Genomic DNA, 57,671 nt, shown 5'->3' on the forward strand with positions numbered 1-57,671 from the left:
GGGTCGGTCTTGCGACGCCCGCTACGACGACGCTGCCAGCAACGAAGGAGGCGCCGGGGGATAAGGCATCGGTCAGCACGACACTGACCGCATCCGTCGTGCTGGTATTGCCGACGAGCACCGAATACGTCACGACATCGCCGACGATCGCCCCCGTCACGTTCGAGCTCTTGGACACCGTGACCGTTGGCGCTTGGATATCGATCTGAATGGCGACGCCGTTCACGACGTAGGCATCGTCGGACGTCCTCAGGCTGAGTACGGCCGACGTTTGGCCGTTCGTAAGCCGGGCCTCAAGATCCACGTTGGTGATGTCCCAGCCTTGCCGGCCGCCGACGATATTCGAGCCGGGCGCACCGTTGGTCTGGTTGCGCGTGCCGAACGTCCCCGTCGTGTTGAGCTGTCCGAGGTTGTTGTTGATCTGCGAGGCGAAGAAATTCGCGGCAAAATTGTTCGGCCCGGACAAAGCGACAAGCGAAGCGGCGGTCGGTCCGAACAGGACCTGGTCGCCCGTCCGGTTCGCGTCTCCTTCCTGCGCGCTAAATAGCGCTCTGCCGCCGGGCACGCCCGTACTCGGCGTGGCGAAGCCGGTCAACGTCGTATTGACGGGACTTGACGAGGCTTGAACGAAGACGGCGCCCGCCCGAAGAGAAAGATTGCGAAAAGGCAGCGCCGAATTCCGATACACGACGCCAAGCGTCCAGCCCGCATGGTTGGCCGTCGAGTCGCCGTTGACCACGATCGTACCGACGACGCCGCCGGTCGTGTAAGTGCCGGCGCCTCCCGCCTGGACGAGCGAGGTAACGTTGTTCGATCTCACATAAGCGAATGCGCCGTTGCCGAGATCGACGGAATTGCTCGTTGCTGAATCCGGAGAGACGCTGAACGATCCGGTGGGCGTCGTGAAACTGACAGGATCGTTGTTCGACGCGCTGAGATTGACGTTGCCGTTGATGTAACTGCCCGCCCAGATCAGCTCCGCATACAGGACGGTACTCCCGGCAGGCAAGACGAGGATGGCGGCGGAACTGTTGTTCAGATAATTGCTCGTTGTTCCTGTCGGATAGGTACCGAATTGCGAAGCAGAAGTGGTCGTCGTAAAAGCGCCGATGCTGTCCTGCGTGCCCGGCGTGCCCGGCGTATCGGAGCGGCTGAGCCGAGCGTGTTGCCGGTGAACGTAATGGCGCCCGTCGCATTGAAAGTCGCCCGGACGATAAGCGGAATTGGGAACACCTCCTCTCCATCCCGTTAGCGATAACCAAGCACCTTGGCTTGCGCGCATTATTTGAACTATATGAAGAAGGAAGGCGATAAATGATGGTAGCTGCATTTCCAGTTATTCGATTATAATCGAGTAATTATGACAAGTTTTTCAAGGGCTGAGGTGTCTAAATCGAGCCTCGTTCTGCGTACATAGAGGGAGTGGAGCCATGATTCGCAGCTGGGGGATTTTCGCGCTCGTATTTTTATTGATCGGCGTACCCGTATCGTTGACGTTCGGCAAGGAAGCGAACGCGGCCGGGTCGTCGCGCATCGCGGTGATCAGGACATTGAGCGGAGACGTGCAAGTGCAGAAGGCGGGAGGGGCCAAGACGTTCAAGGCGTTCGCGAAGCTGAGCCTGAACCAGGGGGACAAGCTGACGACCGGGAGCGACGGGGCAGCCGAGCTTCAATTCGCCAACGGCACGTCGCAGGACGACCTGCTCAGCGTCGGCGACGATACGACGCTCGCCTTTTCGAAGCTGTCGGACAAAAAAGGAACGGTCACCCGGGTGAGCATGCTGAAGGGGACTGCATGGGTGGACGTGAAGTCGATCAAGAGCAAAGAGGACGACTTCCGCCTGGAGACGCCGACGGCGGTCATGGGCGTGCGCGGGACGGCTTTTTACGCTGCGGTTCATCCCGAATCCGGCGCGACTAAAACAGCTGTGCTGTCGGGCGTCGTTCAATTCGCGAAGACCGGAGGCGCCGACGCGAGAGACAAGACGCTGAACCTGTATCCGACGCAAGAGATTCTGGCGCTGCCTTACGGCGATCCATCCGACGGAGACCAGGTGACGCTCATAAACATCCCCGATCTTGTGCAAGGGATGCCGCCTTCAGTCGTCGCCTCGCTGCTCCGAAGCAAGTCCAAGATCGACGATGAAAATCGGGAGATGTCGGCCCGGTTCGCGCAGGACAAGCTGCCGTCGTCGCTAGGCGCTACCGCCGAGGATCTCGCCCGGTTCATGCAGAACGCGCTCGATCTGACTGGCGTCTTCGCCAAGCAGGCGATCGAGCAAAAGAAGCTCGATCTCTCGCAGATCAAGCAGATCGAGCGGGAAAAAGGGACGGCGTTCAATCTGGATAAGTCCGATCTTCAGCTGACGGAAGCGGACAAACAGAAGCAGGAAAGCGTCAAGCAGCGAGAAGCCGAAGCCGTCAAGAAGCTGGCCGAGGAGGCTGCTGCCAAGCTGAAGACGCTTCAGGATCGACTCGCGGATCAACTGCCGGCGATCGAGCAAGCGAAGCAGGAGCGGCTGTCCGCGAACAAGAAAGCGGCGGCGGAGGCGGAGGCGAAGGCCGAGGCCGCACTGCTGTCGCAAATGACTGAATCGCAGAAGCGGCAATTCCTGACGGACAAGACGGCGAATCAAGCGTCGTCCGCCGTGCCGGCGGCAACGCCGGCACCGACGCTGTCTTCCGAGTCGAGGCTTGCTTCATTGGAGATATCCGGTGCGGCGTTGAGCCCGGCCTTTTCGCAAAATCGATTGAGCTACGCGGTTGTCGTTAACGCCAGCGTAGCCAGCGTAGAGATTCGCCCTGTCGCGATGGATTCGGCAGCCTCGATCACGGTAAACGGGGAAACGCCGTCAGGCGGAGGACGATCGGTAGCGCTGGACTATGGGGCGAATACCGTCGACGTTCAGGTGGTGTCCCCGGACCGATCGCTTGCGCGCCATTATAGCGTCATGATCACGAGGGAGCTCCTCGACGTTGCTGACATTGCCGTTGGACCGGCTCATCTGCAAGTCGACTTCGGAAGCGCCGGCCTGTCCGCGCCGATCAGCGTGCCCGGCGATATCGCTTCGGTGGACCTGACGCTGAACGCGGCGGAGGCTCCCGTTATCCTGGTCAACGGTGCCGCCGTCCCCGCATTGCCCGAGACGACGAGTTCGGCGAATGTCTCCTGGCGCTTCAGTTTGCCGATGCAGACCGGCTCCAACGCGATAGCCATTACGGCTAAGGCGGGCGGGAAAAGCAAAACGTACACGCTTTACGCCAACCGTCAGTCTCAAAATAGCGGCCTTTCAAGCGTGACCGTAAAAAGCGCCGACGGCCAGCGCGACTTCAGCGCATTCCCCGGGCAGGACGGTAAATTCAGAACGACCATTCCCGCCGCGATGACGGAGGGGCTGCTCGTCTTCTGGCCCGCTGACAGCCGGTCTAAGGTGGAAATCAACGGAAACTCGTACGGCTTCGGTCAGTCCGCGCCGATCTCGCTGGCATCCGATATCGTCGAGATCGCGCTGACGGTCCGGTCGGAGAGCGGCACGGCTTCCGATTACATCCTCGCGCTGGACCGCTTTCCGGTCGGAAGCGGCGTGGACGCGACGCTCGCCGGCGTCAAGTTGATGAACGGCAGCCAGCAGACGGGTCAGGCGGCGCCGGATTCCAATCTGCGTTTGTCTTTGAACGTTCCCGTTACGCGGACCAGCGTCGAGTTTCAGCCGACGTTCCCGGAAGGCGAGCGGTATTGGCGGTATATCAAGGTGCGGCTTGCAGGCACGGTTCAAGATTTTTATCCCGACCTGCAGACGAGCAATTATACGATTCCGTTAAATGCGACCGGGGACACAACTATCGAGATCGTCATCCAATCCGCGGATAAGAGCGTAACGAATACGTATACGTGGATCGTAAGGAAGACGATCATGGCCGATTCCGCTCATTTTGACGCGCTCGCGGGCCAGGCATTGACCGGGCAGCTTGAAGGGAGCGATCCTGCGGGCTTGCCGCTCACCTACGCGTTGGTCCCGGGAAGCGGTCCCGCGTTCGGTTCGCTGACGCTGAATCCGGACGGATCGTTCCAGTATGAAGCGGCAGCCGACGCGCTGGGCGCCGTAACCTTCGACTATACCGTCTCAGACGGCACGGACATTTCCGCGCCCGCCACCGTGACGATATTCGTCAAGCTCCCGTCGCCGACGCTGGCCGGATTGGAGATATGGAACCTAGCGACGAACGGTACGTCCGTCGACCCTTATTATTTGGGCGAATCTACGCAAGCGTCCGACACGTTCGTCTATGCGAAGTATCTAGACGTCATGCCGAACGACATCACCCTAACGTATCACTTCGATAATTCCGTGAATGCGGCGAGCTTGACGTTTAGCGACAGGCAGGGGAGCGCCCGCAACGTCGACATGATTGCCGCCGCGGGCACTGCAGCTTTGACGAATCTCAAGTATGGCGAAAATCAGATTCGTATCGTTTACGCGCGAGATAACGGGGACGGAACGACGACGAGCTATACGCTTCAATTCATGTTGTATATCAACAGCTTGTCTCTGTATACGCCGAACGGGGTCGCCAACGGAGCGACGGTCCCGATGTTCACGGCAGGGATGAAGGCTTACACGGCGTCCGTACCGGCAGCCACCGACCAGATCAGGCTGCAGCTCCAAGCCGCCGATCCGTACAGCACGCTCCAGGTGGAATCGAACGGGGCACCGATCGCCGATGACGGCAGCGGCTACCTTGTCGGCCTGTCCGACGGCTGGAACCGGATTGCCGTTCGCCTGAACCGCTTGGATCTCGGCGCGGTCATCGATGTCTATACGATCGACGTCTATCAGGGAGACGACGTGGCGGACGGCTACTCGCTCAGCTTGTCGGGGAAGGCGATTCCGAGCGACACGGCGATCGCGTTTGCGCCGGATGCCTCCCGAACTACGCTGTTGCTGGGCCAGGCTCCTGCCGGATCGACCGAAGTCATGCTGACGCCGGTCGCCGATCTTTCCGACACGTATATCGGCGGCGTGTACTTGGTGAAAAACGGCGGCTGGGAATGGGTGAACGCCACCGCGCAAGGATCGGGGATTTACCGCATTCCGCTTGAAAGCGGAAATGCCCGCGCTTACGTACTGGTCAACAAATACGGCAGGCCGCCACTCGTTTATGAGTTGGTCATTGCGCCGTAAACGGATTTAATCCGGAAACGACTTGAAGCCGCTGCCTCCTTTTAATAGGAGGAGCGGCTTTTGTCGTAGCATCCATTCGCGAACGAGCGAGCCTGGACGTCGACCGACGTTTTTATGCGCCTGTACGAACGAACGTCTCGATTCGGGCTTTAATTGAATCTCGAACCGTGCGGAACTGCTCCAGGATTTGCTCCTCGGTGCCCGTCGCCTTGGCCGGATCGTCGAAGCCCCAGTGCCATTTGACGACGTTGTCGTTCGCGATAACGGGACAATGTTCGTCCGCGTGACCGCACAACGTGATTACGTAGGTCGCCCGGTTCAGCAGCTTCTGATCGATGACGTCGGACTGGTTCCCGCCGATGTCGATGCCGTCTTCCTTCATGATCCGGACGGCGCGCGGATTAAGGCCATGCGCTTCAAGGCCGGCGCTTTTGACTTCGTAGCGGTCGTCGCCCAGCGCCTTCAGATAGCCGTCGGCGATCTGGCTTCGGCAGGAATTGCCGGTGCAAAGGAAGTAGACGAGCGGTTTGTCGTTCATTTTCAAGACTCCTTTACAATATAATTGCGAATCGCTATCCGACGAGGTTGAGCCAAAGATAAAGCCCCGCAAGCGTGATGAACAAGACGGGAACGGTAAGCACGATGCCGGTCTTGAAATAGGCGCCCCAGGTGATTTTGACGCCCTTGCCGGACAGCACGTGAAGCCAGAGCAGCGTAGCGAGCGATCCGATCGGCGTGATCTTCGGGCCGAGATCCGAGCCGATGACGTTGGCGTAGATGAGCGCTTCGCGGACGATGCCGCTCGAATGCGCTTCTTGAATGGCGAGCGCATTGATCATGACCGTCGGCAAGTTATTCATGACGGAAGAAAGGAGGGCGGAGATAAAGCCGGCGCCGACCGCGGCCACGAACAAGCCTTGTTCGCTGACCCACGTGAATACGTCGCCCAGTTCGTCGGTCAAGCCGACGTTGCGTAGGCCGTACACGACGACGTACATGCCGACGGAGAAAAAGACGATGGCCCATGGCGCTTCCTTGACGAGCTTGCCAGTATGAACCGCCCGGCTCTGCCTGGACATAAGGAGGAAGAGAACGGCCGCGGCGCCGGCGATGGCCGATACGGGCACGGCGATGTACTCGCTGAGCAAGTAAACGATGAGAAGGACGGCCAGGACGACCCAGGAAACTTTGAACATTTTCAGGTCCTTGATGGCTTCCGCAGGCTGTCTCGCCTGGGTCCAATCGTACGCTTTCGGAATTCCTCTTCTATAGTACAAATAGAGAACCAGCAAGCTGGCGCCGACGGAGATCAGGGCAGGCACGATCATTCGCCCCGCGTATTCCGCGAACCCGATGCCGAAAAAATCCGAGGACACGATGTTCACCAAATTGCTAATGACAAGCGGCAGAGAAGCCGTATCGGAAATAAAGCCGCTAGCCATGACGAAGGGCAAAATCATGCGTTCATCGAACTTGAGCGCCCTTACCATGGCAAGGACGATCGGCGTCAGGATGAGCGCGGCTCCGTCGTTCGCGAAAAAGAAGGAGACCGCGGCGCCCAGCAAAACGACGTACACGAACATGAGGTTGCCGTTGCCTCTGGCCGCCCGGGCCACATGGAGCGCGGCCCATTCGAAAAACCCGATCTCGTCCAGCACGAGCGAGATGAGGATGATCGCGACGAAAGTCAGCGTCGCGTTCCAAACGATTCGAGTCACGTCGCCAACGTCGGCGAAGTCGACGACGCCGCAAGCTAGGGCGATCAGCGCGCCGCCGCAGGCGGACCAGCCGATGCCGAGCCCCCTCGGCTGCCAAATCACGAACACGAGCGTAATTAAAAAAACGATAGAAGCGAGCGCCAGCATAAATCCTCCTCGATTATGTACAAACTTGCGGTGTCGCGGCGTCGATTTGCCTTTGCATGGAAGGCAATTGCTCGATTACCGGCTTTAAATAAGGCTTGTCTTCCACGTCAAGCGCATAATAAATCCATTGGCTTTTGCGCGTCTCGCGGACCAGGCCGCCGCTTTTCAATTTTCTCAAATGCTGGCTTACGTTAGGCTGCGTGGTGGCGAGAATCCCGACGATATCGCAGACGCACATCTCTTTATGCTTGAGCAAAGCGAGAATGGTAAGCCGGCTTTTATCCGAGAGCAGCTTTAACGTATCTGATATTTCCTCGATAGACGGCATGGCGATTCCTCCTTTCCGACGATCGTTCATGCGCCGCGCATTCGTAGTCATTATATATTCGGTCAATTATATAAGTAAATGATTATATTGAAATCGAGTTCGCTGGATATCAGCCACGGACAAGCGATATCCGACGACGTCCGTTCGAATTTTATAACGTCTATCAAAAATCCTTATATTCGGATCTATCCTCTTGGCGCGGCACATGTGGTATAGTTTTCAAAAGGATCATGAATCGCGCGGCGCGGCTTCGGCGAGTCCGAATCCGTAAGCGTTATTCGAACTATCGTGAGGTGGAGAACGTTGCAATTGCAGGCAACCAACAGTCCGTTCAGCCAGGAGCAGGCCGATCTTCTGAATAAGCTGCTGCCCGGGCTGACCGATTCGCAAAAAAATTGGCTCAGCGGCTATCTTGTCGCATCCGCTTCGGCGCAAGGGACGGCGTCTGCCGCGACCGCTCCGGCCGTCACGCCGGCCGCGGCTCCCGCGAGCAAGGAAATTACGATTTTGTACGGCTCGCAAAGCGGCAACGGTCATGGCATCTCCAAAAAAGCGGCTAAAATGCTCGAGGAAAAAGGATTTAAGGTCACCTTGTCCTCGATGAGCGATTTTAAGACGAATCAGCTTAAAAAGGTGGAGCAGCTGCTCGTCGTGGTCAGTACGCACGGGGAAGGCGAGCCGCCGGACAATGCGATTTCGTTTCACGAATTCATGCATAGCAAGCGCGCGCCTCGCCTCGAAGGCATGAAGTTCTCGGTGCTGTCGCTCGGCGACAGCTCGTACGAGCAATATTGCCAGACGGGCAAGGAATTCGACGCGCGGCTCGAAGCGCTCGGCGCCACGCGCATCCACGATCGCGTCGACTGCGACGTCGACTTCGAAGAGCCGACGAAGGCTTGGCTCGAAGGCGTGTTGAAGCGACTCACGGAAGAGCAGGGAGGCGCCGGCACGGCTGCCGCGCCGGCGCTCGAATCCCTGGGCGCTCCAAGCGCGCCGGCGCTCGAATCCCCGGGCGCTCCAAGCGCGCCGGCAGCGGAGTCCGCTTATTCCCGCACCAATCCGTTCGAGGCCGAAGTGCTCGCGAACATCAATCTTAACGGTCGCGGCTCGAACAAAGAGACGCGCCATCTCGAGCTCTCGCTCGAGGGATCCGGCCTAACGTACAAGGCCGGAGACGCGCTGGGGATCTACCCGCACAACGATCCGGAGCTCGTCGATCTGCTGCTCGCGGAGACGAAGTGGGATCCGCAGGCTGAAGTGGCCGTAGGCAAACAAGGCGACAAGCGCCCGCTGCGCGAAGCCCTGATCGAATATCTGGAGATCACGGTCCTGACGAAGGCGCTGCTCGAGAAGCTGGCGCCGCTGGCGACGAATCCCGATCTGGCCCAGCTGACCGCAGCGGGGAACGAGGCTGCGCTCAAGGCTTACGTAAAAGGCCGGGACCTGCTGGACTTCGTCCGCGACTACGGCCCGCTGCAAGGCAGCGCGCAGGACGCGGTCTCGCATCTTCGTAAAATTCCGGTGCGGCTGTACTCGATCGCGAGCTCGCAAACGGCGAATCCCGACGAAGTACACCTGACGATCGGCGCGGTACGCTACGACGCGTTCGGGCGGGCTCGCAAGGGCGTCTGTTCCACGCAGACCGCCGAGCGCCTGGAAGTCGGCGACAAGATCTCGGTCTACGTGCAGCCTAACAATCACTTCAAGCTGCCCGAAGATCCGAGCACGCCGATCATCATGGTCGGGCCCGGCACGGGCATCGCGCCGTTCCGCTCGTTCATGCAGGAGCGCGAAGAGACCGGCGCCGCCGGGCCGTCGTGGCTGTTCTTCGGCGACCAGCACTTCGCGACCGACTTCCTGTACCAGACCGAATGGCAGCGTTGGATCAAGGACGGCGTGCTGACGCGCATGGACGTCGCGTTCTCGCGCGACACGGACGAGAAAGTGTACGTGCAGCACCGCATGCGTCAGCATGCCAAAGAGCTGTACGAGTGGCTGGACAAGGGCGCGGTCTTCTACGTGTGCGGCGACATGAAAAACATGGCGAAGGACGTCCACCAGACGCTGGCGGAGATCATATCCGCGGAAGGCGGCAAGAGCCTCGAGGAAGCGGAAGCTTACCTTTCCGAGATGAAGAAGAGCCACCGTTACCAACGGGACGTATATTGATCGCAGATAGAGAGGAGTACCGTTCAGCATGGCAAACACGAAACTAAGCGCGCCGGGAGGCAATCCCAGCGACGTCGAGCGCATTAAACGCGAGAGCAACTTTTTGCGCGGTACGCTGGCCGCTTCGATGCTGGAGCCGCTCAGCGCAGGCATCTCCGACGACGATAACCGGCTGATGAAGTTCCACGGCAGCTACCTGCAGGACGACCGGGATCTTCGCAACGAACGGCAAAAGCAGAAGCTGGAGCCGGCTTATCAGTTCATGTTGCGCGTCCGCATGCCGGGCGGCGTCGCCCAGCCGGGACAATGGCTCGTCATGGACGAGCTGGCCCAAAAGTACGGGAACGGCACGCTCAAACTCACGACCCGCCAGACGTTCCAGATGCACGGCATCCTGAAGTGGAACATGAAAAAGACGATCCAGTCGATCCACCAGTCGCTGCTCGACACGATCGCCGCCTGCGGCGACGTCAACCGGAACGTCATGTGCAACCCGAATCCGTACCAATCGGACATCCACGCCGAAGTATACGAATGGTCCAAGCGGCTTAGCAACGACCTGCTGCCTCGGACGAGAGCGTATCACGAGCTGTGGCTGGACGAGGAGATGGTCGCTTCGACGCCGGAGCAGGATGTTTACGAGCCGATGTACGGCCCGCTCTACCTGCCGCGCAAGTTCAAGATCGGCATCGCCGTGCCGCCGTCTAACGACATCGACGTCTTCTCCCAGGATCTGGGCTTCATCGCGATCGTAGAGGACGGCAAGCTCGCCGGCTTCAACGTCGCGATCGGCGGCGGCATGGGTATGTCGCACGGCGACAAAGAGACCTATCCGCAGGTGGCGAAGGTCATCGGCTACTGCAAGCCGGAGCAGATCTACGACGTCGCCGAGAAGATCATCACGATCCAACGCGACTACGGCAACCGGTCGCAGCGTAAAAACGCGCGTTTCAAATATACCGTTGACCGACTCGGTCTGGACAACGTCAAAGCCGAGCTGGAGAGCCGTCTCGGCTGGTCTCTCGAAGCTGCCAAGCCGTATCATTTCAACGACAACGGCGACCGTTACGGATGGGTCCAGGGCGTTGGCGACAAGTGGCATTTCACGATGTTCGTCCAGGGCGGCCGCATCGCGGATTTTGAAGGTTTCGAGCTGATGACGGGCTTGCGCGAGATCGCCAAGGTTCACACCGGCGATTTCCGCTTGACCGCCAACCAGAACCTCATCATCGCCGACGTCACGCCTCAGAAGAAAGAGGAGATCACCGAGCTGCTCGGTCGCTACGGGCTGATCGACGTGCAGCAATACTCCGGCCTGCGCCGCAGCTCGATGGCTTGCGTCGCGCTGCCGACCTGCGGGCTGGCGATGGCCGAAGCCGAGCGCTACCTGCCGGTGCTGATCGACAAGATCGAAGGCATCCTCGACGAGAACGGGCTGCGCAACGAAGAGATCACGATCCGCATGACGGGCTGCCCGAACGGCTGCGCGCGGCATGCGCTATCCGAGATCGGATTCATCGGCAAGGCGCCGGGCAAGTACAATATGTATCTGGGCGCCGCGTTCGACGGCAGCCGCCTGAGCAAAATGTACCGGGAAAATATCGGCGAGGAAGAAATCCTGCGCGAGCTTGGCACGCTGCTCCCGCGATACGCGAAGGAAAGAAACAGCGGGGAGCACTTCGGCGACTTCGTCATTCGCGCCGGCGTGATCGCGGCGACGACCGACGGCACCAATTTCCACGACTAAATTAAAAATGGCATATCGCTTACTCGAAAGGAGCCCGTGCGGCTCCTTTTTTTTGTGCGGTTCGGCCTATCGAAGCGAAAATGGATCTGATGCCATCCTGCAAAAGTATATCGTTTACCAGGTCATCGGACGCATTTTGCAAACGAGAGTGTTCAAAATAACCATAATGAGGGAAATATAAAAATATATATAAATTAATAATAATGGTTTGACATCCGATATAAAAGGGTAACAAAGGAGGTTTATGATGAAAATTTCATATAATAGGAAATTAAAGATTATTATTTCAGCGATGTTGGCGTTCATCCTTTCAGTACCCGCTCTCTCGAACGGAAGCGCTCATGCCGAAGGTACGTTGATCAAAGCTGGCAATTATTTGTACAGCCCGCAGCCCGACGCCGGCAGCTCTCCCGATCGCGTGACTAGCGGCTTGGTTTCTTCCGCGAACGGCGTGCTTTTCGACGGCTTAAGCAATTATGCCGGTTGGATGGGAAGCGCGACTGCATTGACGACCGTTAGGGTCGTGTTCGATCTTATGAAGGATTACCCGTTGGATCAGATTAGAATCGTGATGAATTCCCAGAACATCTATTGGGGCTTTAAGGACATTACCGTCAAATACCGTCCGGAAGCGAAGCTGGGGTATTATATCGCCGCCAGGCACGTGAGGTCCGGTACGGATTTAAACTACACGGTATCCGTGCCGATGGCGAATGCCACGGCCAGATATGTCATTTTGGAGATTCGGCGAACGCAACTCTATCAGCATATCCCGCTTACGGAGGTCGAATTTTACAAAGGGACGGGCGAAGCCGGTCCGAATCCGGCCGAAGCGCTGACCGCGACGGATCTCAAGGCGGAGCTGTCCAAGGACGCGTTGATGGTCGATAAGTACGGTCAATGGATGAGCGAGACTTGGCCGGGCAAAGTCGCCTACGACGTTCAGCTGCAGCTCGAGTATGCGAATGAGGCTGCGCAGCTGGCGACGACATCGCTGAATCTCTCGAAGTACGATACGTACGGCGGGATCAAAAGCGAAGGGAAGCAAGCCGCAACCGGATTTTTTCGCCTTCAAAAAATTAACGGAAAATGGTGGTTCATCACGCCTGAAGGATATCCCTTCATCATGAAAGGCGTCGATGCGACAAGCTTATGGGAGGCCGGCTATAAGACGCCGGTCAACAAAGCCGACGGAAGTCCGAGGGTCATTTTTGACGAACTGCCGGACAAGACCGCTTATTCGCCAGCCTACACCAACGATACGAACGGCCAATACGTCAGCTTCGTCGTCGCCAACGTGATGAAAAAGTACGGATCCAACTATGAGGCTAAATGGGAGGACATCACCAAGAAGCGGTTGATCGACTGGGGCTTCAACGCTTTCGCCAAATGGACGAAACCAAAAGGCATTACGTTCCCTTACGTTCAAGTGCTCCAGGAACCGGCGAATCTGAGAAGAATATTGTGGACGTACGACGTCTTCGATCCTGAGAGCGAAGCGATCATCGACACAGCGCTCAAAGCGCAGCTGACATCCGCGAAAAGCAGCCCGTGGCTGATCGGCTATACGTATGACAACGAAGCCGGCTGGGACAGCGAGATCGTGAAGCAAATCTTGCTTTACAACGCGAGCTCCCCCGCAAAAAGCGCATTCGTCGATTTTATGGCTGCTCGATACAACAACGATCTGGGGACGGTCAACCGGCTGCTCGGAACAAGCGCCGCGTCGTTCGCCGGGTTGAAGGACACGCTAATCGACATCGCCAAGGTGCCGGCCATCGATGTATCCGAATATATCCGTCTGGCGTCCAAAACCTACTATTCGTCGATCCGCAACCTCATCAAAAAATACGATACGAATCATCTGTTCCTCGGCAGCTCCGTCGTCCCGACCTGGCGAACGAGCCTGGATTGGGATCAAGGAGCCATGGCTTACGTCGACGCCTTCTCCGTGGACAGCTACACGCAGAACGCAGATTGGATCACCAGATACGCGGCATACGACAAACCTTTGATTAACCAAGAATACTCCTTCGGCACCGCGACCAGAGGGCTGACCTACATCAGCGCGCCAACGAAAACGGAGAGCATCGCGGACCGAGGCAGAGCGTTCAAGACGTTCGTCGAAAGCCAAGCCGCGAACCCGCTTTTCGTCGGCTCGGGCTGGTACTCGTATTACGATCAACCGGTGACGGGACGGCCCGATGGCGAGAGCTATAACACGGGGCTCGTGAATCAGCAGGATCAACCTTTTACGGAAATGGTAAGCATTATGAAGGAAGTTCACGCAGGGCTGGACGGCCTCCATGCCGGTGCCGTCGCGCCGGTCGAATCGGCGCCCGCGCCGGCTGTGATCGAAGCCGAGAAATACAGCCAGCAGATGGGAGCCGCGATCGCTTCCATATCGACCGGCGGGCAGTACGTCGGATCTTTGAAACCCGGCGATTGGACGGCCTACGCCAACGTGAACCTAACAGGGATGACCAAAGCGGAGTTTAAAGTCGCTTCGGACAAGTCAGGGACGATTCGGCTTCGGCTCGGCGGTCCGTCCGGCACCGTCATCGGCACGCTCGGCATCGCGTCGACGGGCGGGCTGCAAACGTGGAAAACGTCGCAGATCGCCATCACGCCTACCGCAGGCGTTCAAAATCTGTACCTGACGTTCGAAAATGCGGCAGGCGACGAAATCGGCAATATCGATTACTTCAAGCTGCTTGCTTCCTGATCTTGAAGAAGGATCAAGTGACGAGCGGGGCTTCGTAAGAAGTCTTCGTCATCATCGACATTAAAAAGAGGGGCGACATCGTCGCCCCTCTTTTACCATGTACGGAGACTTTCATTTACGCATGTCTCGTTACGCCATCAGGGAACGAGCTGCAGCCTCAACTTGCCAGTCGGATTCGGCACGATAATCTTCGGAATCCATGGCATTTGAATTTGTTCCCCCGTTTTCACGGGCCCGACGCCTTCGACGACCAAGCCGGGCGGCGCTTCCAGCACGTTGTATAACGCTTTGTTCATCGAAAACGACCCCCAAGCCGCGGTGCCGCCATCGCCGTCCCCGTAAGCGGAGAGGGTCAAGTTCGTCGTCGTGCCGTTGATCACGACCTGGAACGTGACGTTCGGCTTCGCGGCCGGCGCTTCGACGTTCGAGAGGCGCAAATGATGCTGACCCGGTTCGACGTTGACGGTCAGCGCGCTGCCCGACGCGGTCCAGTGAACGCCGCGCGCGCCTAAGGCCGTTTCGATGACGCCGCCTTGCGGAATCTGACGGTAGGCTTCGTCGAGCACGGTCGTTACGCCCGCTTTGTTTAACGTCACCTGCGTATTTTGCGTGCCGGTAATGGACAGCTCGTCGCCGGACAGCGAGACGGTCGCCGGCTGCGAGCCGGTCGCCGGCTGCGAGCCGGAGATCAGCGTGACGCCGTTCTTGATCAGCTCCGTTCCGCCGACGAGCAATACCGAATCGCCTTTGACCACGGCGGCGATGCCGTTGAACTGAATATTGTCTGCCGCGACCGTGACGGAGCCGCTCAGCGCTTTGCGGACGTAGACATCCGTTCCATTCGCAAAATGGAGCTTGCGGTAGGCCGCGTCGTCCGTGGCGACGACGGACTCGGGCGTCGAACCGACCTTATAGGGAATGTAGGTGGACACGATCGTCGCCTCATTGGTCGCCGGCGTCGCGAATCCGCCGTGCTGCCGCGTACGTCCCAAGAACTTGCCGCCTGTACTTGCATGCGTTCCCGGCGTCTGTAGATTGCCGGCTGCATCGATCGCTTGATTGGTGACCGGGATCGCCGTCAATCCCGGATAGTAGAGCTGCACTTTCATCGCTGCCTGGTTCTGCACGATCGTCGCGTTGCTGTTCGCGCCATCCAGCGTCAGACTCGTATCGGCATGCAGCCAATACTCGAAGCTGGAACCGCCGGATTGACGTGCCTTCAAGTTATCGACGACGACGAATGCGCCCGGTTTGACATAGATAACGCTGCGCTGTGCTTGATTAAGTCCGATATTTACGGCCAGATCGGTGTTGTAGGCCGCAGTGGCGTCGCCGACCGCCGCGTCGAAGTCCTTGTTCGTTGAGAATCCCGTAATTTTTCCTTTTGCTTGTAGATCGAATATTTTCTGGCCCTTCTTGCCGTCGTAGGTAACCGCGTTTTTGGCAAAGGTTTGCTTCGTGTACAGCTTGTTGTAAGGACTCTCGAAGGAATCGTAAAAACCGCCGTCTACGGTAAGCTCCTCGCCGAAAGCATCGATGATCAAAGCGTTCTGCTCGGCATGGCTATGATTGATGCTGCCATACGAACTTGATTTGAAATAAGCTGAAATGCGCTTCGGATCGTACAGGCTGGAATGCATCGCGACCAGTCCGATGTAATCGAAGTATTTGGCGGTCGGCATCTCGACGGGCGGACGGGATGCCAATGCGGAATCTTCATACAAGTAGCTGTGGACGTCGGTCGTCGCATACGGAACCGTTTTGGCGTACCACTGCATCACCTGGTTTTGATACATGGACGCATTGCGCGTAATGCTCGTATTCACGACGTCTCTCGACATGGCATTGATATCGTCTCCGAAGACGCCGCTCTTCTGACCGACCGGGAACACATAGAGCGGGAACCAGGATTCGTTGCGCGGGAACGCCTTTTGATAAATATTAAAGCCCGTCGCCGTGTAGACGATATCCATCAGCCATTTGTCGCTGATCGCGGACCACTGCCAGTAACCTACGCCGTTGCCCCATCCGCCGTCTTCGCCGCCCCATGGCGGCATTAAGTTGATATAGGCGGGGATCACTTTACTGAACCAATTTTGCGCATCTTGCGATACGACGGAACCGTTAGCCGTGATATTGTCGTGCAACAGCGCGGTAGAGATGATCCCCAGGTAGGCGAAGACGGACCAGCCGTGCGAGTCGAGCGGTTTCGTCGAGATCGGCGTGTTGACCAATACGTCGTCCGCGATCGTTTTGGCGCGATCGTGAATCATCGTGACCGCGGTCAATCTCTCCGCAGCGGTCAGCTTGTCGTATATCCAGTCGTACGTCATCGCGCTTTTGCGCGTAATATCCCGATGCACCTGGTCGTTGACCCAATAGTAGGTCGGTCCCGACTGCGTATTCCAGGTCGCGAGATTGAGCAGCCTGTCGCGGGCATAGAAGGCGTATTTCTCATCGCCCGTGAGCAAATAAATGAAAGCGGCGTAGTGCATTTTGTTCGTTTCGGCCGTCGTTTTGTTCAGCACGTCCGTCGTCGGCTCCGGCGGCGGTGCATTCGTTATCGGATCGTTTTGGTACGCGAGCAGCGCGGCGTCGGCCAGAGACAGGATTTTCTGGTACGTAGCAAGGCCCGCACCGGTTTTTCTCGCTCGGAACGCGGTCAGGTCGCTCTGGCTGGTCAGAATGCGCGGATGCGTCGTGGGCACGCTGCTCATCAGCGTAGTTACCGGGGGCACCGCGAACGGAACGGCATCCGGATCGATGCGGAATTGGCGCGTATCGCTCCACACCGACCAGCCCGACGCATTGTGGAAACGGACGCGCCAGTAGTACGATTTTCCGGCCGCGAACGTATTCGGAAAGTTGTAATAATTGATCGCGATGTCGTTTTTTTGATAAGAGATGCTGTTGAACGCGCTGTCGTCGGCGACTTGAAGCTCGTATACGTCAGTGCCCGTAACGGACGGCCAACCGAAATCTGGCGGATTCTGCGTCGTCACCAGTTGATCCTGCGGTTGGTAGTTTCTTATATCGGCAGGGTTCGATACGGTCGGCCATACGTCGGCTGCCGTCAGGGACGCTTGATCGAAGTAGACGTCGGCCGTTCCGCTCGCAAGCGTCGTTAATTCGACTTGGACGTGGGTCGTCCCCGATGGCGGCACGCCGGATACGGTCAGGGCTTGCCAGCTTCCCGTGACGGATGAAGGCGCTTGCAAAGGTTGTCCCGAGGAACCTACAAAACGCAGGATTAGACTTCCGGTTCCCGTCACCGCATTGGCTTTAACGGAAGCGGTGTAGGATTTGCCGGTGACGACAGGGATGGACGGACTCTTTACATTGTACGCGTTCGTAGCGGAGCTGTCGGTCAGGCGCACGGACTTTTTGCCGTGCGCATACACGGATGTGGACACAGAGACGCTGGACGCTTGACCGTTGTCGGTCGCGGTCCATTCCGTCGGTCTAGTACCCGAGACCGTCTCGAAGCTTGCATTCGGAAGCAGCTCGCTTGTTTTCAGCGATACCTCGTCGAAATAGGCGGTACCGGTGCCGGCAGCGCTGGGAATGAAGAGGAGAATCTTTACATTGACGGTATCCGGCGGAGCGATGCCGGTTAATTCGATCGTCTGCCAGCCGGGGGAAACGGACTTAAGCGCGACATTCTGCGTAGCGCTCGCATTGTTGGCATCGTAATACCTGACAATCATCCCGGCTTGGCCGGCCTCGACTTTGACTTTGACGCTTGCTTGGTAGGTCGTTCCGGGAGAGTAAGGCATATAGGGGGTAGACACGTCGGCTGCTGCGGCAGTCGAGTTATCGGTGATTTTGATGCTTTGCGTTCCGTTCGTAAATTGACTGGTGACCAGTTCATACGATAAGCCGGTTGCGGTAGAAGGGAACCAATTCGTAGGGAGCGTCCCGGTCACTTGCTCAAAGCTGGGGTTCGCGACCAGCTCCGGCCCGGTGGCAGGAAGTCCGAGCGCTTTGACGATCGGCGGGGAGTAGAGGAAGAGGTTAATAACCAAGTTCATGCCTAAGACGAAAACGATGAATACGGACATTTTGCGCTTCCATGAATGATGAATCAATGAAATCGCCTCCTGTTTATTCTGTTTCCGTTGCCTAGCGAGTGTTGTGGTCGATCACCTCCGATTGGTATACGTATGTTTGGGTTGTCATTTCGTGATGTATGCATATTGTAAAACGGCGCCTCCTCCTGAGACATTCACATTCGGCGCTGAAATTGACTTATTTTACCGGAATATTTTTTTGACGATCTCACAAAGAAGGGGAGCGACATGATCGCTCCCCGACTTCATCAATTCAAGTTACGCGAAGAATCGCTTGTTGGGACAATTATGGAACGAGTTGCAGCTTCAATGTGCCGGTCGGGTTGGGCAAGATGATCTTGGCGGCCGCTCCCAATTGGATCTGTGCGTTAGTCTTCGCGGGTCCGACGCCGTCGAAGACGAGACCGGGCGGCGTTTCAAGAACCGTGTAGGTCCCCGGGGCATTCGCGAGGGCGCCCCAAGCCGCTGTGCCGCCATCCCCGTCTCCGTAAGCGGAAAGCGTCACGTTGGAAGACGTGCCGTTAATGACGACCGGCAGCGTGACGTTAGGCTTCGATGCCGGCGCCGCAACGTTGGAGAGACGCAGGTGATGCTGACCCGGCTCGACGTTCACGGTTAACGTACTGCCCGATGCCGTCCAATGCACCCCGCGCGCGTTAACGGCCGTCGCGATGACGCCGCCTTGCGGGATCGAACGGTAAGCCTCGTCGAGGACGGTCGTCACGCCGGACTTGTTCAGCGCGACCTGCGTATCCTGCGGGCCCGTAATGGACAGCTCGTCGCCGGACAGCGAGACGGTCGCGGGCTGCGAGCTGGAGATGAGCGTCACGCCGTTTTTAACGAGCTGTGTGCCGCCGACAAGCAGCACCGAAGTCCCTTTGACGACGGCTGCGATGCCGTCGAATTGAATGCCGTCGGCCGCGACCGTGACGGAGCCGCTTTGCGCCAAGCGAACATACACATCCGTCCCGTTCGTAAAGTGGAACTTGCGATAGGAGAGCGTCTCCGAGGCGACGACGGTCTCTGGCGTCGTTCCAGCCTGATAGGGGACATAGGTAGAAACGATCGTCGTATAATCGGCGGCGCCTGTCGAGAATCCGCCGTGCTGCCGGATACGCCCCAGGAATCTGCCGGCGGTGCTCGAGTGCGTTCCCGGCGTTTGCACGGTGCCGCTGGCATCGATGGCCTGATTCGTGACGGGAATCGCCGTCAATGATTTCGCGTAGAGCTTTACCTTTAATGCCGCCTGGTTCTGAACGATCGTCGCTTCCTTATTCATGTTATCGAGCGTCAGGCTCGTATCGGCGTGGAGCCAGTATTCGAAGCTAGACCCGCCGGACTGGCGCGCATCCAGATTGTCGATAACGACGAACGCGCCGGGCTTGACGTAGATGACGCTTCGCTGCGCTTGGTCTAACCCGATATTAGTCGCCGGATTGGTGTTGTAGGCAGCGGTCGCGTCGCCGACGACGGCGTCGAAGTCTTTGTTCGTGGCGAAGCCCGTTATTTTCCCTGCGGCCGTCATATCGTCCGTTTTTTGGCCTTTTTTGCCGTCATACGTAATCGCGTTTTTGGCGAAGGTCTGCTTCGTATACTGCGTGTAATAGGGGCTGGTGTAAGAATCGTAAAACCCGCCGTCCACGGTCAGCTCCTCGCCGAACGCGGTGACGATCAAGGCATTCTGATCGGCATGGCTGTGGTTAAAGCTGCCGAACGGACCGGATCTGAAGTAAGCGGAAATGCGCTTAGGGTCGTACAGATTGGAGTGCATCGCCACCAGACCGATGCTGTCAAAGTACTTGGCCGTAGGCATTTCAACCGGAGGTCGCGCCGCCAATGCCGTATCTTCGTACAGGTAGCTGTGCACGTCGTTCTTCTCGTACGGCGCCGCCTTGGCATACCACTGCATGACCTGATTTTGGAACCTCTCCGCGTTTCTCGTGATGTTCGTATTCAAATAGGCCCTGTCCATGTTATTAATGTCGTTGCCGAATTCGCCGCTCTTTTGTCCGACCGGGAATACGTATAGCGGGAACCAGGATTCAGCCCGCGGAAAGGCCTTTTGATAAATATTAAAGCCTGTTGCCTTTAATATGACGTCCATCAGCCACTTGTCGCTCCTCGATGACCATTGCCAATAGCCGACGCCGTTGCCCCAACCGCCGTCCTCTCCGCCCCAGGGCGGCATGAGGTTGATATAGGCGGGAATCACCTTGCTGAACCAGCTTTGCGCTTCTTGCGAGACAACGGTCCCATTGACGGTGATGTTGTCGTGCAGAAGCGCGGTCGCGATAATGCCCAGATAAGCGTAAACGGTCCAATCGTGCGAATCCAGCGGCTGCGTGGTAATGGGAACATCGGTAAGAACGTCTGCGGCGATCGTTGCCGCGCGATCGTAGATCATCGTGACGGCGGTTTGTCTTTCCTGCGCGGTGAGCGCGCCATAGATCCAATCGTAGGTCATCGCGCTTTTGCGCGCGATATCCCGATGCACCTGATCGTTGGACGCATAGGAGGTCGGGCCGGATTGCGTATTCCACGTCGCGAGATTGAGCAGTCGATCGCGCGCATACTGGGCGTAGCTGACGTTGTCAGTGATCAAATAAATAAAAGCGGCGGTAAGCATCCGGTTGGTCTCGGCCTGCGTTATTAGGGATACGTTATCAGTCGGAAGCGGCTCCGTCGGCAGGGCGGTCGGGGTCGCTAATTCGGTGTCCGCCCGCATCTTGAACAGATTGTAAGTCCCTTGGCCGGCGCCCGTTTTTCTCGCGCGGAAGGCGGTCAAGTCGCTCGCATTCGTAAGGATGCGCGGATGCGTCGTCGATACGCTGCTCATCAGCGTAGATACGGCAGGCACGACGAACGGAACGGCGTCCGGATCGATTCGGAATTGGCGGGTATCGCTCCACACGGACCAGCCCGAGGCATTGTGGAAGCGGACGCGCCAGAAGTACGATTGGCCATCCGTGAACGTATTGGGGACGCTGTAATAGTTAATAGGGATATCATTTTTCTGATGAACGATATTGCCGAAGGCGCTGTCCGAGGCGACCTGCAACTCATAGACATCCGTACCTGAAACGGCCGGCCAGCCGAAGTCGGGCGGATTCTGGATCGTCACCTGCCGGTGTTTAGGTTCGAAATCCCGGATTGCCGCCGGGTTTGCGAATACGGGCCATACGTCGGCTGCCGTCAAGGAAGCTTGATCGAAATAAACGTCGGCCGTTCCGGTTGACGGCGTCGTCAGTTCGACCTGGACATTCGTCGTACCCGCGGGCGGAACCGCCGATAACGACAAGGTTTGCCAGCTTCCCGTCGTGCTCGAAGAAGATTGCAGCGTTTGTCCCGAGCCGCCGATAAAACGAAGGATTAGCGTGCCGGCGCCTGTCGCCGCATTCGCCTTAACGGATGCGGTATAGGATTTGCCGGCTACGACGGGAATGGAAGCACTCTTCACGTTGTAAGCGCTGGTCGAGGAGCTGTCGGTCAATCTCACCGATTTCTTGCCATGCGCGTACACCGTCGAGGACGTCGCGATGCTGGCTGCCGTGCCGTTATCGGTCGCGGTCCAATCCGTCGGCCGCGTGCCCGACACCGTCTCGAAGCTCGCGTTCGAGAGGAGCTCGCTTGTTTTCAGAGAGACCTCGTCGAAGTAGGCGGTACCGGCTCCGATCGCGCTCGGGATAGCCAGAAATATCCTCATACTTACCGTGTTATCGGGAGGAACTGCCGTAAGCTCGATCGTCTGCCAGTCCGGGCCGACTGATTTGGCCAGACCATACTGCGTCGTGCTCGCATTGTCGGCATCGTAATACCGGACGATCATGCTGGCCTCGCCGGAAGTAACTTTGACTTTGACGCTTGCGCGATAAGTGCTGCCGGGGGAGTAGGGGATTAGCGGCGTATAAATGTTCGCCGAAACGGTCGGCGATGGATCCATATCCGTAACCTTGAGGCTTTGGGAACCGTTCGAATGCTGGGTCGTATCCAGGGCGTAGGACAAGTTGGCCCCGGTAGCAGGCGTCCACCCCGTAGGGAGCGTGCCGGTCGCCTGCTCGAAGCTCGGATTGGCGACCAGCTCAGGTCCCGTTGCCGGTAGACCAAGCGCTTTGGCGGAAGGCGGCGTATCCAAACCGTAGAATAGATTTAGTCCCAGTACGAAAACGATGAATGCGGACACGCTGCGCTTCCAAGATCGATGAATCAATGAAATCGCCTCCTGTATATTCGGTTTTACCTGCCTAGCTTACGAAGTCGTGCATCACCTCCTATAAGGAACTATGTTTAAGCGATTGTTTTGATGTATTATAATGGACCAAAAGGACAATATATTGCACATTTTTTTGAATGGGAGCGAAAGCGTATATGAAGGGAAAAATCTTGGATCATGTGTACGAAGCGATCGGGCAAACGCCGATCGTACGGCTGAGCCGTCTGACCGATGGGTTGGATGGGGAAATTTACGCGAAGCTGGAATATCTCAATCCGGGCTTCAGCAAAAAAGATCGTGCGGCGCGCGCGATTATCGAAGAAGCGGAAGCGGACGGCCAGCTCTCGCCGGGACAGACCGTCGTCGAATTGACGAGCGGCAACATGGGAACGGGGCTGGCCATCGTATGCGCCGCCAAAGGGTACCCGTTCGTGGCCGTCATGTCCAAAGGCAATTCAATCGAACGCGCGCGCATGATGAAGGCGCTAGGGGCTGAAGTGGTGCTGGTCGAGCAAGCGCCGGGCTCTCAGGAAGGCCAAGTATCGGGCGAAGATCTTCGTTTGGTCGAGCTCGTGACCCAGCGGATTACGCTCGAACGCAAGGCGTTCCGCGCGGATCAGTTCAATCGTCAGGGCAGCGTGCACGCGCATCAATACGGCACGGCGCAGGAAGCCTGGGAACAAACGGACGGGCAAATCGATGCTTTCGTCGATTTCGTCGGAAGCGGCGGCACGTTCGGCGGGTGCGCCCGCGCGCTCAAAGCGCTCAAGCCGGCCATTCGCTGCTACGTCGTAGAGCCACGAACGGCGCCGTTCCTAGCGGGACTTGAAGTGACGAATCCCAACCATCGCATTCAAGGCGGGGGATACGGCATGGCGCTCTCATTTATTGACGAAGCCGCGCTTGTAGAGGATTTTATTCAGGTGTCGGACGAGCAAGCCATTGCAGCCGCGCGGGATTTGGCGTCCAAGGAAGGGATATTCGCAGGCTTTTCTTCGGGCGCGAACGCGGCTGCCGCGCTGAGATTGCTTAAGGAGCGGGAGCGGGGCAGCCGCATTCTGCTAACGATCAACGATTCGGGACTGAAGTATTTATCGACGGATCTGTATGAGACGGACGTGTAACGGCATTATCGTTCAACGCGTATAAACGCGGCACTCTTTTGCCGATCAGGCAGACCGCTTCATAGGAAATGGTACCCATGCGGGAAGCGACCTCATGAATAGAGATCCGTTCGCTACCCGAACGGCCAAACAAGGTGACCTCGTCTCCGGTCTTTACGTCCGGCAGCGAGGTCACGTCGATCATCGTCTGGTCCATGCATACTCGGCCGACGATCGGCACGCGTACGCCCTGAACGAGCGCGAAGCCGTTGTTCGATAATCGGCGCGACAAACCATCGGCATAACCGACAGGGAGCGTCGCGATCAGGCTCTCTCTTGAAGTGATATAGGTTAAACCGTAGCTGACAGGCCGATTTTCATTCACTATTTTTATGTATGAGATGCTCGTCTTCAGCTGCATCGCTTCCAGCAAGGGATAAGAGGGGAGCGGCGCCCCCGTCAGCGGAGACAAACCGTACATAGCGATGCCGATCCTCGCCATGTCCATGTGCATCTCCGGAAAACGCATGGCGGCAGCGCTGTTGCAGCAATGCTTGATCGGAATATGAATGCCGTGTTCCGCCAATTGGGCGGTCATGGAGACGAACCGTTCGAACTGGCTCCGGGTAAACGACGGGTCTGAGTTATCCGCATCGGCAAAATGCGTAAAAATGCCCTCGATCGTTACCAGCGGATGAGAGCGCTTTAGACAAAACGCCAACATCTCCTCCGGCTGAAAGCCCAAGCGAGCCATGCCGGTATCGACCTTCAGATGAACGATAGCCTGCTTGCCAAGCCCGGCCGCGACGGAGACGACATCGTCCCACATGTCGCGGGACGACACCGCGATCGCGATCCGTTGGCGGACCGCGGCTTCGATCGCCCGCGCCGTCGAATGTCCCAGGATCAGAATCGGCGCCTCGATGCCCGCATCCCTGAGCGCGATGGCTTCATCCGCGAACGCCACCCCCAAATAATCGGCGCCCGTCTCGATGGCCGTCCTGGCCGTCGCCTCCGCGCCGTGCCCGTACCCGTCCGCTTTGACGACGGCCATGAGCCGAACGCCTATCCCAAGATTCTCCCTGAATAGTCGCACGTTGCGAGCGATGGCATCGAGCGACACCTCCGCCCGCGTATCCCGGCAGCCGGCTGGCGTCATACGGGATTCCCGCCGCGCATCGCCAATTCTGCGGGAACGTATTCGTAGCTCAGGTCTCGGGCGACGGCTTCATAGGTGACATAGCCGCCCGCGGTATTCACGCCGAGCTTCAGCGCGGGATTGTGCTCGACGGCCTTCACGATGCCTTGATTGGCGATTTGCAGCGCATAAGGGACGGTAACGTTCGTCAGCGCCATCGTCGACGTACGCGGGACCGCGCCGGGCATATTCGCTACGGCATAATGAATGATGCCGTGCTTTTCGAATGTGGGGCGATCGTGGGTGGTGACGCGGTCGATCGTCGCGAATACGCCGCCCTGGTCGACGGCGACGTCGACGACGACCGAACCGGCCTGCATCGATCGGATCATATCCTCGCTCACCAGCTTCGGCGCCTTCGCCCCCGGAATCAGCACTGCGCCGATGCACAGATCCGCTTCGGCGACCGCCTCCGCTAGATTGGAGGGATTGGACATCAGCGTCGTGACGCTCGCGCCGAACAGATCGTCGAGCTGACGCAGCCGCTCGGCATCCTTGTCCAGTATCGTCACTTGCGCGCCAAGCCCCGCCGCGATCTTGGCGGCGTTCGTCCCGACGACGCCGCCGCCGATGATCGTCACCTTGCCGCGCCGGACGCCGGGTACGCCGCCCAACAGGATGCCTTTGCCGCCATGCGTCTTCTCCAGGAGATGGGCTCCGATCTGCACGGACATCCGGCCCGCGATTTCGCTCATAGGAGTGAGCAGCGGCAACGTCCGCTGATGCGATACCGTCTCGTAAGCGACCGCCGTCACCTCGGCTTGCGCGAGCGCTTGGACCAATTCGGGGTTCGCCGCAAGATGGAGGTACGTGAACAAGATAAGGTCCTTGCGGAAATAGCCGTATTCTTCGCGAATCGGCTCTTTTACCTTCAAGATCATATCCGAGACCTGCCAGACCTCGGCTGCTTGAGCCGCGATGCGCGCGCCGGCAGCCGCAAAATCGTCGTCGCTATAACCGCTGCCTGCGCCGGCTTCTCGCTCGACGACGACCTCGTGGCCGGCCAGCTTGAACGAAGAGACGCCTCCAGGCGTGAGTGCGATGCGGTTTTCGTTGTTTTTGATTTCTTTCGGTACGCCGATGATCATGTCGATTGCTCCCTTATCGCTCGTTTATGAACAGTATAAGGGAGCGCGGCTTGGGACGGTTTGTCGGAAAAAGAGAATCGGGGAGCCGGGCATTGTGGTTTTTAACGAAGCCGCCTGGACTTGTACTCCAGGTAACAGGTGACCTTTTGATCCATCCGGCCGAGATCGATGCCCCCGATCTGCGCGATCCGCTTCAATCGGTAGCTGAGCGTGTTCTCGTGAACGTGGAGCGCTTCCGCCGATTCTTTTAAATTGCTGTCATGGTCCAGATAGATCTCCAGCGTACGCAGGAGGTCGCCATTATGGTCGAGATCGTATGCTTCCAGGCGATTCAAGCATTCGTTTTCATAATAATGGTCCTGCCGGTGCCGCTGAACGTCGGGCAGCAAGCGGTAATAGCCAAGCTCGGCGTATCGCTGGACGGCCTTCAGCGCATCGGGAAAGGATCGGCGTAGCCGGATCACGGTCTGGGCTTCCTCGCAGCTGGCGGTCATGCGCGCATAATCGTCATAGACGGCGCCGCAGCCGCCCGGCAGCGTGGCGCAATCGAAGCGCTGACTCAATTGATCGGCCAACAGCATCAGGGCGGACGGCGTTTGCATCGGCGGCAACCGGGCAGGGACGGCTTCGAGCACGAGAAGCCGATCGCGGTCGATCGCATGAAGCGCGATACGCTTTTGAAGCGTCGTCGTGATCAAATATTGAATTTGCTGCTGCTGTTTGTCTGCGATCTCGTCGGAAAAGGGGAGAATCCCTACGCAGAATAAGGGGGGGAGTGCGATCCCTTGCTCATCCGCCAGCCGTTTGACCTCCGAATCCGTCTTCAAATCCCCGGACAACAACTGCCGAAAAAATTCCTGCTGGCCGATTTCCGCTTTCCGGTGCGTCATATGAAGCTGAAGCAGCTTGGTTTTGGCGGCTTTGGCCGCCTTGGCGAGTTCTTCGCAAATATAATCCGGCTGCAGGTCGTTTTCGCCCGCGACCAGCCATATATAGCCCAGCACCTGGCTTTCCTTCCGGATCGCGACGGCGACCCTGTCGCCGAGTCCGATCTCGCCGATCGAGGAGATCAGGAGCGGCGCTTCGCTTTTCATCAATTTCGGAATCGCGCCCTCCCGCCACAGCGCCTGAACGACCTTCTCGGGAACTCTTTTGCCGATGATGGTCGAGATGCGCGCCGGATCCGTCTCTCCGTGATGGGAGCTGTAGGCGATCAATCGATGGCCTGCGTCCTCGATCGTGACCGAGCATTGAAGATGCTCGCTGATCGCGTCTGCCAGCGCTTCCAGGCTGTCGAAGCTTCGGTCGAACGGATTTTTGTTTTCTTTTTTGTCCATTTCCTTTTCCATGTCCGATAACTCCCCGACGATAATGAATCCGATTCCTTTATTTTTAACACATTCGGCGTACCTGTTACATCTTGCCGGTCACATTTGTGCGAATTGCACGGAACTTCTATTCGTTCAGTCTATGATTTTCGTGCAAAACGGCCATAGTCGCAATACTGGAAAAAAAGCTATCGTTAAGGCAGAACGGCGATCGAGTTAAGAGACAGCGCTGAAAAGAGGCGAAGGCAAGCATGCAGTATTCATCCCGGCGGGTCGCGCAAATCCCGCCGTACGTGTTCGCGGAAATGAACAAGAAAAAAGCCCGGATGATACAGGAAGGGGTCGATGTCATCGATCTTGGCATCGGCGATCCCGACCTTCCGACGCCCCGGCCGATCGTCGACAAGTTGATCGAGGAGATGCAGGACCCGGCCAATCTGAAATATCCGAGCTTCATCGGATGCGCGGAGTTCCGCAAGGCGGTGGCGGATTTCTATGGCCGCGAGTACGGCGTCGCGCTCGATCCGGACACGGAGGTGCTCGCGCTGATCGGGTCCAAAGAGGGGATCGCCCATCTCATCCCCGCCCTGGTCGATCCCGGCGACGTAGTGCTCGTCCCCGACCCCAGCTATCCGGTGTATCGGATGGCGACGGAGATCGCGGGCGGCGAGCCGTACGGCATGCCTTTAACCGCCGAAAACCGGTACGAGCCGCGGTTCGATACGATTCCGAAGGAGACGGCCGAGCGGGCCAAGCTGATGTTCTTGAACTATCCCGGCAATCCGACCGCCGCGACGGTCGATCTCGATTGCTTCGAACGCGCCGTCTCTTTTGGCCGGGCGCACGGTATCGCGATCGCCCACGACTCCGCCTACGGCATGGTCACCATCGGCGATTACAAGGCGCCGAGTATCTTGCAAGCGGCAGGGGCGAAGGAGATCGCGATCGAGTTCGGCTCGCTCTCGAAAACCTACAACATGACGGGCTGGCGCATCGGCTACGCGGTCGGCAACAGCCGGCTAATCAAGTCGCTGTCCGTCATTAAGAGCAATATGGATTCCGGCCCGTTCACGCCGATCCAAAAAGCGGCCGCATTCGCCCTGAACGGCGACAAGGAAACGATCGTGGCGCATAACCGGATCTACAGAGAGCGGATGGACGTCGTGATCGAGGGCCTTGCGGCGATCGGCGTCCGGGCGGAGGCGCCGCGCGGCAGTTTTTTCATCTGGGCTAAAGTTCCGCAAGGGTATACGTCGGCGGCGTTTGCCGCGCGTGTCCTCGAAGAAGCCGGCGTGATCGTGACGCCCGGTCCGGCATTCGGACCGGCAGGAGAGGGCTACTTCCGAATATCCGTCTCGGTGCCGGGCGACCGGCTGGAAGAGGCGATGAACCGGATCCGGCACCAATTAAAATTCGATGGAGGTCAACTATGAAAAAAGTGTTGAACTATATTAACGGCAAATGGACGGAATCGGCGACGGGGAAATTTCTGCCGGTCATCAATCCCGCGACAGGGGAAACGCTCGCAGAAGTGACGCAATCCGCAGCGGAGGAAGTCGATCTGGCCGTACAGGCGGCCGTCGCCGCGCAAAAATCCTGGCGCCTCGTACCGGCGCCGGAGCGGGCGGAAGCGCTGTACAAGGTCGCGCATTTGCTGAAGGCGCGCAAGGAAGAACTGGCGCAAATTTTGACGAGCGAAATGGGTAAGGTCATCGACGAAGGACGAGGCGAGGTTCAGGAAGCGATCGACATGGCCTATTATATGGCCGGCGAAGGCAGACGCCTGTTCGGCGATACGGTGCCGTCCGAGCTTCGCAACAAGTTCGCGATGAGCGTCCGCGTGCCCGTAGGCGTCGCGGGGCTGATCACGCCCTGGAACTTCCCGATCGCGATCGCGTCCTGGAAGTCGCTGCCCGCGCTCGTCGCCGGCAATGCCGTCGTCTGGAAGCCGGCTTCCGAGACGCCGATGATCGCAGCCGAATTCGTCAAAGTATATGAAGAGGCCGGTCTGCCGGCAGGCTTGGTGAATCTCGTCAACGGCTCCGGCAGCGTAGTAGGCAATGCGATGGTCGAGCATCCGGGCATCGATCTGATCTCCTTCACGGGCTCTAACGAAGTCGGCAAACGGATCAACGCCCAAGCAGGCGCGCTGCTGAAAAGAACGTCATTGGAGATGGGCGGCAAAAACGCGGTGATCGTCATGGACGACGCGGATCTCGACCTGGCGGTGGACGGCATCTTGTGGAGCGCCTTCGGAACGAGCGGGCAGCGGTGCACGGCCTGCAGCCGGGTCATCGCGCACGAATCGGTCAAGGCCGAGCTGGAGGGCAAACTGCTGTCGCGGATGGAGCAGCTCAAGCTCGGCAACGGTCTCGACGCTGCCGTGCAAGTCGGGCCGGTCATCAATCGCGCTTCGCTGGACCGCATCGATTCGTATGTGCGAATCGGCAAGGAAGAAGGCGCGAGGCTGCTCGGCGGAGGCAGGCCGGCAACGGAGGGCGGCCTGGCGGATGGCAGCTTTTACGAGCCGACGCTGTTTACGGACGTGAAGCCGGACATGCGAATCGCCATGGAGGAAATCTTCGGGCCGGTCGTATCGATCATTCCGGTCGGGAGCCTCGAAGAAGCGATCGAAGTGAACAACCGCGTTGAATTCGGCCTGTCCAGCTCGATTTTCACCCGCGACATCAACCGCGCCTATCAAGCGATGCGCGATCTGGACACGGGGATCGTCTACGTTAACGCAGGCACGTCCGGCGCCGAGATTCACCTGCCCTTCGGCGGTACCAAAGGGACGGGAAACGGGCATCGCGACTCCGGCGTCGCTTCGCTCGACGTGTACACGGAGTGGAAGTCCATCTATGTCGACTACAGCGGCAAGCTGCAGCGCGCGCAGATCGACAATTATTAATCCCGCGCGTTGCGAAGGGCAATATACAGCAGCAGACTATGCTCGAACGTGGAGAGATCGAGACCGGTCAGCTCCGACAGCTTGTCCAGGCGATAGTTCAGCGAATTGCGGTGGATGAACAACGTTCGGGCGGTCTCGCTCAGATTCAGGTTGCACCTGCAGTAGGCCAGAAACGTCGCGGACAACGTCTCGTAATTGGCATGTTCGCGCAGCGCGCGCAGCATGCCCGCGAATTGGTCCGTGACGGACGGCGTCAATTCCTTCGTTAACAGCTCCAAGATGATCTCCCAATCGTTGTAATGATAGAATGGATTGGAAGACGGGGTTCGTTTCCCGATTTTTAAGGTCCGGACAGCGTTCTCGTAGGAGTGCTTGATGCCGGCTGCGCCGAACATGACGTTGCCCAGCGCGACGGAAGCGCCGGCCTGATGCCTGTCCCGAAGAAATTGATTGAGCTTGCGCATTCGCTGCTCGGTCTTCCCGGCGAGCAGCTCCTGCTCGTGGGGCTGGACGGCCTTCAGCACGATCAGCTGTTCGAGATTGAGCAGCGAGAAGATGTCCTGCCGGTGGTCGACGAACAGATGCTTGACCTGCTCGATCAGATCCTTTTGAAAATAGGGGAACGCCTTTTTGTCCAAGCTGCCGTCCCTGCCCGGCAACTGCAGCGAGAGCAAATCCAGCTCGATCACGATACATGCGCGATCGAGATCGAATCGGTAGCCGAGCATCCGCCCGTATTCGATCATCGTATCGGACTCGTCGTCCGGGCTTGTGAACAGCAGATACTGGACCAACGTATCGAGCGCCTTCGTTTCCAGCGCGGACGTTTCCTTTTTAAACGATTCATGGAACATCAGCTCGACGTGGCTCTTCACCAGCTGGACGTACTTCTTGATCGAGTCCGGCTCGCCGGCGATGCCGAGCACGCCGATGACCGCATCGTTCAGCAAAATCGGCGTGGCGATGCCCGGCAGCACGTTGTCGAGCGCTTTGACGTCGCCGGGCTCGTACGAGATCGTCCGGTTTTTGCGCAGGACGTCGATGGAAGCGATGTGAAGGCTGCCCAAGCGGCCGCGGTCGGTCGAGCCGATGATCGTCCCTTTGTCGTCCGTGATGATGATGGGATATTCGATGATCTCGCTCGTTTGATCGACGATCGTCTGCGCGATCTGGTCTAGGATCATGCTTGTATCGCTCCTGGCGGAAGTCGTATTTGGAGCCCATTATAGCATGATTATGGCAGGCGCAGGGCGGGAAAGGAGCCAAGGAATGACAAAACCGAAAGTATTGCAGATTCTATCGATGTACCACGAACAGGGAGAAATCGTCCTCCGGGAAGGCGCGGAGGTCGTGCGAACGGACCGGTACGACATCCCCCATTTATGCGAGCTGGCCAAAGGCGTGGACGGCATTGTCCTGCGCGCCCCCGCGCGAATCACGCGCGAAGTGATCGACGAGAACCCGAAGCTGCGCGTCATATCCGGCGCCGGCGTCGGCCTCGACAATATCGATGTCGCTTACGCGACGGCGCATGGCATTCCCGTGCTTCATGCGCCTTCCGTCAACCGGGTGTCGACCGCCGAGCATGCCATCGCGCTCATGCTGGCGCTCGGCAAGTCGGTCGTTCGGCTGCACGGCGAAATGAGCAGGGGCAACTTCGCTTCGCGGAGCGTCATCCCGACATTCGAACTGAAGGGGAAAAAAGCGGGCTTGATCGGCTTCGGCCAGATCGCGCGGGAAGCGGCAAAGCGACTGCGGTTCGGCTTCGAGATGGACGTTACCGCATGGGTCAGAGAGAAGGATCAAGAGAAGGTTCGTATCGCCGGCGAGCTTGGCGTCTTGCTGACGACGCGGATCGAAGATATTTTCGAATCGGGCGACTACGTATCCGTTCATGTGCCGCTCAACGATCGGACGAGGCATTTAATCGATTATCGGTTATTGGCCAGCATGAAGCCGACCGCTTATTTCATTAATACGGCCCGCGGGGCGGTCGTAAACCAGACGGATTTATATGCGGTTTTGCAAGAAGGGAGAATCGCGGGCGCTGGACTCGACGTGTTCGATCCGGAGCCGCCCAGCTCGGAGCTGCCGCTGCTCTCGCTGCCGAACGTAATCGTTACGCCGCACGTCGGGGGGACAACGGTCGAGTGCAACTTGATCACGTCGACGACCGTCGCCGCCAACGTCATTCGCGCGCTGCGCGGCGAGACGCCCGAATATATCGGAAATCCGGAAGTGCTGGGAAGACGATAGGCTTGGTAAACGTTATAAGGCGCTAGCGCTAAAGGAGGAAATGCGATGCGAGTCGTCGTATTGGGAACGGGAATGATCGGCAGCGTCATCGTGCAAGAACTCGGCGGCGTCGCTTCGATCGACGAGGTCGTCGCCGTGGATGCCGTATCCGCGAGCGTGGAGCGATGCGTGGCCGGAGCGAATTCGACTAAAGTGACAGGCAGGACGGACGCGCTGGACGATTACGATCGCGTAGTCGAGCTCCTGGCCGGTGCGGACATCGCGGTCTCTTGTTTGCCGCACGGCCTCAGCATGCTGGCGATCAAGGCGGCGATCGCCGCGCGGTGTCACTTGATCGATCTCGTAGGTTCGAAGTACGAGGAGAAAGCCGAATTAAACGAGCAGGCGCTCGAAGCCGGCGTACTGATCGTGCCGGGCGCCGGCGTAGCGCCGGGCATCGCGAACTTCTTGGCGGCGCGCGGCATCGAGCTGCTCGACGAGGCGGACGAAGCGGTCATGCTGTGCGGGGGGCTGCCGCGTCATCCGCTGCCGCCGCTCTGGTACCAGGTCGTCTTCCGGCTCGAAAGCCTGCTCGGACTCTGCACGAAGCCCGCATTGGCCGTTGAAGACGGAGAGCTCGTCAAGCTGCCGCCGCTGACGCGCTTGGAGCGGCTTTCGTTCCCGGAGCCCGTAGGCGAATGCGAAGCGGTCGTCACGGACGCTCACAGCACGGCGTATACGCTGCGCTCGAAAGTGAAGCGGCTGTACGAAAAAACCGTGCGCTACAAAGGCCATTGGGAGAAAATGAGCGTGCTCGCCGAGCTCGGCTTTCTGGACGAGACGCCGATCGACGTGGACGGTACGCTCGTCTCTCCGCAGCGGGTGGCGATTCCATTGCTGGAGCGGAAGATGAAAGGCGGCTCGAACGAAGACATGACCGTGCTTCGCGTCACGGTGACGGGTACCCGCGGCGGGAAACGAACGAAGCTCGAATGGGAAATGGTAGACGCGTACGACAGCGACCGGCGGATCACGTCGATGGCGAAAACGACCGGCTTTCCGGCCATTTTGCTCACGGAATGGATGTCCGAAGGAAGATTGGACATCCGCGGCGTGAAGGCGATTGAGGACGTTGTCATCGGCCGGCACTTCGATCCGTTCGTACGGGAGCTGCGGGACAGAGGAATCGCGATCTCTTTTAGGGAAGAGATTGGCTGAAGAAAGCGAGCGGACGACGATGACATCCGCCATCCGGACGGCAATGGAGAGGGCGATTCTATTCTCCACTGCCGCCGTTTTTATCGTAGAGCAACTAACGAACACCGGGTCGCTGACTTATATGATCGGCGGGCTTGTTTTTGTTGCGATCTTCTTGCGGCTGCCCAGTCTGAAAGGGATGACGTTCTGGCTTACCGCCGTTTTTTCGTTTGCCGGCATCGTCCTTTTGTCGATGCGGGCTGCGGAAGCAAAGGTATGGTTCGAGGCGGCCGGCGCGAACGTGACGATCGTGACGCTGTTCCTGTTCGCGCCCTTATTCGGCATACCCGTTCGGCTACCGGCGTACGTCAATTCGCTGAAGCGGTTCTATGAAGCAAATTTTCGCAGCTCGACCGCGCTGTTTGTCGGAACGCAGCTATTAACGCTAATATTGTGCGTATTCATAAATGTTGGTTCGATCCCCGTCGTTTATCAGATGGTCTTCGTCAGACCGCGCCCAGGCATGAGCCTGCTCCTGGCGAATGCAATGAACCGCGGCTTCGCCGGAGCCATTCTTTGGTCGCCGTACTTTGCCGCCATGACACTGGTGACGACGGCCTTGCAAGTGTCTTGGTCGTCGGTTCTGCCGCATATGCTCGTGCTGGCTATCATGAGCTTGTGCATCAGTCTGGCCGTAGATTTTCGGCAGCTGCACAGCGCGGAAGCAGGGCTTGCCGAGCCTCCCGCGCAGCTTCTTCCTAAGGATAAGGAGGCGTTCTCCTCCAAGGCGGAAAAGAAGGGGCAACGCGCAGCTTTTCCTTACGGACTCGGGGTATACTTAATCGCTTCGATGGCGGTCGTATTCATATTGGAACGGCTGCTCGACTTGCCGATGGTACTCATCATCTGCCTATCGGCACTTCTTTTTCCGCTGCTCTGGTGTCTGGCTTCAGGAAAGGCTTCGTTCTACAGGCAAGGCGTCCATCATCACGTGACGGCCACGCTGCCCGCGCTCCAAAAGGAAATCGCGCTGTTTTTATCCGCGGGCTTTTTCAGCGGCGCCATCGGCGTCTGGCAGATCGGAACCGCCGTGCCGGCGATTCTCGACAAAATCCCGTTGCTGCCTGTGCCTGTTCTATTTTCCATGCTGACCGTCGTGCTGATCGTAGGCACGTCTGCGCTCGGCATTCATCCAATCGTCCTCGTGACGATCCTCGCCGGCGGCATCGACCCGGCCGCCATGCAGATGAGCCCGGATCAATTCGCGGTGTTGCTTCTGGGCAGTTGGGCTATATCCAATCCCGTATCGCCGGCTTCGGCCGTGAACAACCTGCTGGCGGGTCTGCTTAAGCGTTCGGTGTTCGAGCTCGCGTCGCCGAATTACAAGTTTGCCGTCTGCATGGGCGGCGTATTGTTCTTATATCTCACGATCGCCTTATTCCGGTAAATCGTACGTTTTGCAATTCGCGAGAAGCTTGTATAATAAATAACTGTCAACGATAAGCGTCTCTCGACGGGAGGAGCCGGCGAATGGACCTGGGTACGGCCATGCAGGAACTGGAAGCGCTGGGCAAGGAACGACTGAAAAAAATGTACATGTCGAACGGGGCGCACGAGCCGGTTTTCGGCGTCGCGACGGGCGAGATGAAGCCCCTTTTCAAAAAAATCAAAATCAATCAGCCGCTGGCCGAGCAGTTATATGCGACGGGTAACTACGACGCGATGTACTTCGCCGGCATCATCGCCGATCCGAAGGCGATGACGGCGGCCGACTTTGACCGCTGGATCGATTCGGCTTATTTTTATATGCTGTCCGACTTCGTCGTCGCCGTCACCTTGGCGGAAGCGCCGATCGCGCAGGACGTCTCCGACGCGTGGATCGCAAGCGGCGACGAGCTAAAAATGTCGGCTGGCTGGAACTGCTATTGCTGGCAGATCGGAAATCAGCCGGATAGCGCTTTTTCGGAGCAAAAGCTTTCGGACATGCTCGATGATGTCGCCAAATCGATTCATGCCGCGCCGGAACGAACGAAATACGCGATGAATCAATTCATTTACACGGTTGGCATCTCTTATTTGCCGCTCCACGCCAAAGCGACGGAAACGGCGCTAGCCGTCGGCCCGGTCGAAGTGAACGGAACCAAAGGCAAAAGCAAGTTTTTGAACGCTGCCGAAACGATACGCAAGGCGGTCGAGAAAAACCAGATCGGCTTTAAACGCAAGCATGTCAGGTGTTGAAATGGATTTTCAAACGTCATAGGTTAAACCGTCCCGACCTTGGTACGGTTTTTTTCATGTTTACTCAGGCCTCGCCGACTCGTAAAGATATAACCGGTTTATATATCCTTCGTTAGATGGGGAGCGCGGCAAAAACCGTTATGATCGATGAGGATTAAAAACCTTTTAAAGGAGTGGCATGATGAAACGCAAGACAAGATTATTATGCTTCGCCATGGCGATGGCGCTGACGGTACAGCTGCTAGCGTCTGGAATCGGCAGCGCGGCGGCAAGCGCGCCGCAGACGGAAGCGGTCCAATCTCTGGCGGCGGGCGACGCTTACGAGCCCAACGATTCAATGAGCCAAGCGAAGGCATTGACGAGTCCGCTCTGGTTCTACGCGGATCTCCATACGTCGACGGACGCGGACTGGTACCGGTTCACACTCGACAAGCCGACGGCGCTGACCGCGAGCTTCACGTTCGGCGGATTTTTCAGCGGCGGCGCGGACTACGATCTCGAGCTGCTCGGCGCTGACGGCGCTACGCTGGCCGTCTCGGCGCGCAGCTCGGCATGGCTGTCCGACGAATACCTCAGCGCCACGCTGCCGGCGGGTTCGTACTACTGGAAAGTACGCTGTTCGAACGGACGATTGTCCAGCTACGGCTACTCTGTCCAAGCGACGGCCACAGAGATCGACAGCTATGAACCCAACGATTCGCCGGCGACCGCCAAGCCGATCGGGATGCGTCCCTATTCGTGGTCCTCGGGCACCATTCATTCGCTGACGGACAAAGACTACTTCAAGCTGACGCTCTCGCAGCCCACCTGGATTAAGGGCACGCTGACGTATATCCCTTCGGGCACGAATTACGATTTGAGTCTCGTGGACGAAGCGGGGAACGTCCTCGCGAAGTCGGCGAATGCGGGTACGGCGGACGAATCGTTCAAGTTGAATCTGGCGGCGGGGACGTATTATTTTGTCGTCCAATCGGCATCGGGCACCTCGTCGAGCCCCTACAAGCTGGCGTATTCGCCTCCCTGGCCGGATAGCAACGAGTGGAACGACACGCTCGAGACGGCGAAGACGCTCGCCTCGGTCCCTTATGGGGCGCTGGGCGTTGGAACGCTGCATACGGCAAGCGACGTCGATTATTTCAAGTTTACGGTGGATCGTCTTTCGTCCGTGTCCGGCAAGCTGGACGTGCCAAGCGGCGAGAACTTCGAGCTGGCGCTGCTGGATGGCGGCGGCACGCCGTTGATCGCCTCGTACAAGAGCGGGAGCGAGGATGAACTGATTCAGACCGAGCTGCCGCAGGGCACTTATTACTGGCGTATCTATGCCGGTTCGGTCACGGACAGCGAGGCGTATTATTCGCTGGATAGCAAGGTGACGGTCATTAAGCCCAGGGACCGAGTGGTCGCAGAATATTGGGCTCCTGATTTTTATCAGGACGTGGATACCGATTCGGACTATTTCCGCGGATTGCCGGATTTGATCGCAAACTTCGATTTAGACGGCGATATGGAAGAGTCGAACAATTTTTCGAACGCACGATCTCTCCCTTTTAAATCCTATGTTTACTACTCCGTCGTCGAGACGGAAACCCATTATTTCATCGGCTATTATCTGTATTATCCGGCATACGGGTTCAAAGGGGTATTCTTGATGGTTTACAAGGACGGCTCGCCGTACGGCAAGCTGCAAGCCGTCAACACCAACGGCGGAGAAAACGGCAGGTATTCGGACGGCACGGTCGGTCCGACCGACAAACCGATAAAACTTACGAATCATCGCCCGGTTTTTTATGCATCGACTGGTGCGAGCAGCGACATTTGGGGCAATCCGAAATGGTTTGACGGACCGATGCTGACGATGTTCGACGGTAAACTGGACGGGTCGGACTCGCCGCCCGGCGGCGACGGCGTTCGCTACTATTACAACGGGGCAGCACAGCAGGTCGGCGATAAGAACGGCTACAGTCCTTACTCCTACGAGCTGCTGCCGCTTGAACCGGTCTACAAGGACCAAATCAAAAAGCAGACGGAAATCAATTGGGGCATACACAAAAATTACATGAACGCGGACGGCCGCTCGGGCAATCCGCCAGGCGAATATCCTTGGGGCTTTAGCAATCCGTACATGCAAGAATACCTCGTGAAAGAAGGGGACGTACTCTCCGATCCCGTCTATTTCTTCGATACGTATTTCTGGAACCTCGGCGCTTTCTCGACGAAGTACGTCGACAATGACTTTTTCAATGTAGAGCTTCGCTATCAATCGGTCACAAGCGTTAAGAACGCGGATGGAAACGGCAACGATCTCGTTCTTTACGGCCCCGGCTTGTCGCATATGCAATGGAAAAAGAACGATACGGCGCTCAACGAATCCAATCCGATCTGGTTCGGCGGAGATCAGGCGGAAGGAGGACCACGATATGAAGCGTCCATTAATACGCGCTACTTCAATTACTGGAAAGACGCTTCGTGGGAGATCGATGCATATGACAAAGATCTGGTCTTAACGGGAGACGACCTGCTCGGATCCTTTACGTTCTCTCTGTCCCCTGGGGAGCGCAATACATGGCTGAACCAACCGCTCGCCAGATTCGACGGAGAAGTGTATGCGAAGATCGATCTTAGCGCTTATCGGAAGGGAGAGGAGTGACGAAGATGATCTCGCGCATTCGGTATTCGATAACGCTATTCCTCACGCTGGCGCTGACGCTGCAACTAATGTCGATCGGAATCGGCAGCGCGTCGGCAAGCGCGCCGCAGACGGAAGCGGTCCAATCCCTGGCGGCGGGCGACGCTTACGAGCCCAACGATTCAATGAGCCAAGCGAAGGCATTGACGAGTCCGCTCTGGTTCTACGCGGATCTCCATACGTCGACGGACGTGGACTGGTACCGGTTCACGCTCGACAAGCCGACGGCGCTGACCGCGAGCTTCACGTTCGGCGGATTTTTCAGCGGCGGCGCGGACTACGATCTCGAGCTGCTCGGCGCTGACGGCGCTACGCTGGCCGTCTCGGCGCGCAGCTCGGCATGGCTGTCCGACGAATACCTCAGCGCCACGCTGCCGGCGGGTTCGTACTACTGGAAAGTACGCTGTTCGAACGGACGATTGTCCAGCTACGGTTACTCTGTCCAAGCGACGGCCACGGAAATAGACAGCTATGAACCCAACGATTCGGCGGCGACCGCCAAGCCGATCGGGATGCGTCCCTATTCGTGGTCCTCGGGCACCATTCATTCGCTGACGGATAAAGACTACTTCAAGCTGACGCTTTCGCAGCCCACCTGGATTAAGGGCACGCTGACGTATATCCCTTCGGGCACGAATTACGATTTGAGTCTCGTGGACGAAGCGGGGAACGTCCTCGCGAAGTCGGCGAATGCGGGTACGGCGGACGAATCGTTCAAGTTGAATCTGGCGGCGGGGACGTATTATTTTGTCGTCCAATCGGCATCGGGCACCTCGTCGAGCCCTTATAAGCTGGCGTATTCGCCTCCCTGGCCGGATAGCAACGAGTGGAACGACACGCTCGAGACGGCGAAGACGCTCGCCTCGGTCCCTTATGGGGCGCTGGGCGTTGGAACGCTGCATACGGCAAGCGACGTCGATTATTTCAAGTTTACGGTGGATCGGCTCTCGTCCGTGTCCGGCAAGCTGGACGTGCCAAGCGGCGAGAACTTCGAGCTGGCGCTGCTGGACGGCGGCGGCACGCCGTTGATCGCCTCGTACAAAAGCGGGAGCGAGGATGAACTGATTCAGACCGAGCTGCCGCAGGGCACTTATTACTGGCGTATCTATGCCGGTTCGGTCACGGACAGCGAGGCGTATTATTCGCTGGATAGCAAGGTACAGCGTTTGGAGACGGCGATCGATCATTTCGAGCCGAACGATTCGGCGGATGGCGCGACCGCGCTCGGTCCGCTGACAAAATCGGACTTCGATGCGACGCTGCACGACCAGGACGTGGATTATTATAAAATAACGATTCCCGAAACCACCCGGCTGACCGCGACGTTAAGCGCGATTCCAGGCGCTGCGAACTACGAACTGGAGCTGGTCCGCAAGGATGGCGGAAACGAAACGAAGCTGGCGGGCAGCTATAACGCCGGTACGACGCCGGAAAAAATCACTAGAACCATTGAGCCTGGCGTTTATTACATCAAGGTATATTCCGTTCGCTGGTATTCCAGTCAGCCGTACCATCTCGAATTGATCGCCAGCACGAATCTGGACGGGAAAGCGCCGGTTATTCTCGTACCGGGTTTAGGCGAGAGCGTGCTGGAAGAATACGATGCGGCGACCAGATCGTTAACCCCGATCTGGCTGCAGACGAATTCCGCCTACGCGAACCAAACGATCCTGCCAAAGTTGTATCCCAGCCAGGCAGATCCGAATGTACCCATCGTCGCGGACAACCGGAACAACGGCTTGTACGCGATATCCGATATGATGCCTTATGCCAGTTCGAATGCCCCCTATGAATTCGAGCACGCATTCGATACGATCGCGAATAGCTTGCAGGAGTCAGGTTATAAGCCAGGCTCCTCGCTATTCGGCTTCCCTTATGACTGGCGGGCGGACATCGCCGGCCATAACGACAAGCTGATTAATCTGATCAATGACGCGATCGCGATCAGCGGCTCCGATCGGGTCGTGCTCATCACCCATGGCAGCGGCGGGCTGGTCGTCAAAAATATGCTGATCGCTTCTCCGCAAATGAAAAGCAAAGTGAAAAGCTGGATCGGTCTCGGCACGCCTCATCTGGGAACGGCCGTCGGATTCAAAGCGATGTTGAACGGCTCCGGGGACATCGGACTGGGCTTGGGATCGGTCGGCATGCACCTCGCGCTCGATTCGCCCGGCTATTATTCGCTGCTGCCCAGCGAAGGCTACTTTCAGGCATATGGCTTAAGCGGAGACCCGAACCGCTACTTGTACGCGTCGTTCGACGCCGAACACGGTTTAAGCGGCAAGCTGACGAACGCAGCCGCGACGCGAGCTTATCTGTCGTCGCTTCACCATACGCCCGCATACGAAGGACGCTACGGAAGCGCTCCGCCCGAAGACTTCCTGGAGACGGCGGCAGATCAATCCGCCAGTCTTCATCAGTCGTGGGATCAGACGATCGACGGCGTTCAATATTACGAAGTGGCAGGCTATAATGTACCTACGCCCACGCGATATATTAACATTCCGAACGATTTCGGTCTTATGCCTTTTGCCTGGAATAATTATCCGTTAGCAACGTTTATGACGCTTCTGAACGACGAAGGCGATCCGGTCAAACCGATATACAAAAATGGCGACGGTATCGTGCCGTTACTCAGCGCAACGGGCGGGGAGACGACGCAAACGAAGCGGTATTTTATCAAGGATGTCAACCATAAGCAGCTGCTTCACGCGCCGGCCGTGATCGCTCAGATTAAAAAGCTGCTGTTCGGCGACGAATCGCCCGCGGCTAGCACGATCACCGAGACAGAACCTTGCGCCGGCCTGGCCTGCTCCGCATTTGCCAATAACTGCGATACGATGTGGTCTGAGAACGACCCGTTGGGATGGAACTTCCCGTTTTTTGAACCTTAAAATAGAGTCATTAGCTCATTTGCTCTCCTAGTACGCGATCTCGCGTGAAGGAGGGCTTTTTTTTTTTGCGCGAACGCTTCTGTTACTTCAAACGGAGAGCCAGGGAACAAGCAGGAAAGCGAAGGAGGACGTAGAAATTTAGTAATTAATAGAAAAAAAGGGACGATGCGTAGATGAACCGGATTGCACGGAAGCGAGTACCCGAATCAGCTAACCTTCATCCTCCCGTACTGCTTACGAAATTAAACATTCCCCATCAACCTGCTCATCTTATCTCAAGAGACCGCCTTGACGATGCGCTCGCGATGGCTTTACATTGCAAGCTAACGTTGGTTACGGCACCTCCCGGATTCGGGAAATCGACTTTGGTCAGCGACTGGGTACGAAGAAATCATATCGAAGCGGGTTGGATATCGCTCGAAGCCGGCGAGAACGACGTGCTTCGCTTTTGGGGCTATGTCATCGCCGCGTTCGATCGACTGCGGCTGGGGACGGGCCGGAAAGCACTTTCCTTGCTGCAGTCCCCTGTAGCCTTTTCCGTCGAACAGATGGTCGCTTGGCTCGTGAACGACTTAGCCGTCATGGACGAAAATATCGTCATGATCATGGACGATTTTCACGTGATCGAGTCGCAAGCGGTGTTGTCCTCCTTCTATGCTTTTCTTCAACGGATTCCTGAACGAATCCATATGTGCGTCATGAGCCGCAAGGAGCTTCCGTTTCCGGTCGCCGCCTTGCGTGCCAAAGGAGAATTGAATCAGATCGGGATTGACGAGCTCAAGTTTACTGAATTCGAAATTTCTTCGTTCTGGACCGGTCAGACAGGCGAATCGGCGGACAAAGCTTCCTTAAGTCTGCTCGCCGCTCGCACGGAAGGATGGGCGGCCGGCATTCAATTGGCAGCGCTTGTCAGGAAGAAAGGACAACCTGAGACTTTGCGGCATTTTACCGGGAGACACCATTATGTCGCGGACTACTTGATGGAGGAAGTCTTTCAGTGTCAACCGGAAAGCCACAGGCTTTTTTTGATGCAGACCGCGGTTCTCGAACGATTGAACCTGGCGCTATGTCGGGCGGTTACCGGCTCGGATCTGGAAGAAGACCTGCTGCAGCAGATGGAACGCGGCGGACTGTTCCTGATTCCCCTCGACGGAGAGCGATATTGGTATCGTTATCATCATTTATTCGGTGAATTTCTTAGAAGCCGATTGATTTTGCAGTATCCAGCCGACGTTGCTCGGCTGCATTCGTTGGCCTGTTCATGGTTCGAAGGTCAGGGTTACCTGGAAGAAGCGATTAACCATGCGTTCGCCGCAGGCGATCTTACGAAAGCAGCGGATTTGCTTGAGAAGATCGCGCTAGAGCTGCTCAGGCGATGGGAGCTGACCACGCTGAATCGGTGGCTGCAGCAGTTAACGCTTACGCTTCAGGATCGGCCTAACTTGCTTTTTTTCTTAACTTGGACCGAATTGTTCCTAGGGCATTATGATAAAGTGAAAAACCGACTCGCCTACATGAGGGCTGCGCTTACGGCGTTGACCGCCGTCGACAAAGCGACTTTTGATCGTATGGAACAAGAAATGATTATCATTGAAAACTTTCTGGTTATGCTGCAAGGAGATTTTGACCGCGCGATGGCTTTAATTCAAATCCTGCTCGAGGTCGAAGATCTTCCCGACGGCGAAGGCCTGTTGGTGAGCATCGGCATTGAATTGAACGAGGGAACGATCCCTTTCGTCCGAGGCTACTATGGTTTTCGCGGGAGAATGAAGCTGGCAGCGCAGTACCATCAAGTTTATCATGCTTTTATCGAAAAAAACGGGCTGCATCGTTTCGCCTTCAGTTCCTATCAACGGACGGCGATGAGCGAGGTCTATTATGAACGAAACGAGCTAGCCGAAGCTATGGCTTTTGCGGAGCAAGCGATGGAAGTGGCACAGCAACTCGGCATCACGGGAGCCTATGTGTCGTCGGCCATTTCCAAAGCCCGCATCGCTCACGGAATGGAAGAGCCGACAGTCGCGATTCAAACCTTGCGCGATGCCATGAAACAATTGGACGAACTCGGACAGACCGAGACGCAATGGTTCGAGTTTCTCCGCGCATATCTTGTACGGAGCCAAATGGCGGTCGGAGAGACGGAAGCGGTAGATCTATGGCTAAAGCGCCCGCAACCGAACCTTGACGCAGAAATAACGATCAATCAGGATTTTGAATGGTTGACCTGGATTCGCGTGCTGACGGCAAGCGGTCGGCTACAGGAAGCGCTCGCGTTGTCGACTAGGCTTTTAGACTCAGCCAAACAAAACGGCAGGATCATGACGGAACTGGAAGCCGGCCTTTGCCTTGCCATTCTCTACGACAAATTGGATCGAACATACGACTGTATGCTGGCACTCCAGGCAGCTCTTGAACTTGGAAACCGGGAAGGGTATTTCCGGACGTTCGTCGACTTGCCGGAAGTGCTTAAACTACTGGGGAAGTATGCAGAATTACGTAAAAGCGGATATATGCCGGAGCTGCTGTCGAGCGTGCCCCTACCTTATGTCAGAGACATTATATCTGTCGCGGGAGACTTTCCGAAAAAGGAAGTTGGAAATGAGGCAGCAAGCGCGCCAATCGGTACTTTGACCGCTCGTGAGGCCGAGGTATTGAAGCTGATCGCGGAAGGACTGTCGAACAAAGAAATCGCCGTAAGACTCGTACTGACGGAAGGGACCGTAAAGCTGCATATACACCGTATTTATGGCAAGCTTCAAGCGAAGGGACGCGTGCAGGCGATCCAAATCGCCAGGCAAAGCGGATTGATCGGGCATTTGCGGATTGACACGACACCGAACGGTGTCATACAATGACTCCGACACCAACGGGTTCCCGGTCGTTTGGGACCCTAGGCGAGGCCGGAATATATAGGAGAGGGTGTTGTGAGCCACAACCTTGCGGTGCGGGACGTATTCGACGCGATCGCCGATCCCACGAGGCGCGAGCTGATCCGACTGCTCGCGGACAAGCCGGAGCTGCCGCTTCACGAATTGACGCCGCGGTTCGATATGGGTCGTACGGCAGTATCCAAGCATCTGACCATACTTAAAGAAGCCGGACTCGTGCGCGATCGCAAAGTCGGACGGGAGACGCGGTTCAGGCTTCACGCGGCTCCGCTCAGAGAAGTGCAGGATTGGGTATCGTTCTACGACAAATTCTGGCGCATGAACCTGAGGCGGCTGGACCAATTTTTGAAGGATGAAGACGAAGAGGAATCTACGCAAACGGATTAAATAGTCGAACCGCCTTTTGCCGGCTGCAAGTCGCTTGCAGCCGGTTTGCGTCTGTCAAGGACGGCCGACGAGACGCTCGCCGCAAAGAATACATACGGAAGGATGTAGATCATGAGCGCACCCAATCAGGAATATATCGTCATCTCCGGCGCGAGGGAGAACAATCTCAACAACGTATCGCTGCGCATCCCCAAACGGAAAATCACGATTTTTACCGGCGTGTCCGGGTCCGGCAAGTCCTCGATCGTCTTCGATACGATTGCAGCGGAATCTACGCGACTGCTGAACGAGAACTTCAGCATGTTCGTACGGACGTTTTTGCCCAAATACCCGCAGCCGGAAGCGGATGCGATCGAAAACCTCAGCATGGCCGTCATCGTCGACCAAAAGCGCTTGGGCGGCGGATCCCATTCCACGATGGGGACGATCACCGATATTTCTCCGATCGTCCGCCTGCTTTTCTCCCGCATAGGCAAGCCCCACGTCGGATCCGTCAACCTATTCTCCTTCAACGATCCGCAAGGCATGTGTCCCGCGTGCAACGGCATCGGCCGCAGCCTTGGCGTCGACATGGGCAAGGCTGTCGATATGACCAAGTCGCTGAACGAAGGGGCGATCATGCTGCCGGATTATGGCGCGGGCGGCTGGGAATTGAACATGATCCTGCAATCGGGAGACTTCGATCCCGACAAGAAGCTGAGCGATTATGCGGCGGACGAACTAGACCAGCTGCTGTACGGCAAAGCGAGGAAAGTGAAGATGGACTTCGCCGGCAAAGCGATGAATATAACGGTCGAAGGCGCTCTCGAAAAATTCACGAATAAATATTTCAAACAGGATTTGAAAGCGAAGTCCGAGCGAACGCAGAAGACGGTCGCGCCGTTCATTACCGAAGGAACCTGCCCCAGCTGTCACGGCGCGCGACTCAGTGAAGCCGCGCTGAGCTGCAAGGTCCAAGGACACAATATCGCGGAGCTGTCCGCGATGGAGGTCGGGCAGCTCGTCCGCGTCATCCGCGAGATCGAAGATCCCGCCGCCGCGCCGATCGTACAGATGCTGACGGAGCGGCTGCAGCATCTGGTGGATATCGGTCTCGATTACCTGACGCTCGATCGCGAGACGGACACGCTGTCCGGCGGCGAGTCGCAGCGCGTCAAGATGGTGAAGCATCTTAGCGGCAGCCTCGTGGACGTCACCTACATTTTCGACGAGCCGAGCGTCGGCTTGCACCCGCGAGACGTGCATCGGTTAAACGAGCTGCTGCAAAAGCTTCGGGACAAAGGCAACACGGTGATCGTCGTCGAGCACGATCCCGACGTGATCAAGGTCGCCGATCATATCGTCGACGTCGGTCCGCACGCCGGCAGACGAGGCGGCAACATCGTGTTCGAAGGCAGCTTCCAGGGGCTTCTGGAGGCGGGCACGCTCACGGGCAATTATATGAAGCGACCGCTGCAGCTGAAGCGAGATTGCAGACAGGCGTCGGGCAAGCTGCCCATAGAGAACGCCTACTTGCACAATCTGCGAGACGTGAGCGTCGATATCCCGACCGGCGTGCTGACCGTCGTGACAGGCGTCGCCGGATCGGGCAAGAGCACGCTTATCAACGAAGTATTCCTGGGCCGGCATCCGGATGCGATCGTCATCGACCAATCGGCGATCGGCGTGTCGACCCGCTCGAATCCGGCGACCTATACGGGCATCATGGACGACGTGCGCAAGGCTTTTGCCTCCGCGAACAAGGTTAACCAAGGCTTGTTCAGCTTCAACTCCAAAGGCGCTTGCGAAAACTGCCAAGGTCTCGGCGTCGTGTATACCGACCTCGCCTTCTTGGACAGCGTGAAGCTGCCTTGCGACGTATGCGGCGGCAAACGGTTCAAAGAAGAAGTGCTCGCGTACAAGCTGGACGGCAAATCGATCGCGGAAGTGCTGGAAATGACGGTCGAGCAGGCATTGGCCTTTTTCCAACTCAAAGAGGTCGTACGCAAGCTCCAAGCGATGAGCGACGTGGGGCTCAATTATATTACGCTCGGGCAGCCGCTCAGCACGCTGTCGGGCGGGGAATGCCAGCGTATCAAGCTGGCGAGCGAGCTGCACAAGAAGGGCAGCATCTACGTGATGGACGAGCCGACGACGGGTCTGCATATGTCCGATATCGGGCATCTGCTCGAGATCATGAACCGGCTCGTCGATGCCGGCAACACGGTCATCGTCATCGAGCACAATCTCGACGTGATCAGCCAAGCCGATTGGATCATCGACATGGGACCGGACGGCGGCAGCCGAGGCGGACAGGTGGTTTTCGAAGGCACGCCGGAGCAGATCGTCCGCGAAGCGCGTTCGATTACGGGGAAATATTTGGCTTAACGCAGAAAAGAGGCTTGTTACATGATCAATCGCCAAACGCATCCGAAAGCCGATGAATTTTTTAACAAGTCCAGGCGATGGAAAGCCGAATACGAGCATTTGAGAGAAATCGTCATGGACTGCGGGTTGACCGAAGATTTCAAATGGATGCATCCGTGCTACACGTTTCAAAATAAAAACATCGTGCTGATCCACGGATTTAAACAATATTGCGCGCTGTTGTTCCACAAAGGCGCCTTGCTTAAGGATCCGAACGGGATACTCGTCCAACAGACGGAGAACGTACAGGCCGGACGTCAAATCCGGTTCACGAACGTTCATGAAATCGCGGAGCAAGAGGCGATACTAAAAGCTTACATTCACGACGCGATCAACGTGGAAAAGTCGGGACTGGAAGTGCCGTTTAAAAAGAGCACGGAATTCGCCGTCGCCGAGGAGCTTCAACGCGAATTCGAAGACAACCCTGCGTTAAAGACGGCTTTCGAGGCTTTAACGCCTGGGCGGCAAAGAGCTTACCTGCTTCACTTTTCGCAGCCTAAACAGGCTAAAACGAGAGAAGCGCGGATAGAAAAATACAAGCAGAAAATTCTCGAAGGCAAGGGCTTGGACGATTAGAAGCGACAACAAGCAACTTTTAAGAGCATCGGCAGCGGCTGATGCTTTTTTTTCATTTTCGAACTAGATACGGATTAAGAAACAAAAGTGAAGTTCATGCGTCTATAATTGGATGATATTAACTGCGTAAGGGGATGAAAGACATGAAAAAACTGTGCTCGAGTTTGATTATTGCATTCGGAATCATACTGTCGACTTCGCCGGTATATGCGTCGAACCAATCCATCGTAGTTGACGGCATAGCCATCAATTCCGATGCAAAGCCAGAAGTAAAAAACAATCGAACGATGGTTCCATTGCGCATCATTAGCGAGAATTTGGGCGCAAAGGTTGAATGGAAAAAGACGGAAGTGAATATTACGAAAAATAAAATGAAGCTCAGTCTGAACACCAACGACAGTATTGCTTTGAAAAACGGCGAAAAAGTGCAGCTCGACGCCAAGCCTTATCTCAAAAACAATCGGATTTACGTCCCCATTCGTTTTATCGCAGAAACGTTTCAAAGCAAAGTCAACTACGATAAAGGCACTGTACGTATTGACACGGCACCGTTTACGATCGACGGCGTAGCCGTGAAAGCTTTTCAGCAAGAATTCCATATGATCATGGGCGGCGTCGTGCAGCAAATCAGAGGGAATGCGTATGAGGAAGCCCTTTATCGCCTGATCGAAGAAAACAAAGGAAAAAACATAGAAGAGCCTGCCAATTACGCATGGCGCATTAACTTAGATGAAGCAGGTGCCTATTATAAAAATAGTCAAAACGAATTTTTGGACGAAAAAGGAAACAGCCTCAAGCGTTTTGACATCTACTCCTTACAAAGCGCCATTCCCGCAGGAACGTTGTCCGAGTATCCGGAGATCGTGGTCCATGATTTTAATGAAAATCAATGGTATGAATTTATAGGTTCGGCCCGTGACTCCCTAGAGCAGCTTATAAACACGGCTTCAATGAACGGATTTCTGACGATCATCAGCAATACGGTTGCATAAAAATCAAACAAGACGCATAAAAACCAGTCGATCGTCCATGTCAAATAGGCGGCCCGGCTGGTTTTTTGCCGTATCCGGCATCGTAACCAACGCACTTTCACATGAATATCCTGTACCCGACAAGGCGATAAGGGCCGTTGCCCGTCCGCGAGGGGGCGTCATGATGGGCAGGGTGTCCGTGATTATGACCAGCTACAACAAACCGGAATATGTCGGAAAGGCCATTCAAGTGGTGCTGGACCAGACGCATGCGGACTGGGAGTTGCTGCTCATGGACGATCATTCCGACGAGGCGACGACGCGCGTCATCGCACCCTATTTGAACGATTCCCGCATCCGGTACGTTCGCAGCGCTCCGCTCTCGATCGAGGAACGCGCGTCCGCCGTACGTTATGCCGTATCGATCAACGAAGCGATCGGCATGGCTACCGGCGATTACTTGACGTCGAACCAGCTTTTCCATAAGGCATGCTGCTCCAGATTCGTTCGCGTAAGGCTGTCTCCCCGCAACCGGCGATGGTACAGAACGGCCGGGACATGGCGGACCGGATAGACGCGGGCCAGACGGACGATCATCTGAAAATCCTCGTAAAGCCTGCCGCCGAACGGATCTTGCTCCCGCCACCCTCCAAGATGTCGCAACGCTTCGGTCCAATATAGACGAGGAGCGAGCGGGGCGGCGTCTTCCAGCAGCGCGGTTTCGTCGTATTCGGGCTTGGCGCGCGCGGTTCGGCGATAGATCGGCTCGCCGCCCGGGCGCTCCAGCCATTCATCGTGATCCGCAAACCATAAGCCGCAAGATTCCAATGCGCCGAGGCGGCGAGGATACCGTTTTGCGTGACTTTGGGCTGCAGCGCTCGCTTTTCCGGATTAAGGATGAAGACCAGCATCGCGTCTCATACGCCCTTCCACGTGGAACCGATATTGCTCATACATATGAATTTCGCCTATAAAAGGTTCGTCGGACGTTTAAACCGAGGGTAGGTAGCCATCCTGTCGTCCTGATATTTAATAGGGTTAATATCCGAATTTAGCCCCTTGCGTTTTAATACGCAAGGCTATTTGTTAATGCCGGACGAACGGCGTATGATTGATGGTCTCAGGACATGTGCAAAGGGGAATTGCAAAAAATGAAATTTTACGGCTCTACAGTGCGCACGCTCAGCGTGATTGCCGCATTTGCCGTTCTGCTGATGCTTGCCGGATGCGGGGCGTCGGGGAACAAGGAGACGTTGAAGTTTTCGGAGGTATCGTTGAATAGCGAGCCGTCGCCGCCGGCTGCGGGGAAGGCGTCCAAGTTGATCGCCGCCATCGACAACGACAAGTTTGCCGCAGAGGAAGCGACGGTTCAGTTTCAAATCAATTCGAAAAACGATCTGCCGAGCCTGATCGATGCCGTCAAAGAAGGAAACGGCTATACGTCCGACTATACGTTTCCTTCCGCAGGGGAATATACGATCACGATTCATTTGATGTACCCGAACGATCATTTTGCGTTCACGAAGCAGCTGCGGGTCGGCGAGTAAGCAGGAGTGTGGCGTAGCTTGATATAAGCATTACCTCTATTTGCATATTCGCAGGCCGTATGGACATCCTATTTTTTGGCTTGAATTCGGCTAAGAAGATCACTCTTGACGAGTCCCGGGAGGCGCTGACGTTTTATGGCGGATAAAAAAATGTATTATGCATTCGAGGATCCCTTCGGCACGACGATGGAATTTAAAGCTACGAGCCTGCGGCAAGCGATGGTGATCAAGAAAAAGAAAGCCGAAGCGATCGGCAAACCGAAGGAAGCCTTCGAGCTTACGAGCATACGCAAGAAACCAACCCAGAGCGAATAGCCTGGCTTGGTTTTTTTATAAGTCGACAGTCATTATCAACGGTGAGACAACAAGGGCGAACCGACTACGAAAAAGAGTCATGGCGGCGTTGCTGCCATGACTCTTTTGTTCGCGAGCGCGATATAATTAAACGAGACAGCTTGGTTGCGAAGGAGGACCCGACCGCAATGGAATTCAGACAATTGGATTACTTCCTGGCTACATGCGAGGAGCTGCACTTTACGAGAGCGGCCGTGAAGCTCGGAATTACGCAGCCTTCCTTGAGCCATCAGATCAAAGCGCTTGAAGACGAGATCGGCGTTCCTTTATTCGACCGCATCGGCAGAAAAATCGCGCTAACCGAGGCGGGAATGATTTTATACGCGCAAAGCAAATTGGCCTTCGGAAATTTAACGAGCGCCAAAGAGCAAATTCAAGAGCTGCAGCAGATCGAGCGCGGAAAATTGTCGATCGGCGCGCTGCCGGGCGAGCTCAACCAATTTGTCTCCGAATTGCTGATCGATTTCCACCGCGAATATCCCAAGGTTCGGATTAAAATCTTGGGCGTCGAAGATCTCGTAAACCGGTTGTTGCAAAATGAATTGGATTTGGCCGTTACGATTTTGCCGCTCGAGGACGAGAGGATCCTTACGATTCCTTTGTACCAAGAACGATTTTTCTTCGTCGCGACGGCCGGACATCCCTATGCCGGACGATCCGCCATTGATTTCGAAGAGATTTTGCGCGTGCCCGTCGTGACGTTCCCAGAAACGCACCGGTGCCGTCAATTAGTCGATACGACTTGCGCAAGGGCCGGACTTCAACTCACGCCGCTAATCGAAACGACGACGATCGAATCTTTGTTCGGACTCGTTCGATCCGGTGCAGGCGGCTCCGTATTATCGAAAACGCTGCTTGAAATGAACGATTACGGCGATTTGGTTCACATTCCGATTGAAAATCCAAGCTTGAGCAGAGAAGTGGGCATCGCTTATCACCGCGATAAATATATGGGGAAAGCTTCCCGGGGATTTATTGAACTGATGCAAGCCCAAGTGAAAAAGCTTAAGCAAAGTACATAATAGCTGTGGGTATCATCTATCGTTTTCATAGAAATACCGATATTGATCTATCATCCTTGCTCCCCCTACAATGAAGCGACAAGAGAAGGGGGAAGAACATACATGCGTACATTAACAGCCGATATTAAACTGTCCACAGTCGGATCCATTCAGTTTCTTCCGGTCAATCTGTTTGCTTCGGTGATGGGATTTTCAGGTCTGGCATTGGCTTGGAGAGAGGCACACAAGCTATTCGGCACTTCCGACGTTATCGCGGACGTGAGCGGAATGGTTGCTGTCGTCCTATTTATAACGCTTAGCATCGCTTATTTGTCCAAGTGGGTTTTATACCCGGAAAAAGTGAAGGCGGAGTTTTTGCATCCGGTCTTCGGCCATTTTTTCGGTACGATTACGATTTCCATTCTGCTCCTGTCCTCCGTGATCGGCAGCTATAGTTCAACCGCCGGGCAAGCGATATGGATATTAGGGGCGGCAACGACCATTGCCCTAAGTTATGTTTTCGTCGCTCGATTGTTGAACGGAAACCGCGATCCCGGCCATACGGTCCCGGCGATGCTGGTTCCCGTGGTCGGTACCCTTGATATCGCGGTTGCCGGCGGGACGATGCCGTTCCCTTGGGCGCATGAGATCAATCTGCTGTCCCTTGCGATCGGAGGGATGGTCGCGCTAGCGTTCTTTATTATCATTTTATCGAGATTGATTCACGATGCTCCGCTGCCGGCGGGAATCACGCCTTCCTTGTTGATCCTGATCGCGCCGTTTGAAGTCGGTTTTCTGGGCTATACGAACGTTGAGCGACGCATCGATTCGTTCGCATCCGTATTGTTTTACTTCGGTCTGTTTTTATTCGTCGTCTTGTTTTTTAAAGTATTCAAAAGAACCGTACCGTTCGGCGCCTCCTGGTGGGGCGTAAGCTTTCCGATGGCCGCGCTTAGCATCGCAGCATTAAAATACGCGCTTTTTATGCGGACATGGCCATTAACGACCATTTCCGCAATCGTTCTGGCCTTGTTCACCATCGTAATGGTCGTACTCTTTTTCCGTACGCTGCGAATGCTGCTCGACGGAAAGCTGCTCAGCGGAAAATGAAACTGGGGTTTATGGCGCTTGCACGCCATGCCAGCCGGCTTGCAACGTGCCCCGGGACTTTAGCTCCCGGGGTGCTGTCGCTTTTTTCTAATGCTCTTCCAAATCGCGCATCGACACCGGCGTGCCGGTCAGATGCTGCTCGAACATGTCGATGATGTGCAAAAATCTTTCCGCTTCCCTGAAGACGTGATCCGCAAGCAGCGGATGAATAATGCTTTTGATTTTGCATGCGTTGATCAGGTCGCGCGCAGTCCGTTTAAAATCGCGAAGGGAGGCGACGGAAACCCGGTTTTGGTCCAGAAATTGTCCCAGGATGGGCGCGGTCTGGGATTGCGGACGCATCGAATCGATATCCCGTGCCTGGAAGAGCAAAGTGTCGAAATCATGGCTGAAATCATTTGCCATATCGATCAGTTTGCGTTCGGACGGATCGAGCAGATGGCTGATAAATTTGGCATGATCGGCCATGATGCGCAGGAAAAATACGTTTTCGTCGATGATGGCGTCCGGCAAAGGCTCGAGCTTGCCGGCGTTCAGCTCTTCCAGCCGGTTTCTGAAATAATTGGCCTCCCGGCTCGTATGGTCCACCAACAGGGGATAATTGTTGGCGCCGGGAAGCTGACAGGTTAAGATCAGGCCAAGCACTTTTCTTTTAAAAGCCCAAATAAGAGAGACTGCGGTATGGACCTCCGTATTGAATCTCAAAATCACCTGAGGATCCGAATCGACCGGCAGTTGATGGGCCCGATTTTCGATCGCTTCGAACAACGCGTAAAATTGATTCGCTTCATTGATCAATGTCGTATCTTCCGCTCTGAACCCCAGCCTCAAGAACAGGGAATGCTCCTTCATAATGCGAGCCCAAAATCGGATCTCGTCAAGCGAACGCGCCACGAATACATTAGCCACGTTTACTCAACACCTCCCCAGTCATATATGTCATCTTTACAACACTATTCCTGGAAGCGTCCGCCTATGAAGGACTTCTATGCGTGCAAGCTGTAGCGCGCGCGGGTATCATCAAAAACGAGAAATTTGGTACCTTTGTCTTTAGAGAACCGGAAAAAGACAGTATATAATTAGCCTATGTAAATGATCAGAAGGCGGATATCCATGCTGCAAAACGAAGCACTTTTATCTCAAGGCTTTTTTCAACCTTATTTCGACGATCATCCGGACGGACTTCTCGCCGTCGATCTCCAAGGTCGCGTTCAGCAATTCCGGCACAAGAACGGCGAATACCGCTTGTACGAGACGACGTCCGAATACATTCGGGACGAATCCGGGGAGATCGTCCAGACGATCTGCATCGGGCGCGACATTACGGGGCGCCGGCAGGCGGAAGAGCGCTGAACCGTTACGGGAGGTAATCGATGACTTACGATCGTGCGAGCAAATCGTCCTTTCAGCAGACGCCGCAGCGAGAACCTCATCCTCGTCCCATCCGAAGCGATTCCGCCGGCATGAAGTCCGCCCGTCCCTTGCTTCAACTTCAGCAAGCGATTGGGAACCGTGGACTGCTCGGCATGCTGCGCGGCGGTATCCCATCTGCGCCGGCGCCGGCGGATACGGGCGGGCGTAGCGCCGCTGAACCGGTCGTGCAGGGAAAATTCGTGGCGGAAACCGGCGGCGAAGACAAGAGCGAAGAAGAGCGGATCGAGCAATTGCTCCGCGCGTTTATGGCGTGGAAGCGCGACGATCCGGATATGATGGCGCTGTACGAACCGATCCTCAAGGACTTCGAAGCGAATCGAACGAGCGAGGATCCGATATCGCTGTCCGGTTGGATGGCCAACCATAGCGGATCGCTCATGGCGGCGGAACAAATGCTCAGCACGCGAAGCGCGGACAGCCTCCGGAGCGGCATGGAGATTGAAGACGACGCCAAGGACGGGCCTCAGAAGCGCAAGCCCGAAGAAAGCGCGCAACGGACGAACAAGAAAAAACGAAAGCTTGAAACGGAGAAGAAAACAAAGTATTCCTCGGAGGTCGAGGACAGCAGCGACGATGAAACGACGGAGTTGGATGCCAGACAGAAGCTGGCGATTTTGATCAATCTGACGGCTTCCAATATAGATATCCTTCGTTCGTCGTCCTTGGAATCGAAAAAAGACGAGCACCGCCTCGACGAGCCGCTCCACCGCAAAATTTATGCGGCGGACCGCAGCCTCCCGAAACCGAAAATCGCCGATTTGACGACGCAGGATTACTATTCCATCGGCGAACAGAAGCTGAGAGTGGGCGAGGGCAGAGGCCACTTCATTCAAGCGGGCGGAAATGCCAAGAAACGAGGCAAAACGATCAAGGAACCGCCCGCCGAATACGACAAGATAATCGAAGCGATGCTGAAAATGGCCCAAGATCCAAGCGCAGCCTCCCTGTACAAGCTGGCGACCGGATCCGAGCTGGAGGACAAAGAGGCATTCGAGGACCGCGAGCTGGCGGCGATCATGCTGTATTGTCTCAATCACAACGTATCGAAGTCGCATTCCGTCAGAAGCAACCTGACCGAGCATCTGCAAAAATTCGTCAGCATCGTCGGCATCTCCGAGCTGTCGCGCAGCTTCGAGGCCGTCGGCGGCAAAGGCAAGACCTCCGAGAAAAAATCGGAAAAGGATGAGGCGGAGGATAAGCAAGAGAAGGATGGCGCTTCCGGCGGCTATTCGGCGGAAACGCTCGTCAAGATGATGCTGCGGCTCGTCATGGACGGCAAGGTGGCATCCTTGCAAGCGGTCTTCTACGAAGGCAAGGGCGGCATGAACAGCCTTTTCCTGGGCGCGCCGAGCGCCGAAAACAGCGGCAACAACCTCGGCGGCGCTACCGTCCTTCGCGATCCGCTCGCCTACGAAGATAACCTCGAGCGCCAGATGCACGATACGCCCGACAACAAAAAAGCGTTTAAAACGCTGCTGAACTCGGTGAGCTCCGGTTCGGCGCCCGAGCTTAAAGCGATGGACGACAAAGAGAAGGAACGGCTGAAAAAGGAAAAACAGGCGCATCAGACGGAAACGGCGCGGAATCTGGTTCGAACCATTCGAAGGACGAAGGTGCCGGACAGTCCGTTCGCCATGAACGAGTTCATTAACGATTCCAACGGTACGCTAGGCAATCTCTCGAAGCGTCTGAATCAATTAGCGAAAACGTTCGCGGACAATCCGGATGCGATCGCCCAAATCATGGAGGGCAGGAAAGCGCTCGCCGCCAAGCGCAAGGAAGCGCAGTCGAAGAAATTCTAGCGCTTGTCCGACCGCGAATCCTGAGTCAAGTCCATGCCCTTATTCCAATGCCTCATGAATGCGATCCAACCTCTCGCCGCATGCGACAAATAACGGCCGCGCGGCCAGATCGCCGCGATGTCCCAGCGGATCGCAGGCACGGTGACCGGTATAACCGAGACTGCTTGGGATCGGATCTTCCGCGCGGCGGTATCCGGAAGCAAGGCAACGCCAAGCCCTGCGCCCACCATCTCCGCCATAAAGTCCCACTGGGAGCTCTCGTAAGCGATCCTGGGCTCGAAACCTTCCAAAATGCAGGCTTCTCTTACCCGATCGTAGAGGGAGAAGCCTTTTTTGAACATAATAAACGGTTCCTCTCTCAGATCCGACAGCCGCACGGATTCGCTCCCGGCCAGCGGATGGCCCGCCTGCAGCACCAAGAACAGCCGACGCTCCGTCAGCGTGAGCGACTCGAATTCTTCCTCATCCACGGGCAGGACGACGATGCCGATGTCCAGCTTGGATTCGCTAAGCAGCTGCTCCACGATTTTGCCGCCTTCCTCGACGAGCCGTAGCTGGATCCCCGGGTACTCGGACCGAAAGCCGGCAATAATCCCCGCAAAAAAACTGGCGCCGATGACAGGCGGCAAGCCCAGCAAAAGTTCTCCTCTTTGCAGCTGTTTTCCCTCGTTCAGCGTGGCCAGCAAATCTTTGGACATGGACAAGGTCGCCGCGGCATGCCGCAGCACGATCTCGCCGTCGTCCGTAAGCCGCAAATACCGGGTCGTACGATCGAACAGCACGACGCCAAGCTCGTTTTCAAGGCTCTTGATCGCTCTGCTTAGCGAAGGTTGGGCGATATGCAGCTTCTCCGCCGCTCTCGAAAAGCTTTGCAGTCTGGCCACCTCGGCAAAATAACGCAGCTGTATATACTCCACCCGAATTCCTCCCGCATTTATTTATTTAGCGTATAAATCATATCCAATATCTATATTTTACACATAAATAAGAGCGGCCTACAATGATGGATAAGAAGCTTAAACTAAACGCGGATAAAGGAGTCGACCTCGCATGAGCGACCATGACGTTGTGATTGTAAGCGCTGTCCGTACGCCGATCGGAAGATTGAACGGCATATTCAAGGATGTGTCTGCCGTTCGGCTGGGCGCTGCCGCGATTCGATCGGCTATCGACCGGGCGGGGATCCCCGCATCGCTCATCGAAGAAGTGTATATGGGCAACGTGCTCCAGGCCGGCCTCGGGCAAAATCCCGCCAGGCAAGCGGCACTGCAGGCAGGAGTCCCGGTGGAAACGCCGGCGACGACCGTCAATCAGGTGTGCGGGTCCGGTTTGATGTCCGTTTACTTGGCGAGCCGATCCATACGAACGGGCGATTGCGATGCCGCGGTCGCGGGCGGAATGGAAAGCATGAGCCAGGCGCCATATTTGCTTCAGGGCGCACGCGCCGGCTATGCCATGGGGGATCGAACGCTGACCGACAGCATGATCAAGGACGGACTTTGGTGCGCGGCCAACGATTATCACATGGGCATCACCGCGGAAAACTTATGCTCGAAATTCGCGCTTACGCGCGAGCAGCTGGACGAGATCGCGTTCGCCAGCCAGCGAAAAGCCGCGGCGGCCGCCGATAAAGGCGTTTTTGCCGATGAGATCGTCGGCGTCGCGTTACCGGACAAAAAGGAGCCGTTTCCGGTCGCGGAGCAAGACGAACATCCGCGTCCCGATACGACGCCGGATACGCTCGCCAAGCTGCGGCCTGCGTTCAAGCCGGACGGCATGGTCACGGCCGGCAACGCCTCCGGCATCAATGACGGCGCAGCCGCCTTGATCCTTATGAGCAGGAAGCGCGCAGCGGAAATAGGCCTCCAACCGCTAGGCGTCATTCGTTCCTTTGCGGTTGCCGGCGTGGATCCGGCATATATGGGCATGGGTCCGATCCCGGCCGTCGAGAAGGCGCTCCAAAAAGCACAGCTTCAAATTTCCGACATCGACCTGATCGAAGTAAACGAAGCCTTCTCCG

38 protein-coding genes (2 of these 38 running past the window's edge) are annotated in these 57,671 nt (G+C 56.6%); 26 read left to right on the forward strand and 12 right to left on the reverse strand.

What is annotated here, in order from left to right:
- Positions 1–1,282, reverse strand: the 5' portion of a protein-coding gene (locus BM235_RS19770; protein ID WP_255374485.1) for a DUF7507 domain-containing protein. The gene continues 5,480 nt to the left of window position 1, outside the view; the window shows 1,282 of its 6,762 coding nt (coding positions 1–1,282); its start codon is at positions 1,280–1,282; the stop codon falls past the left edge of the window.
- A 148-nt stretch (positions 1,283–1,430) separates the two neighbouring features.
- On the opposite strand from BM235_RS19770, the gene BM235_RS19775 reads away from it, so the two are divergent.
- Complete coding sequence (locus tag BM235_RS19775) at positions 1,431–5,183, forward strand: cadherin-like beta sandwich domain-containing protein (protein ID WP_090115949.1); 3,753 nt, start codon at positions 1,431–1,433, stop codon at positions 5,181–5,183.
- A 112-nt stretch (positions 5,184–5,295) separates the two neighbouring features.
- On the opposite strand, the gene arsC is transcribed toward BM235_RS19775, so the two are convergent.
- From arsC to BM235_RS19790, 3 genes are read right to left on the reverse strand one after another with little or no spacing between them, the layout of a single operon-like run.
- Positions 5,296–5,721, reverse strand: coding sequence for an arsenate reductase (thioredoxin) (arsC, locus tag BM235_RS19780; protein ID WP_090115950.1), 426 nt, complete (start codon positions 5,719–5,721; stop codon positions 5,296–5,298).
- Positions 5,722–5,755: 34 nt separating this feature from the next.
- Complete coding sequence (locus BM235_RS19785) at positions 5,756–7,048, reverse strand: arsenic transporter (RefSeq protein WP_090115951.1); 1,293 nt, start codon at positions 7,046–7,048, stop codon at positions 5,756–5,758.
- Between the two features lie 13 nt (positions 7,049–7,061).
- Positions 7,062–7,376 (reverse strand): ArsR/SmtB family transcription factor, encoded by a 315-nt coding sequence (locus BM235_RS19790; protein ID WP_090115952.1) that lies wholly within the window; start codon positions 7,374–7,376, stop codon positions 7,062–7,064.
- A gap of 303 nt (positions 7,377–7,679) precedes the next feature.
- On the opposite strand from BM235_RS19790, the gene BM235_RS19795 reads away from it, so the two are divergent.
- The 3 genes from BM235_RS19795 (at position 7,680) to BM235_RS19805 (ending at position 14,017) form a co-directional block, all read left to right on the forward strand.
- A complete protein-coding gene (locus tag BM235_RS19795; protein WP_090115953.1) occupies positions 7,680–9,545 on the forward strand; it encodes an assimilatory sulfite reductase (NADPH) flavoprotein subunit in 1,866 nt (621 codons plus the stop codon).
- A 28-nt stretch (positions 9,546–9,573) separates the two neighbouring features.
- Entirely contained in the window at positions 9,574–11,292 is a 1,719-nt protein-coding gene (gene cysI / locus BM235_RS19800; RefSeq protein WP_090115954.1) for an assimilatory sulfite reductase (NADPH) hemoprotein subunit, read from the forward strand.
- A gap of 355 nt (positions 11,293–11,647) precedes the next feature.
- On the forward strand, positions 11,648–14,017 hold the full coding sequence (locus tag BM235_RS19805) for a carbohydrate-binding protein (protein ID WP_158543820.1): 2,370 nt from the start codon (positions 11,648–11,650) through the stop codon (positions 14,015–14,017).
- A gap of 137 nt (positions 14,018–14,154) precedes the next feature.
- Here the strand turns inward: BM235_RS19805 and BM235_RS19810 are convergent, their stop codons facing one another.
- Positions 14,155–18,105 (reverse strand): DUF4962 domain-containing protein, encoded by a 3,951-nt coding sequence (locus BM235_RS19810; protein ID WP_090115956.1) that lies wholly within the window; start codon positions 18,103–18,105, stop codon positions 14,155–14,157.
- Positions 18,106–18,373: 268 nt separating this feature from the next.
- Positions 18,374–22,294, reverse strand: a complete 3,921-nt coding sequence (locus BM235_RS19815) for a DUF4962 domain-containing protein (RefSeq protein ID WP_090115957.1) — start codon at positions 22,292–22,294, stop codon at positions 18,374–18,376.
- A gap of 158 nt (positions 22,295–22,452) precedes the next feature.
- On the opposite strand from BM235_RS19815, the gene BM235_RS19820 reads away from it, so the two are divergent.
- Positions 22,453–23,421: a PLP-dependent cysteine synthase family protein gene (locus BM235_RS19820; RefSeq protein ID WP_090115958.1), complete on the forward strand. Its 969-nt coding sequence runs from the start codon at positions 22,453–22,455 to the stop codon at positions 23,419–23,421.
- Here the strand turns inward: BM235_RS19820 and alr are convergent.
- The 3 genes from alr to BM235_RS19835 all read right to left on the reverse strand — a co-directional run bounded on the left by alr (position 23,366) and on the right by BM235_RS19835 (position 27,035).
- Positions 23,366–24,559 carry an alanine racemase gene (gene alr, locus BM235_RS19825; RefSeq protein ID WP_090115959.1) on the reverse strand — a complete coding sequence of 398 codons (1,194 nt, stop codon included), beginning with the start codon at positions 24,557–24,559 and terminating at the stop codon, positions 23,366–23,368. The genes BM235_RS19820 and alr overlap by 56 nt on opposite strands.
- A complete protein-coding gene (ald, locus tag BM235_RS19830) occupies positions 24,556–25,686 on the reverse strand; it encodes an alanine dehydrogenase (protein WP_090115960.1) in 1,131 nt (376 codons plus the stop codon). Before ald ends, alr begins: the two co-directional genes overlap by 4 nt.
- Positions 25,687–25,787: 101 nt before the next feature.
- Positions 25,788–27,035: a PucR family transcriptional regulator gene (locus tag BM235_RS19835; RefSeq protein ID WP_090115961.1), complete on the reverse strand. Its 1,248-nt coding sequence runs from the start codon at positions 27,033–27,035 to the stop codon at positions 25,788–25,790.
- 230 nt (positions 27,036–27,265) lie between these two features.
- Here BM235_RS19835 and BM235_RS19840 point away from each other — a divergent pair, with 230 nt between their 5' ends.
- Positions 27,266–28,447, forward strand: coding sequence for an LL-diaminopimelate aminotransferase (locus tag BM235_RS19840; protein WP_090115962.1), 1,182 nt, complete (start codon positions 27,266–27,268; stop codon positions 28,445–28,447).
- Positions 28,444–29,925 carry an aldehyde dehydrogenase family protein gene (locus BM235_RS19845; protein WP_090115963.1) on the forward strand — a complete coding sequence of 494 codons (1,482 nt, stop codon included), beginning with the start codon at positions 28,444–28,446 and terminating at the stop codon, positions 29,923–29,925. The genes BM235_RS19840 and BM235_RS19845 overlap by 4 nt, the downstream gene beginning before the upstream one ends.
- Here BM235_RS19845 and BM235_RS19850 read toward each other — a convergent pair.
- A complete protein-coding gene (locus BM235_RS19850) occupies positions 29,922–31,109 on the reverse strand; it encodes a CdaR family transcriptional regulator (RefSeq protein ID WP_090115964.1) in 1,188 nt (395 codons plus the stop codon). The two genes, BM235_RS19845 and BM235_RS19850, sit on opposite strands and share 4 nt — an antisense overlap.
- Positions 31,110–31,194: 85 nt before the next feature.
- Here BM235_RS19850 and BM235_RS19855 point away from each other — a divergent pair, with 85 nt between their 5' ends.
- From BM235_RS19855 to BM235_RS19935, 16 genes are all read left to right on the forward strand, one after another.
- Positions 31,195–32,181 (forward strand): hydroxyacid dehydrogenase, encoded by a 987-nt coding sequence (locus tag BM235_RS19855; protein ID WP_090115965.1) that lies wholly within the window; start codon positions 31,195–31,197, stop codon positions 32,179–32,181.
- 45 nt (positions 32,182–32,226) lie between these two features.
- A complete protein-coding gene (locus tag BM235_RS19860; RefSeq protein ID WP_090115966.1) occupies positions 32,227–33,378 on the forward strand; it encodes a saccharopine dehydrogenase family protein in 1,152 nt (383 codons plus the stop codon).
- Positions 33,379–33,397: 19 nt separating this feature from the next.
- Positions 33,398–34,804, forward strand: coding sequence for a hypothetical protein (locus tag BM235_RS19865; protein WP_143106709.1), 1,407 nt, complete (start codon positions 33,398–33,400; stop codon positions 34,802–34,804).
- Positions 34,805–34,887: 83 nt separating this feature from the next.
- Positions 34,888–35,595: a DNA alkylation repair protein gene (locus BM235_RS19870; protein ID WP_090115968.1), complete on the forward strand. Its 708-nt coding sequence runs from the start codon at positions 34,888–34,890 to the stop codon at positions 35,593–35,595.
- A 181-nt stretch (positions 35,596–35,776) separates the two neighbouring features.
- Complete coding sequence (locus tag BM235_RS19875) at positions 35,777–38,242, forward strand: pre-peptidase C-terminal domain-containing protein (RefSeq protein WP_158543821.1); 2,466 nt, start codon at positions 35,777–35,779, stop codon at positions 38,240–38,242.
- 5 nt (positions 38,243–38,247) lie between these two features.
- On the forward strand, positions 38,248–41,175 hold the full coding sequence (locus BM235_RS19880; RefSeq protein ID WP_255374494.1) for a pre-peptidase C-terminal domain-containing protein: 2,928 nt from the start codon (positions 38,248–38,250) through the stop codon (positions 41,173–41,175).
- 173 nt (positions 41,176–41,348) lie between these two features.
- Entirely contained in the window at positions 41,349–44,030 is a 2,682-nt protein-coding gene (locus tag BM235_RS32865; protein ID WP_090115971.1) for a winged helix-turn-helix domain-containing protein, read from the forward strand.
- Positions 44,031–44,099: 69 nt separating this feature from the next.
- The gene (locus tag BM235_RS19890; protein WP_090115972.1) at positions 44,100–44,450 is read left to right on the forward strand and encodes an ArsR/SmtB family transcription factor; all 351 of its coding nucleotides are present in this window, start codon (positions 44,100–44,102) and stop codon (positions 44,448–44,450) included.
- A gap of 111 nt (positions 44,451–44,561) precedes the next feature.
- Positions 44,562–46,817: an ATP-binding cassette domain-containing protein gene (locus tag BM235_RS19895; RefSeq protein WP_090115973.1), complete on the forward strand. Its 2,256-nt coding sequence runs from the start codon at positions 44,562–44,564 to the stop codon at positions 46,815–46,817.
- Between the two features lie 21 nt (positions 46,818–46,838).
- Positions 46,839–47,432 carry a YdeI/OmpD-associated family protein gene (locus BM235_RS19900; RefSeq protein ID WP_090115974.1) on the forward strand — a complete coding sequence of 198 codons (594 nt, stop codon included), beginning with the start codon at positions 46,839–46,841 and terminating at the stop codon, positions 47,430–47,432.
- Positions 47,433–47,575: 143 nt separating this feature from the next.
- A complete protein-coding gene (locus BM235_RS19905; protein WP_090115975.1) occupies positions 47,576–48,424 on the forward strand; it encodes a copper amine oxidase N-terminal domain-containing protein in 849 nt (282 codons plus the stop codon).
- Positions 48,425–48,584: 160 nt separating this feature from the next.
- Positions 48,585–48,977 carry a glycosyltransferase gene (locus BM235_RS19910; protein WP_158543823.1) on the forward strand — a complete coding sequence of 131 codons (393 nt, stop codon included), beginning with the start codon at positions 48,585–48,587 and terminating at the stop codon, positions 48,975–48,977.
- A gap of 577 nt (positions 48,978–49,554) precedes the next feature.
- A complete protein-coding gene (locus BM235_RS19920; protein WP_090115978.1) occupies positions 49,555–49,950 on the forward strand; it encodes an MDR/zinc-dependent alcohol dehydrogenase-like family protein in 396 nt (131 codons plus the stop codon).
- A 135-nt stretch (positions 49,951–50,085) separates the two neighbouring features.
- Positions 50,086–50,265, forward strand: a complete 180-nt coding sequence (locus BM235_RS19925) for a hypothetical protein (protein WP_090115979.1) — start codon at positions 50,086–50,088, stop codon at positions 50,263–50,265.
- 167 nt (positions 50,266–50,432) lie between these two features.
- On the forward strand, positions 50,433–51,326 hold the full coding sequence (locus BM235_RS19930) for a LysR family transcriptional regulator (protein ID WP_090115980.1): 894 nt from the start codon (positions 50,433–50,435) through the stop codon (positions 51,324–51,326).
- Between the two features lie 102 nt (positions 51,327–51,428).
- Entirely contained in the window at positions 51,429–52,415 is a 987-nt protein-coding gene (locus tag BM235_RS19935; RefSeq protein WP_090115981.1) for an SLAC1 anion channel family protein, read from the forward strand.
- A gap of 87 nt (positions 52,416–52,502) precedes the next feature.
- On the opposite strand, the gene BM235_RS19940 is transcribed toward BM235_RS19935, so the two are convergent.
- Complete coding sequence (locus tag BM235_RS19940) at positions 52,503–53,324, reverse strand: DUF2935 domain-containing protein (protein WP_090115982.1); 822 nt, start codon at positions 53,322–53,324, stop codon at positions 52,503–52,505.
- A 204-nt stretch (positions 53,325–53,528) separates the two neighbouring features.
- Here BM235_RS19940 and BM235_RS19945 point away from each other — a divergent pair, with 204 nt between their 5' ends.
- Both BM235_RS19945 and BM235_RS19950 read left to right on the forward strand, forming a co-directional pair.
- Positions 53,529–53,768, forward strand: coding sequence for a PAS domain S-box protein (locus tag BM235_RS19945; RefSeq protein WP_090115983.1), 240 nt, complete (start codon positions 53,529–53,531; stop codon positions 53,766–53,768).
- Between the two features lie 20 nt (positions 53,769–53,788).
- Positions 53,789–55,651: a hypothetical protein gene (locus BM235_RS19950; protein ID WP_090115984.1), complete on the forward strand. Its 1,863-nt coding sequence runs from the start codon at positions 53,789–53,791 to the stop codon at positions 55,649–55,651.
- On the opposite strand, the gene BM235_RS19955 is transcribed toward BM235_RS19950, so the two are convergent.
- Positions 55,648–56,568, reverse strand: coding sequence for a LysR family transcriptional regulator (locus BM235_RS19955; RefSeq protein ID WP_090115985.1), 921 nt, complete (start codon positions 56,566–56,568; stop codon positions 55,648–55,650). The genes BM235_RS19950 and BM235_RS19955 overlap by 4 nt on opposite strands.
- 133 nt (positions 56,569–56,701) lie before the next feature.
- Between BM235_RS19955 and BM235_RS19960 the strand changes: the two genes are divergently transcribed.
- Positions 56,702–57,671, forward strand: the 5' portion of a protein-coding gene (locus BM235_RS19960; RefSeq protein ID WP_090115986.1) for an acetyl-CoA C-acetyltransferase. Its footprint extends 221 nt past the window's final position; 970 of the gene's 1,191 nt are visible here — the first part of the coding sequence; its start codon is at positions 56,702–56,704; its stop codon lies off the right edge, out of view.

Origin of the sequence: Cohnella sp. OV330 (assembly GCF_900112065.1) — a bacterium.
In the GTDB taxonomy this organism is placed as follows: domain Bacteria; phylum Bacillota; class Bacilli; order Paenibacillales; family Paenibacillaceae; genus Cohnella.

What these genes read in the sequence shown, in the direction of transcription:
- BM235_RS19790 (WP_090115952.1), bottom strand. Translation starts at nt 7,376, where the DNA reads ATGCCGTCTATCGAGGAAATATCAGATACGTTAAAGCTGCTCTCGGAT.
- BM235_RS19775 (WP_090115949.1), top strand. Translation starts at nt 1,431, where the DNA reads ATGATTCGCAGCTGGGGGATTTTCGCGCTCGTATTTTTATTGATCGGC.
- BM235_RS19945 (WP_090115983.1), top strand. Translation starts at nt 53,529, where the DNA reads ATGCTGCAAAACGAAGCACTTTTATCTCAAGGCTTTTTTCAACCTTAT.
- BM235_RS19925 (WP_090115979.1), top strand. Translation starts at nt 50,086, where the DNA reads ATGGCGGATAAAAAAATGTATTATGCATTCGAGGATCCCTTCGGCACG.
- BM235_RS19820 (WP_090115958.1), top strand. Translation starts at nt 22,453, where the DNA reads ATGAAGGGAAAAATCTTGGATCATGTGTACGAAGCGATCGGGCAAACG.
- BM235_RS19875 (WP_158543821.1), top strand. Translation starts at nt 35,777, where the DNA reads ATGAAACGCAAGACAAGATTATTATGCTTCGCCATGGCGATGGCGCTG.
- BM235_RS19860 (WP_090115966.1), top strand. Translation starts at nt 32,227, where the DNA reads ATGCGAGTCGTCGTATTGGGAACGGGAATGATCGGCAGCGTCATCGTG.
- BM235_RS19865 (WP_143106709.1), top strand. Translation starts at nt 33,398, where the DNA reads ATGACATCCGCCATCCGGACGGCAATGGAGAGGGCGATTCTATTCTCC.
- BM235_RS19785 (WP_090115951.1), bottom strand. Translation starts at nt 7,048, where the DNA reads ATGCTGGCGCTCGCTTCTATCGTTTTTTTAATTACGCTCGTGTTCGTG.
- BM235_RS19950 (WP_090115984.1), top strand. Translation starts at nt 53,789, where the DNA reads ATGACTTACGATCGTGCGAGCAAATCGTCCTTTCAGCAGACGCCGCAG.
- BM235_RS19850 (WP_090115964.1), bottom strand. Translation starts at nt 31,109, where the DNA reads ATGATCCTAGACCAGATCGCGCAGACGATCGTCGATCAAACGAGCGAG.
- BM235_RS19930 (WP_090115980.1), top strand. Translation starts at nt 50,433, where the DNA reads ATGGAATTCAGACAATTGGATTACTTCCTGGCTACATGCGAGGAGCTG.
- BM235_RS19870 (WP_090115968.1), top strand. Translation starts at nt 34,888, where the DNA reads ATGGACCTGGGTACGGCCATGCAGGAACTGGAAGCGCTGGGCAAGGAA.
- BM235_RS19840 (WP_090115962.1), top strand. Translation starts at nt 27,266, where the DNA reads ATGCAGTATTCATCCCGGCGGGTCGCGCAAATCCCGCCGTACGTGTTC.
- BM235_RS32865 (WP_090115971.1), top strand. Translation starts at nt 41,349, where the DNA reads ATGAACCGGATTGCACGGAAGCGAGTACCCGAATCAGCTAACCTTCAT.
- BM235_RS19920 (WP_090115978.1), top strand. Translation starts at nt 49,555, where the DNA reads ATGAAATTTTACGGCTCTACAGTGCGCACGCTCAGCGTGATTGCCGCA.
- BM235_RS19910 (WP_158543823.1), top strand. Translation starts at nt 48,585, where the DNA reads ATGATGGGCAGGGTGTCCGTGATTATGACCAGCTACAACAAACCGGAA.
- ald (WP_090115960.1), bottom strand. Translation starts at nt 25,686, where the DNA reads ATGATCATCGGCGTACCGAAAGAAATCAAAAACAACGAAAACCGCATC.
- cysI (WP_090115954.1), top strand. Translation starts at nt 9,574, where the DNA reads ATGGCAAACACGAAACTAAGCGCGCCGGGAGGCAATCCCAGCGACGTC.
- BM235_RS19855 (WP_090115965.1), top strand. Translation starts at nt 31,195, where the DNA reads ATGACAAAACCGAAAGTATTGCAGATTCTATCGATGTACCACGAACAG.
- BM235_RS19900 (WP_090115974.1), top strand. Translation starts at nt 46,839, where the DNA reads ATGATCAATCGCCAAACGCATCCGAAAGCCGATGAATTTTTTAACAAG.
- BM235_RS19880 (WP_255374494.1), top strand. Translation starts at nt 38,248, where the DNA reads ATGATCTCGCGCATTCGGTATTCGATAACGCTATTCCTCACGCTGGCG.
- BM235_RS19845 (WP_090115963.1), top strand. Translation starts at nt 28,444, where the DNA reads ATGAAAAAAGTGTTGAACTATATTAACGGCAAATGGACGGAATCGGCG.
- BM235_RS19905 (WP_090115975.1), top strand. Translation starts at nt 47,576, where the DNA reads ATGAAAAAACTGTGCTCGAGTTTGATTATTGCATTCGGAATCATACTG.
- BM235_RS19895 (WP_090115973.1), top strand. Translation starts at nt 44,562, where the DNA reads ATGAGCGCACCCAATCAGGAATATATCGTCATCTCCGGCGCGAGGGAG.
- arsC (WP_090115950.1), bottom strand. Translation starts at nt 5,721, where the DNA reads ATGAACGACAAACCGCTCGTCTACTTCCTTTGCACCGGCAATTCCTGC.
- alr (WP_090115959.1), bottom strand. Translation starts at nt 24,559, where the DNA reads ATGACGCCAGCCGGCTGCCGGGATACGCGGGCGGAGGTGTCGCTCGAT.
- BM235_RS19835 (WP_090115961.1), bottom strand. Translation starts at nt 27,035, where the DNA reads ATGGAAAAGGAAATGGACAAAAAAGAAAACAAAAATCCGTTCGACCGA.
- BM235_RS19935 (WP_090115981.1), top strand. Translation starts at nt 51,429, where the DNA reads ATGCGTACATTAACAGCCGATATTAAACTGTCCACAGTCGGATCCATT.